The organism is Streptomyces sp. NPDC047108 (genome assembly GCF_040643575.1).
In the GTDB taxonomy this organism is placed as follows: domain Bacteria; phylum Actinomycetota; class Actinomycetes; order Streptomycetales; family Streptomycetaceae; genus Streptomyces.
Genome location: NZ_JBEYUP010000014.1, coordinates 1 through 56,813 on the forward strand (window position 1 = coordinate 1; position 56,813 = coordinate 56,813).

At 71.8% G+C, this 56,813-nt stretch carries 48 protein-coding genes (1 of these 48 running past the window's edge); 22 read left to right on the top strand and 26 right to left on the bottom strand.

Annotation, left to right across the window (positions count from 1 at the left end):
• Window positions 1–98 precede the first annotated feature (98 nt).
• Genes ABZ822_RS23760 through ABZ822_RS23770 form a run of 3 tightly spaced genes read right to left on the bottom strand, consistent with a single transcriptional unit; the run spans window position 99 to window position 3,494 of the window.
• Window positions 99–848: a succinate dehydrogenase/fumarate reductase iron-sulfur subunit gene (locus tag ABZ822_RS23760; protein ID WP_360857669.1), complete on the bottom strand. Its 750-nt coding sequence runs from the start codon at window positions 846–848 to the stop codon at window positions 99–101.
• Window positions 845–2,791 carry a fumarate reductase/succinate dehydrogenase flavoprotein subunit gene (locus ABZ822_RS23765; RefSeq protein WP_360857672.1) on the bottom strand — a complete coding sequence of 649 codons (1,947 nt, stop codon included), beginning with the start codon at window positions 2,789–2,791 and terminating at the stop codon, window positions 845–847. Before ABZ822_RS23765 ends, ABZ822_RS23760 begins: the two co-directional genes overlap by 4 nt.
• 1 nt (window position 2,792) lies before the next feature.
• Window positions 2,793–3,494 (bottom strand): succinate dehydrogenase cytochrome b subunit, encoded by a 702-nt coding sequence (locus ABZ822_RS23770; protein WP_360857675.1) that lies wholly within the window; start codon window positions 3,492–3,494, stop codon window positions 2,793–2,795.
• Between the two features lie 139 nt (window positions 3,495–3,633).
• Here ABZ822_RS23770 and ABZ822_RS23775 point away from each other — a divergent pair, with 139 nt between their 5' ends.
• The 5 genes from ABZ822_RS23775 to egtD all read left to right on the top strand — a co-directional run bounded on the left by ABZ822_RS23775 (window position 3,634) and on the right by egtD (window position 9,136).
• Complete coding sequence (locus tag ABZ822_RS23775; protein WP_360857678.1) at window positions 3,634–4,575, top strand: LysR family transcriptional regulator; 942 nt, start codon at window positions 3,634–3,636, stop codon at window positions 4,573–4,575.
• A 170-nt stretch (window positions 4,576–4,745) separates the two neighbouring features.
• Entirely contained in the window at window positions 4,746–6,020 is a 1,275-nt protein-coding gene (egtA, locus tag ABZ822_RS23780) for an ergothioneine biosynthesis glutamate--cysteine ligase EgtA (protein WP_360857681.1), read from the top strand.
• On the top strand, window positions 6,017–7,366 hold the full coding sequence (egtB, locus tag ABZ822_RS23785) for an ergothioneine biosynthesis protein EgtB (RefSeq protein WP_360857684.1): 1,350 nt from the start codon (window positions 6,017–6,019) through the stop codon (window positions 7,364–7,366). Before egtA ends, egtB begins: the two co-directional genes overlap by 4 nt.
• Before the next feature lie 43 nt (window positions 7,367–7,409).
• Complete coding sequence (gene egtC / locus ABZ822_RS23790; protein WP_360857687.1) at window positions 7,410–8,168, top strand: ergothioneine biosynthesis protein EgtC; 759 nt, start codon at window positions 7,410–7,412, stop codon at window positions 8,166–8,168.
• Window positions 8,165–9,136: an L-histidine N(alpha)-methyltransferase gene (egtD, locus tag ABZ822_RS23795; protein WP_360857690.1), complete on the top strand. Its 972-nt coding sequence runs from the start codon at window positions 8,165–8,167 to the stop codon at window positions 9,134–9,136. Before egtC ends, egtD begins: the two co-directional genes overlap by 4 nt.
• Window positions 9,137–9,168: 32 nt before the next feature.
• Here the strand turns inward: egtD and ABZ822_RS23800 are convergent, their stop codons facing one another.
• A complete protein-coding gene (locus ABZ822_RS23800; RefSeq protein ID WP_360857693.1) occupies window positions 9,169–10,551 on the bottom strand; it encodes an FAD-binding oxidoreductase in 1,383 nt (460 codons plus the stop codon).
• Window positions 10,552–10,687: 136 nt separating this feature from the next.
• Complete coding sequence (locus ABZ822_RS23805) at window positions 10,688–11,662, bottom strand: antibiotic biosynthesis monooxygenase (RefSeq protein ID WP_360857696.1); 975 nt, start codon at window positions 11,660–11,662, stop codon at window positions 10,688–10,690.
• A 92-nt stretch (window positions 11,663–11,754) separates the two neighbouring features.
• On the opposite strand from ABZ822_RS23805, the gene ABZ822_RS23810 reads away from it, so the two are divergent.
• The gene (locus ABZ822_RS23810; RefSeq protein WP_360857699.1) at window positions 11,755–12,321 is read left to right on the top strand and encodes a nucleoside deaminase; all 567 of its coding nucleotides are present in this window, start codon (window positions 11,755–11,757) and stop codon (window positions 12,319–12,321) included.
• Between the two features lie 54 nt (window positions 12,322–12,375).
• Here the strand turns inward: ABZ822_RS23810 and ABZ822_RS23815 are convergent, their stop codons facing one another.
• From ABZ822_RS23815 to ABZ822_RS23825, 3 genes are all read right to left on the bottom strand, one after another.
• Entirely contained in the window at window positions 12,376–12,744 is a 369-nt protein-coding gene (locus ABZ822_RS23815; protein ID WP_360857702.1) for a DUF427 domain-containing protein, read from the bottom strand.
• 122 nt (window positions 12,745–12,866) lie between these two features.
• Entirely contained in the window at window positions 12,867–13,889 is a 1,023-nt protein-coding gene (locus tag ABZ822_RS23820) for a lysophospholipid acyltransferase family protein (protein ID WP_360857705.1), read from the bottom strand.
• 41 nt (window positions 13,890–13,930) lie between these two features.
• Window positions 13,931–14,707, bottom strand: a complete 777-nt coding sequence (locus tag ABZ822_RS23825; protein WP_360857709.1) for a GNAT family N-acyltransferase — start codon at window positions 14,705–14,707, stop codon at window positions 13,931–13,933.
• A 138-nt stretch (window positions 14,708–14,845) separates the two neighbouring features.
• Here ABZ822_RS23825 and ABZ822_RS23830 point away from each other — a divergent pair, with 138 nt between their 5' ends.
• Together ABZ822_RS23830 and ABZ822_RS23835 are read left to right on the top strand one after the other, a co-directional pair.
• A complete protein-coding gene (locus ABZ822_RS23830; RefSeq protein WP_360857712.1) occupies window positions 14,846–15,058 on the top strand; it encodes a dodecin in 213 nt (70 codons plus the stop codon).
• Window positions 15,059–15,394: 336 nt separating this feature from the next.
• Entirely contained in the window at window positions 15,395–16,423 is a 1,029-nt protein-coding gene (locus tag ABZ822_RS23835) for a rod shape-determining protein (RefSeq protein WP_360857715.1), read from the top strand.
• Window positions 16,424–16,552: 129 nt separating this feature from the next.
• Here the strand turns inward: ABZ822_RS23835 and ABZ822_RS23840 are convergent, their stop codons facing one another.
• The 3 genes from ABZ822_RS23840 to ABZ822_RS23850 are packed head-to-tail and all read right to left on the bottom strand — an operon-like array spanning window position 16,553 to window position 20,033.
• Window positions 16,553–17,053 carry a hypothetical protein gene (locus ABZ822_RS23840; protein WP_360857718.1) on the bottom strand — a complete coding sequence of 167 codons (501 nt, stop codon included), beginning with the start codon at window positions 17,051–17,053 and terminating at the stop codon, window positions 16,553–16,555.
• Entirely contained in the window at window positions 17,050–19,224 is a 2,175-nt protein-coding gene (locus ABZ822_RS23845) for an EAL domain-containing protein (protein WP_360857721.1), read from the bottom strand. Before ABZ822_RS23845 ends, ABZ822_RS23840 begins: the two co-directional genes overlap by 4 nt.
• Window positions 19,221–20,033 (bottom strand): SAM-dependent methyltransferase, encoded by an 813-nt coding sequence (locus ABZ822_RS23850; protein WP_360857724.1) that lies wholly within the window; start codon window positions 20,031–20,033, stop codon window positions 19,221–19,223. Before ABZ822_RS23850 ends, ABZ822_RS23845 begins: the two co-directional genes overlap by 4 nt.
• A 1,112-nt stretch (window positions 20,034–21,145) precedes the next feature.
• On the opposite strand from ABZ822_RS23850, the gene ABZ822_RS23855 reads away from it, so the two are divergent.
• The 4 genes from ABZ822_RS23855 to ABZ822_RS23870 all read left to right on the top strand — a co-directional run bounded on the left by ABZ822_RS23855 (window position 21,146) and on the right by ABZ822_RS23870 (window position 24,916).
• Window positions 21,146–21,916, top strand: a complete 771-nt coding sequence (locus ABZ822_RS23855; RefSeq protein ID WP_360857727.1) for a hypothetical protein — start codon at window positions 21,146–21,148, stop codon at window positions 21,914–21,916.
• Between the two features lie 230 nt (window positions 21,917–22,146).
• Complete coding sequence (locus tag ABZ822_RS23860; RefSeq protein WP_360857730.1) at window positions 22,147–22,722, top strand: hypothetical protein; 576 nt, start codon at window positions 22,147–22,149, stop codon at window positions 22,720–22,722.
• A 53-nt stretch (window positions 22,723–22,775) separates the two neighbouring features.
• Window positions 22,776–23,516 carry a response regulator transcription factor gene (locus tag ABZ822_RS23865; protein ID WP_360857733.1) on the top strand — a complete coding sequence of 247 codons (741 nt, stop codon included), beginning with the start codon at window positions 22,776–22,778 and terminating at the stop codon, window positions 23,514–23,516.
• On the top strand, window positions 23,513–24,916 hold the full coding sequence (locus tag ABZ822_RS23870; protein ID WP_360857736.1) for a HAMP domain-containing sensor histidine kinase: 1,404 nt from the start codon (window positions 23,513–23,515) through the stop codon (window positions 24,914–24,916). The genes ABZ822_RS23865 and ABZ822_RS23870 overlap by 4 nt, the downstream gene beginning before the upstream one ends.
• 241 nt (window positions 24,917–25,157) lie before the next feature.
• Here the strand turns inward: ABZ822_RS23870 and ABZ822_RS23875 are convergent, their stop codons facing one another.
• Window positions 25,158–25,949, bottom strand: coding sequence for a CAP domain-containing protein (locus ABZ822_RS23875; protein WP_360857739.1), 792 nt, complete (start codon window positions 25,947–25,949; stop codon window positions 25,158–25,160).
• 259 nt (window positions 25,950–26,208) lie between these two features.
• Between ABZ822_RS23875 and ABZ822_RS23880 the strand changes: the two genes are divergently transcribed.
• A complete protein-coding gene (locus ABZ822_RS23880; protein WP_360857742.1) occupies window positions 26,209–27,711 on the top strand; it encodes an amino acid permease in 1,503 nt (500 codons plus the stop codon).
• Here the strand turns inward: ABZ822_RS23880 and ABZ822_RS23885 are convergent.
• Window positions 27,704–28,570 (bottom strand): DNA-formamidopyrimidine glycosylase family protein, encoded by an 867-nt coding sequence (locus ABZ822_RS23885; protein WP_360857745.1) that lies wholly within the window; start codon window positions 28,568–28,570, stop codon window positions 27,704–27,706. The two genes, ABZ822_RS23880 and ABZ822_RS23885, sit on opposite strands and share 8 nt — an antisense overlap.
• Before the next feature lie 157 nt (window positions 28,571–28,727).
• Entirely contained in the window at window positions 28,728–30,032 is a 1,305-nt protein-coding gene (locus tag ABZ822_RS23890) for an NAD(P)/FAD-dependent oxidoreductase (protein ID WP_360857748.1), read from the bottom strand.
• 471 nt (window positions 30,033–30,503) lie between these two features.
• Here ABZ822_RS23890 and ABZ822_RS23895 point away from each other — a divergent pair, with 471 nt between their 5' ends.
• Window positions 30,504–32,885 carry a GH92 family glycosyl hydrolase gene (locus ABZ822_RS23895; protein WP_360858037.1) on the top strand — a complete coding sequence of 794 codons (2,382 nt, stop codon included), beginning with the start codon at window positions 30,504–30,506 and terminating at the stop codon, window positions 32,883–32,885.
• A gap of 81 nt (window positions 32,886–32,966) precedes the next feature.
• Here ABZ822_RS23895 and ABZ822_RS23900 read toward each other — a convergent pair whose 3' ends face one another.
• Both ABZ822_RS23900 and ABZ822_RS23905 read right to left on the bottom strand, forming a co-directional pair.
• The gene (locus ABZ822_RS23900) at window positions 32,967–34,172 is read right to left on the bottom strand and encodes a CapA family protein (RefSeq protein ID WP_360857751.1); all 1,206 of its coding nucleotides are present in this window, start codon (window positions 34,170–34,172) and stop codon (window positions 32,967–32,969) included.
• A complete protein-coding gene (locus ABZ822_RS23905) occupies window positions 34,169–36,307 on the bottom strand; it encodes a hypothetical protein (protein WP_360857754.1) in 2,139 nt (712 codons plus the stop codon). Before ABZ822_RS23905 ends, ABZ822_RS23900 begins: the two co-directional genes overlap by 4 nt.
• A gap of 193 nt (window positions 36,308–36,500) precedes the next feature.
• On the opposite strand from ABZ822_RS23905, the gene ABZ822_RS23910 reads away from it, so the two are divergent.
• Window positions 36,501–36,923, top strand: a complete 423-nt coding sequence (locus ABZ822_RS23910) for a DUF6343 family protein (protein ID WP_360857757.1) — start codon at window positions 36,501–36,503, stop codon at window positions 36,921–36,923.
• A gap of 72 nt (window positions 36,924–36,995) precedes the next feature.
• Here the strand turns inward: ABZ822_RS23910 and ABZ822_RS23915 are convergent, their stop codons facing one another.
• On the bottom strand, window positions 36,996–37,472 hold the full coding sequence (locus ABZ822_RS23915; RefSeq protein ID WP_360858040.1) for a DUF2267 domain-containing protein: 477 nt from the start codon (window positions 37,470–37,472) through the stop codon (window positions 36,996–36,998).
• A gap of 181 nt (window positions 37,473–37,653) precedes the next feature.
• On the opposite strand from ABZ822_RS23915, the gene ABZ822_RS23920 reads away from it, so the two are divergent.
• On the top strand, window positions 37,654–37,881 hold the full coding sequence (locus ABZ822_RS23920; protein WP_360857760.1) for a DUF6480 family protein: 228 nt from the start codon (window positions 37,654–37,656) through the stop codon (window positions 37,879–37,881).
• Window positions 37,882–38,002: 121 nt separating this feature from the next.
• Here the strand turns inward: ABZ822_RS23920 and ABZ822_RS23925 are convergent, their stop codons facing one another.
• The 8 genes from ABZ822_RS23925 to ABZ822_RS23960 form a co-directional block, all read right to left on the bottom strand.
• Window positions 38,003–39,841 (bottom strand): transketolase, encoded by a 1,839-nt coding sequence (locus ABZ822_RS23925; protein WP_360857763.1) that lies wholly within the window; start codon window positions 39,839–39,841, stop codon window positions 38,003–38,005.
• A gap of 294 nt (window positions 39,842–40,135) precedes the next feature.
• Window positions 40,136–40,723 carry an ATP/GTP-binding protein gene (locus ABZ822_RS23930; protein WP_360858043.1) on the bottom strand — a complete coding sequence of 196 codons (588 nt, stop codon included), beginning with the start codon at window positions 40,721–40,723 and terminating at the stop codon, window positions 40,136–40,138.
• A 4-nt stretch (window positions 40,724–40,727) separates the two neighbouring features.
• Window positions 40,728–41,111, bottom strand: coding sequence for a DUF742 domain-containing protein (locus ABZ822_RS23935; protein WP_360858046.1), 384 nt, complete (start codon window positions 41,109–41,111; stop codon window positions 40,728–40,730).
• The gene (locus ABZ822_RS23940) at window positions 41,108–41,539 is read right to left on the bottom strand and encodes a roadblock/LC7 domain-containing protein (protein ID WP_360857766.1); all 432 of its coding nucleotides are present in this window, start codon (window positions 41,537–41,539) and stop codon (window positions 41,108–41,110) included. The genes ABZ822_RS23935 and ABZ822_RS23940 overlap by 4 nt, the downstream gene beginning before the upstream one ends.
• 13 nt (window positions 41,540–41,552) lie before the next feature.
• A complete protein-coding gene (locus ABZ822_RS23945; RefSeq protein ID WP_360857770.1) occupies window positions 41,553–44,165 on the bottom strand; it encodes a nitrate- and nitrite sensing domain-containing protein in 2,613 nt (870 codons plus the stop codon).
• Between the two features lie 347 nt (window positions 44,166–44,512).
• On the bottom strand, window positions 44,513–45,694 hold the full coding sequence (locus ABZ822_RS23950; protein WP_360857773.1) for an NAD(P)/FAD-dependent oxidoreductase: 1,182 nt from the start codon (window positions 45,692–45,694) through the stop codon (window positions 44,513–44,515).
• A 152-nt stretch (window positions 45,695–45,846) separates the two neighbouring features.
• Entirely contained in the window at window positions 45,847–47,406 is a 1,560-nt protein-coding gene (locus ABZ822_RS23955; protein ID WP_360857776.1) for an amino acid adenylation domain-containing protein, read from the bottom strand.
• Window positions 47,403–49,412, bottom strand: coding sequence for a beta-ketoacyl synthase N-terminal-like domain-containing protein (locus ABZ822_RS23960; protein WP_360857779.1), 2,010 nt, complete (start codon window positions 49,410–49,412; stop codon window positions 47,403–47,405). Before ABZ822_RS23960 ends, ABZ822_RS23955 begins: the two co-directional genes overlap by 4 nt.
• A 603-nt stretch (window positions 49,413–50,015) precedes the next feature.
• Here ABZ822_RS23960 and ABZ822_RS23965 point away from each other — a divergent pair.
• From ABZ822_RS23965 to ABZ822_RS23990, 6 genes are all read left to right on the top strand, one after another.
• Window positions 50,016–51,077: a GAF domain-containing protein gene (locus ABZ822_RS23965; RefSeq protein WP_360857781.1), complete on the top strand. Its 1,062-nt coding sequence runs from the start codon at window positions 50,016–50,018 to the stop codon at window positions 51,075–51,077.
• An 895-nt stretch (window positions 51,078–51,972) separates the two neighbouring features.
• Window positions 51,973–53,565: an ATP-binding protein gene (locus tag ABZ822_RS23970; protein ID WP_360857784.1), complete on the top strand. Its 1,593-nt coding sequence runs from the start codon at window positions 51,973–51,975 to the stop codon at window positions 53,563–53,565.
• Window positions 53,562–53,969 (top strand): roadblock/LC7 domain-containing protein, encoded by a 408-nt coding sequence (locus ABZ822_RS23975; RefSeq protein ID WP_360857787.1) that lies wholly within the window; start codon window positions 53,562–53,564, stop codon window positions 53,967–53,969. The genes ABZ822_RS23970 and ABZ822_RS23975 overlap by 4 nt, the downstream gene beginning before the upstream one ends.
• Window positions 53,966–54,334 (top strand): DUF742 domain-containing protein, encoded by a 369-nt coding sequence (locus tag ABZ822_RS23980; RefSeq protein WP_360857790.1) that lies wholly within the window; start codon window positions 53,966–53,968, stop codon window positions 54,332–54,334. Before ABZ822_RS23975 ends, ABZ822_RS23980 begins: the two co-directional genes overlap by 4 nt.
• On the top strand, window positions 54,315–54,935 hold the full coding sequence (locus tag ABZ822_RS23985; RefSeq protein WP_360857793.1) for an ATP/GTP-binding protein: 621 nt from the start codon (window positions 54,315–54,317) through the stop codon (window positions 54,933–54,935). The genes ABZ822_RS23980 and ABZ822_RS23985 overlap by 20 nt, the downstream gene beginning before the upstream one ends.
• On the top strand, window positions 54,932–56,215 hold the full coding sequence (locus ABZ822_RS23990; protein WP_360857796.1) for a cytochrome P450: 1,284 nt from the start codon (window positions 54,932–54,934) through the stop codon (window positions 56,213–56,215). The genes ABZ822_RS23985 and ABZ822_RS23990 overlap by 4 nt, the downstream gene beginning before the upstream one ends.
• Before the next feature lie 127 nt (window positions 56,216–56,342).
• On the opposite strand, the gene ABZ822_RS23995 is transcribed toward ABZ822_RS23990, so the two are convergent.
• A protein-coding gene (locus ABZ822_RS23995) for a hypothetical protein (RefSeq protein WP_360857799.1) crosses the window boundary here: on the bottom strand, window positions 56,343–56,813 show its final stretch. 951 nt of this gene lie beyond the right edge of the window; 471 of the gene's 1,422 nt are visible here — the last part of the coding sequence; its start codon lies beyond the right edge, outside the window; the stop codon is at window positions 56,343–56,345.

Below are 56,813 nucleotides of genomic sequence, written 5' to 3' on the forward strand. Positions count from 1 at the left end.
GGATCAACGTGCTGTTCGCAATGCTCCGCGACGGCACCTTCTACGAACCCAGAACCCCACGCCTCGCTTGACGAAAGACATAGAGGCACCCCCCCGGTTCAGCGGCGGGAGCCGGCCGCCGCGTGCAGCCATGCGCGGTTCATCGCCGCGATGCTCGGCAGCGGGATGCCCTTCGGGCAGGCCGTGGCGCACTCGCCCGTGTTGGTGCAGCCGCCGAAGCCCTCGGCGTCCATGGCCTCCACCATGTCCAGCACCCGGCTCTCCCGCTCGGGGGCACCCTGCGGCAGCGCGCCCAGGTGGACCACCTTCGCCGCCGTGAAGAGCATCGCGGAACCGTTGGGGCAGGCCGCCACGCACGCCCCGCAGCCGATGCACGCGGCGTTCTCGAAGGCGGTGTCGGCCGCCTCCTTCGGTACGGCCGTGGCGTGGGCATCGGGAGCGCTGCCCGTGGGCGCGGTGATCCAGCCGCCCGCGCCGATGACGCGGTCGAAGGCGGACCGGTCGACGACGAGGTCCTTGACGACCGGGAACGCGGCGGCCCGCCAGGGTTCGATGTCGATCGTGTCGCCGTCCTCGAAGTGCCTCATGTGCAACTGGCATGCGGTGGTGGCGCGTTGGGGACCGTGGGCCTGCCCGTTGATGACCATGCCGCAGGCGCCGCAGATGCCTTCACGGCAGTCGTGGTCGAAGGCGACGGGCTCCTCACCGCGTTCGGTCAGCTCCTCGTTCAGGGTGTCGAGCATCTCCAGGAAGGACATGTCCGGCGAGATGTCCCGGACCTCGTACGACGTCATGGCACCGGGCTCGGCCGGTCCCGGCTGGCGCCAGATGCGCAGGGTGAGCCTCATGCGTAGCTCCGCTGGGTGGGGTGGACGGTGTCGAAGACCAGGTCCTCACGGTGGAGGACGGGTGGGGCGCCGGTGCGGGTGAACTCCCAGGCGGCGACGTAGGAGAAGTGCGCGTCGTCGCGCACGGCCTCGCCGTCCTCGGTCCGGCTCTCCTCGCGGAAGTGGCCGCCGCAGGACTCGGTGCGGTGCAGCGCGTCGAGGCACATCAGCTCGGCCAGTTCGAGGTGGTCGGCGACCCGGTTGGCCTTCTCCAGCGACTGGTTGAGCCGGTCGCCGGTGCCCGGGATCCTGACGCGCCGCCAGAACTCCTCGCGCAGGGCGGGGATGCGGTCGAGCGCCTTGCGCAGCCCGCTGCCCGTACGGGACATGCCGCACTCGTCCCAGAGCAGTTCGCCGAGTTCGCGGTGGAACGACTCCGGCGTCCGGTCGCCGTCCACCGCGAGCAGCAGACGCAGCCGGTCCTCGGTGTCGGCGACCGCCTCCTCGACGGCCGGATGGCCGGGAGGCACCGGGGTGTGCGGATGGCGCGCGAGGAAGTCGCCCAGCATCGGCGGAAGGACGAAGTAGCCGTCGGCCAGGCCCTGCATGAGGGCGCTGGCGCCGAGGCGGTTCGCGCCGTGGTCGGAGAAGTTGGCCTCGCCGATGGCGAACAGCCCGGGGACGGTGGTCTGCAGGTCGTAGTCGACCCACAGTCCCCCCATCGTGTAGTGGACGGCCGGATAGATGCGCATCGGGGCCTCGTACGGGTTCTCGTCGGTGATGCGCTCGTACATCTCGAAGAGGTTCCCGTACCGCTCCTCGACCGCCTCGCGGCCCAGCCGGGCGAGGGCGTCCGCGAAGTCGAGATACACCCCCTGCCCGCCGGGGCCGACGCCGTGGCCCTCGTCGCAGACGTGCTTGGCCGCCCGGGATGCGATGTCACGCGGTACGAGATTGCCGAACGAGGGGTAGAGCCGTTCCAGGAAGTAGTCGCGGTCGTCCTCGGGGATGTCCGCCGGCGGGCGCCGGTCGCCGCGGCTCCTCGGGACCCAGATCCGCCCGTCGTTGCGCAGTGATTCGCTCATCAGGGTCAGCTTCGACTGGTGGTGGCCGGAGCGCGGGATGCACGTGGGGTGGATCTGGGTGAAGCAGGGGTTGGCGAACCAGGCTCCGCGCCGGTGCGCCCGCCAGATCGCGGTCGCGTTGGAGTTCTTGGCGTTGGTGGAGAGGTGGAAGACGTTGCCGTAGCCGCCGGTGGCGAGCACGACGGCGTCGGCGAGGTGCACGTCGATGCGGCCGGTGACCAGGTCGCGGGCGACGATGCCGCGGGCCCGCCCGTCGGCGACGATCAGGTCGAGCATCTCGGTGCGCGCGTGCATCTCGACGCGGCCGGCGGCGATCTGCCGCGACAGCGCCTGGTAGGCGCCCAGCAGGAGTTGCTGTCCGGTCTGGCCGCGGGCGTAGAAGGTGCGGGAGACCTGGACGCCGCCGAAGGAACGGGTGTCGAGCAGACCGCCGTACTCGCGGGCGAACGGCACGCCCTGCGCCACGCACTGGTCGATGATCTCCACCGAGACCTGGGCGAGGCGGTGGACGTTCGCCTCGCGGGCGCGGAAGTCGCCGCCCTTGACGGTGTCGTAGAACAGCCGCCGGACGGAGTCACCGTCGTTGCGGTAGTTCTTGGCGGCGTTGATGCCGCCCTGGGCGGCGATGGAGTGGGCGCGGCGGGGCGAGTCCTGGTAGCAGAACTGCACGACGCGGTAGCCCTGTTCGGCGAGGGTGGCGCCCGCGGCCCCGCCGGCCAGTCCCGTACCGACGACGATGACGGTGTGTCCGCGGCGGTTGGCCGGGTTGACCAGTGCGGCCTCGAACCGGCGCTGGTCCCAGAGGTGTTCGACGGCGGCGGACGGGGCCTTGGTGTCGGCGAGCGGCTCGCCGGTGGTGTACGAGGCGTAGGCGGTCATGTCAGCTCACCAACCCGGTCATGACGGCGACCGGAACGCTCAGGAAACCGGTGGTCAGGATCAGCGACAGCCCCGTGGCCGTGGCCTTCAGGGTGCGATGGCGGCGCGCGCTGTTCGCGCCGAGCGTCTGGGCGGCGCTCCAGAAGCCGTGGTGGATGTGCAGGCACAGCGCGAGCATCGCGACGACGTAGATGCCGCCGCCGTACCAGGTGGAGAAGGAGGCGACGACGTTCTCGTACGGATGGTGCTCCTGCGCCCTCGGGTTCACGGTCAGGGTCGTCAGGTCGAGGATGTGCCAGACGACGAAGAGCCCGAGGATGACGCCGCCCCAGCGCATGGTGCGGGTCGCGTAGCTCGCTCGCCGGCGGGGGTGGGCGTAGCCGCTGGGCCGTGCGGCGATGTCGCGCCGGCTGAGCTGGTAGGCGGCGACGACGTGGAGGACGACGGCGGTGCCGAGCGCGGCGCGGGCGATCCAGAGGAGCCAGCTCTCGTGCAGGACGGGGGATCCGGCCGTGCGCAGCCAGGCCGCATAGGCGTTGAACTCCCCGGCCCCGAAGAAGATCTTGAGATTGCCGAGCATGTGGACGACGAGGTAGAGCAGCATGACCAGGCCCGTGGTGGCCATGACCGCCTTCTTCCCGACGGTCGACCGCCAGATCAGGCGGAGGAGGGTGGGCCGGGACGCCCGGCTCGCGAGTGCCATGTCTCCAGACGCTAGGGATCCCATCTCGACAGGTCCAAGACATGGTCAGCCTGATTTCGATAGCTGCTACCTATCCATGCAGGGTGGAGAATATCTATGAGCCTGGCATTCTGCATAGAGATTCCCTATCGTTTCGAGGGTGCAGTTCCAGCAGCTTCTCTACTTCGTGACCGTGGCCGAGACCCGCCACTTCACCCGGGCCGCCGAACGCGTCCACGTGGCGCAGCCCTCGCTGTCGCAGCAGATCAGAGCACTGGAGCGGGAGTTGGGGGCCGAGCTGTTCAGCCGTGCCCGGGGCAACATCGCGCTCACCGACGCGGGTGAGGCACTGCTGCCACTCGCCCGGCGCATCCTGGCCGACACCGAGACGGCCCGCTACGAGGTGCAGGAACTCGTCCAGCTCCGCAGCGGCCGGGTACGCCTCGGCGCCACCCCGAGCCTGTGCACAGGCCTCCTCCCGGACGTGCTGCGCGCCTTCCACGACCTGCATCCGGCCATCCGGCTGGAGCTGGAGGAGAGCGGCTCGCACGACCTCGTACGCGACCTGGCCCGCGGCGCCCTGGACCTCGCGCTGGTGGTGCTGCCGCTGACCGGCCCCTCCCCCGCCCTGACCACCACGGAACTGCTCCGTGAGGACCTGGTGGTGGTCTCCCCGGCCACCACGCCCCCACCGGGCGGCGGGGGTCCGGTCCACCCCTCCGACCTGCGCGACCGGCCGATGGTGATGTTCCGGCACGGCTACGACCTGAGGGACCTGACAGTGACCGCCTGCCGGGCCGCCGGTTTCGAGCCCGTCTTCACGGTCGAGGGCGGCGAGATGGACGCCGTGCTGGGTTTCGTCCGGGCGGGCCTGGGCGTGGCCGTCCTGCCCAGCATGGTGGCCGAGCGGGCGGCCCCGGGACTGAGGACGACCCCGTTCGCCCCGCCCGGCCTGCAGCGCACCATCGCCCTGGCCCACCGTACGGACGTGGCCCCGCCCCGGGCCGCCCGCGAGCTGCGGCGGGTCCTCCTCGTCCATTTGCGGGAGGCCGCGGACCGGGGCAGGCTTCCAGGAGGAACGGAACTGATCGCTCCCGCGTGACGGGCACGGCCCGCCCGCGGTCCCGGCGATCCGTTTCCGACCCATGGCTCATGAGTTCCGACCGGGGGACGCGGCCCACTTGAGGGCGCGTCCCTCGATCGCTTAGGTGGTACGGAGCACCTTGCCGGCGGGCGGCGGGTGCACGAGGTCCTTCCACGGAGGTTCCGACCGTGCTTCACGAAGACCGGGCGAGCCGGGCCAGGGCGCTGACACAGGCCGAGGCCCAGGCGCACGTCCACGGCATCTGCTTCAAGACGGGGCCGCCCCGTCGCATCGGTGTCGAACTGGAGTTTTTCGTCCGGGATCTCAGCGATCCCTCCCTTCCCGTCGACCCCGACCGGCACGCCGCCGCCGTCACCGGCCTGCGCGCGCTGTCGCTCCGGTCCCCGCTCACCTTCGAACCCGGCGGCCAGCTCGAACTGAGCCCGCCACCGGCCGGTTCCCTCACCGCGTGCATCGAGGGGGCCGCGGCCGATCTCGCCCTCGTCCGCGCCGATCTGCGCACCCACGGCCTCGGGCTCGTGGGCCATGGAAGCGAACCGGTCATTCCGCCGCACCGCCTCCTCGACCAGCCGCGCTACGCCGCCATGGAGGCGTACTTCGACCGCCGCGGCCCTGCCGGCCGCGCCATGATGTGCTCCTCCGCCTCCGTGCAGGTCTGCCTGGACGCGGGCCACGAGGAGCCGGGCCCGCTGGGCTACGCGCGACGCTGGCGGCTCGCCCACCTCCTGGGCGCCGTCCTGGTCGCCGCCTTCGCCAACTCCCCGATCCGGGAGGGGGCACGCACCGGCTGGCGCTCCACCCGCCAGGCCGTCTGGTCCCAGATCGACCCGGGCCGTTCCCAGGCACCCGTCGACGGGTTCAGCCCGCGGGCGGACTGGGCGGCGTACGTGCTCGAGGCGCCCGTGATGTGCGTACGCCGCGAGGACGGCCCGTGGACCGTACCCCACGACCTCACGTTCCGTGAGTGGATCCGGGGCGGGCTTCCGCGGACGCCCACACTGGACGACCTCGACTACCACATCACCACCCTCTTCCCGCCGGTCCGGCCGCGCGGCCATCTGGAACTGCGCATGATCGACGCCCAGTCCGGCGAGGACGGGTGGCATGTCCCGCTGGCGGTCACGGCGGCCCTGTTCGACGACCCGGAGGCGTCCGAAGCCGTCTACCGGTCCGTCAAACCGCTGGCCGAGGTGGCGGGGTTCCGCCCCGCGCCCCGGAACCCGCTGTGGGAGACCGCGGCGCGGGACGCCCTCACCGATCCGGAACTGCACGCCGCAGCGGTGACCGCGTTCACCGTGGCGCAGGAGGCGCTGCCCCGGCTCGGTGCCTCCGCCTCGCTCCAGGAGGAGGTCGCCGCCTTCGCCGACCGCTACGTCCTGCGCGGACGATGTCCCGCCGACGACCTGCTCGACCCTTGTTCAGGGAAGGAAGACCCCTCATGACCGCCGCCACAGGGCCCGCTCCCCTCGGGGATGCGGAAACGCTTCGGCAGCGCGCAGCCGACGCCCTCGCCACCGCTCGCGAGCGCACCGCCACCCTCACCACCTGCGTCGACGAGCCCGAACTCAGCGCCCAGCACTCGCCCTTGATGTCGCCGCTGGTCTGGGACCTGGCGCACATCGGGAACCAGGAGGAGCTGTGGCTGCTGCGCGCCGTCGGCGGACGCGACGCGCTGCGCCCGGACATCGACAAGGTCTACGACGCCTTCGAGCACCCCCGCGCCGAGCGTCCCTCCCTCCCCCTGCTGCCGCCGGACGAAGCCCGCGCCTACGTCGCCGACGTCCGCAACCGCGTACTCGACGTGCTGCAGACCGCGCCGCTGGGCGGCGACCGCCTGGTCGACGCCGCGTTCGCCTTCGGGATGGTCGCGCAGCACGAGCAGCAGCACGACGAGACGATGCTCATCACGCACCAGCTCCGGCGCGGTCCCGCGGCGCTCAGCGCTCCCCCGCCGCCCCGCGCGCCCGCGGGCAGCACCGCCCTGCGGTCCGAAGTCCTCGTCGCCGGAGGCCCGTTCGCCATGGGCACCTCGACCGAGCCGTGGGCCCTGGACAACGAACGCCCGGCCCACCACCGGGACGTGCCCGCCTTCTTCATCGACACCGTTCCCGTCAGCAACGGCGCCTACGAGCGCTTCATCGACGACGGCGGCTACGACGACGCCCGCTGGTGGGCGCCGGAGGGCTGGGCGTACATCCGCGAACACGGCCTGGCCGCCCCGCTGTTCTGGCGCCGCGACGGCGGCGGGACCTGGCTGCGCCGCCGGTTCGGGGTGACCGAACCCGTCCCCGCCGACGAGCCGGTGCTGCACGTGAGCTGGTACGAGGCCGACGCGTACGCCCGCTGGGCCGGGCGCCGGCTGCCCACGGAGGAGGAGTGGGAGAAGGCGGCCCGGCACGACCCGGCCACCGGCCGCTCGCGGCGCTACCCGTGGGGCGACGCCGATCCCGCGCCCGAGCACGCCAACCTCGGCCAGCGTCATCTGCAGCCCGCCCCGGTCGGCAGCTATCCGGAGGGCGCGTCGCCGCTGGGCGTACGGCAGTTGATGGGCGACGTGTGGGAGTGGACGTCCAGCGACTTCCTGCCCTACCCGGGCTTCGCGGCCTTCCCGTACCGGGAGTACTCGGAGGTCTTCTTCGGCCCTGGTCACAAGGTGCTGCGGGGCGGGAGCTTCGCGGTGGACGCGGTGGCGTGCCGGGGCACGTTCCGCAACTGGGACCTGCCGGTGCGGCGGCAGATCTTCTCCGGTTTCCGTACGGCCCGCGACGCCGGTCCGGAGGCGGCGTGAGGACCCCGCCGGTCCCCGCCGAGGTCCGAGGGGGCCGGTTCTGATGTGCCGTCATCTCGCTTACGTGGGACCGGAGACGACGGTCGGCGCGGTCGTGTCCGCCCCGGAGCACAGCCTGTTCCGGCAGTCCTGGGCGCCGCGCCACCAGCGCTACGGGACCGTCAACGCCGACGGTTTCGGCGTGGGTTGGTACGCCGGGGACGACCCCGTGCCCGCCCGTTACCGCCGGGCCGTCCCCGTCTGGGCCGACGGTGCGTTCACCGACCTCGCCCGTGTCGTACGCACCACCGCGCTGCTCGCGGCCGTGCGCGACGCGACCCTGGCCGGCGCGGACGGGGAGGCCGCCGCCGCACCCTTCGCCTCCGGTCCCTGGCTGTTCAGCCACAACGGGGCGATACCCGGCTGGCCCGAGTCGATGGCCGGCCCCGCCGCCACGCTCCCAGCCGTCGACCTGCTGGGCATGGAGGCCCGTACGGACTCCGCGTTCGTCTGGGCGCTCGTCCTCCACCGGCTGCGGACCGGGGACGAGCCCGGGCAGGGCCTGGCTGACGCCGTCGCCGCGGTGGCGGAGGCCGCCCCGGAGGCGCGGCTGAACCTGCTGCTCACCGACGGGACGTCGATCGTCGCCACGGCGTGGGGCGACACCTTGTGGTATCTCACCGACAGCGAGCGTCGTGCCGTGACCGTGGCCTCCGAGCCGTACGACGACGACGCCCGCTGGAGCGCGGTCCCCGACCGCACCCTTCTCACCGCGACCCGCACCGACGTACTCCTGACACCTCTCAAGGAGCCGAGCACGTGAGCCCGTTCACCGTCACCCGCACCCTGCCCGCCGATGCCACCGCCGCCGCTCTGCGGTCCGACGTCCGGCACGGGCTCACCCGCGACCCCAAGCAGCTTCCGCCCAAGTGGTTCTACGACGCCCACGGCAGCGACCTGTTCGAGGACATCACCCGGCTGCCGGAGTACTACCCGACGCGTGCCGAGCGGGAGATCCTCACCCGTCGCGCCGGTGACATCGCCCAGGCCACCGCCGCGCGCACGCTCGTCGAACTGGGCTCGGGCTCCTCGGAGAAGACCCGCGTCCTCCTGGAGGCCCTCTCCGGCCTGGAGGCGTACGTCCCCGTGGACGTCAGCGAGTCGGCCCTGACGCAGGCCGGCGAGAGCCTGCTCACGGAGCACCCGGACCTGACGGTGCACGCCCTGGTGGCGGACTTCCAGAACGGTCTGACGCTGCCCGATACACCGGGTCCGCGGCTGATCGCGTTCCTCGGCGGCACCATCGGCAATCTGCTGCCCGACGAGCGCGCGGCGTTCCTCGGCATCGTCGGCTCGCTGATGACGCCGGGCGACTTCCTGCTGCTCGGCACCGACCTGGTGAAGGACGAAGGCACCCTGGTGGCCGCCTACGACGACTCCGCCGGGGTCACCGCGGCCTTCAACAAGAACGTGCTCACCGTGATGAACCGCGAACTGGGGGCCGACTTCGACCCGGACGCCTTCGACCACGTCGCCGTGTGGGACAGCGAGAACGAGTGGATCGAGATGCGGCTGCGCGCGCGGACGGCGCTCACCGCCAAGATCCGGTCCCTCGATCTGGCGGTGTCGTTCGCGGAGGGCGAGGAGATGCGGACGGAGGTGTCCGCCAAGTTCCGCGAGTACCGGGTGCGCTCCGAACTCGGTGCGGCGGGACTGGAGTTGCGGCGCTGGTGGACGGACGAGGAGGGCCGGTTCGCGCTCTCGCTGGCGTCCACCGCCGACGGTCGCTGACGGTGCCGTAGCCCGTTCACGCAGGTACGACCTCAGGGCGCCGGATACGTGTGGAAGACGCCCTGGGGGTCGTACGCGGCGCGGACCTTCTGCAGCCGGTCCCAGTCCTCCGGGGCGTACGACCGGCGGGCGCGCGAGGCGTCGGCCGTGAGGTCGGTCTCGGCGATGTAGTGGCCGGTGCCGAGCGGTTCGACGGAGCGCATGGTCTCGCGGAGCCAGCGGATGTTGGCCTCGTCCTCCGCCGGGTCGTCCCAGACCGCGAACGGGACGACGTAGCTCTCGCCGAGCGCGGAGAAGGCCATGTCCGCGGTGAGTTCCCGCTTTCGGCCCACGGGGGCGACGGGCGCGAGGACGAGGGCCTTGTCGGTCGGGGCCGCCTCGACGGCCGTGGCGAGCCGCGTCAGCAGGGTCTCGAAGGGGGCGTCGGACCAGAGGGTGTCGGCGGCGTAGCGGTGTTCCGCGGGCCATGCCTCGCTCGATGCCCCGTACAGGGTGTCGAGCGGGGTCGGCTCGGCGATCTGCCGGGAGAGGGCGCGGGAGGCGAACGGGCAGTCCCGGAGCGGTTCGAGGGCCGCTGCGGCCTCCCGGTCCGAGTCCGCGAACGCGGTCGCGCTGACGGTGACGGCCCTGGGCGGCGGCCCGTCCTTCGCCAGGGAGGGGTCGGCCGTGCCCAGGAAGAAGCTCAGTTCGACGTTGGGCGGCAGGCGGTGGGATGCCTCGACGGCCCAGCGGACGGCAGGGCCGGTCTCGGCCAGCGGAAGGACGTACAGGGTGGTCATCACGGAGGACGGGCGCGGGTACAGCCGCAGCCGGAAGGAGGTGACCACGCCGAAGAAGCCGGGCCCGGCACCCCGGGCCGCCCAGAACAGGTCCGGGTGCTCATCGGCGTTGCACCGGACCGTCTCTCCCTCCGCCGTCACCACCTCGACCTCCTCGACGCTCGCGCAGGCAGGGCCCCAGAGCCCGGAGTTCCAGCCGAGGCCGCCGCTGAGGAGATAGCCGCCGAGCGCGACGGAAGCGCAGTGGCCGGCGGGGAAGGCGAGTTCACGGTGCATCAGTTCCATCGCGAGTTCGCTGCCGATGACACCGGGCTGGACGGTGGCGGTGGCGGACGCGGTGTCGATGTCCCAGCGGCGGAGCCGCGAGAGGTCCAGCAGCATGCCGCCGTCGCGCAGGGGTGAGCCGCACCAGCTGTGCCCGCCGGCGCGCATCGCGATACGCAGGCCGCGGGAGCGGGCCAGGGCCACGGCAGCCGGCACGTCGCGCTCGGAGACGGCCCGGACGATGGCCTCCGGAAACCGCTGCGGCCTGAACCGGTTCCACAACACCCCGTCCCAGGCATGGTCGTAGCCCCGGTCGCCCCGCCACAGGATCTCGCCCTCGATTCCGGGGGCCGCCTGACTCCGTCCGCTCATCTCCGCCTCCTCGCCCCCGCTGCGTCGCTGCTTCTCCTGCCGCGCGTCAGAGTCTGCCGGAACGGAGTCTGCCGGAGAACGGGGTGCCGCGCGGTCGGGAGCGGGTGCGGCATCGGCGCGGGCGCCCGCCGATCGGTCAATCGGCCGTGGTCAGACCGAAGATGACGAGCAGCACCGCGTAGCACGCCACCACGACGAGAGCGCCCAGCACATGGACGCGGATGCCTGGCCGTCCGCGTGGCGCCAGCCATCGGTCGAACAACCTGGTCACCAGCGGCATCAGAACCCAGGTCAGAATGGCGACACTGCAGATGTTGCCGATGAAGAGCCCGAACCAGGCGGGGACGCCCAGGTCGTTGAGCTCGAATCCCACCGTCAGGTTCAAGACCATGACCGTCGGATACAGCGCCAGCACGACCGTCATGGCCTGCTTCCAGTTGGGCGGAATCCCCTTCTCCGCCCCTTCCTCGAAGCGGAACCACCCGCTGAAGGCGGAGCCGACCTTGCGCACGTCGTAGGACCTGAAGTAGTCGGCGCCCTCGTCCAGGAGCCGCTTGCGCGCACCGGAGTTCAGCCAGTCGTCGAGGTGCTCCCGGGTGTCGTACCGGAACGCGACGACCCAGTTCTCCTGGACCCCGGCGACCGGGCGGAACATCTCCGACCCCTTGAAGCCGGGGAAGGACTGCTGCGCCTTCAGGACCTTGTCCTGCCACCGCTCGAAGTCCTCTTCGTGCCGGGGCGGCACCTCGTGGGAGATCACCGCCGTGACACCGGTCTCCTCGGCCGGGGCACCGCCCGCGAGCACTTCCTGCCGGGGCTCCTCCTCCAGCAACGGCCGTTCCTCGTCGAGGAGTTCACGGCGCGTTCCCGAGTCGAGCCAGGCGGTGAGCTGGTCCAGACGGGAGAAGCGGAAAACGACGGTCCACTCGTTCTCGGCCCCGGCTCCCGGCGGATACAGCTCGGTGCCCTCGAAGCCCTCGAAACGCTGGACGACCCGGTTCGTCTTCTCCTGCCAGCTCTGGTAGTCGTCGTCGAAGCCCGGGCGAACCTTCTGCGAGGTCACCACCGTTGCGCCGTCCTCGCGTGCTGTGCGGCTCGCGCTTCGATTCACCCCACCAGCGTAGCGCCGTGGGCATTTATGCGGCAAATTGGTGCAAGCAGGGTCATATTCCCAGCGCATCACGCAGAACGGGAGGCACGGAGATGGGACACAAGGAGTTCCTGGCCGAGGCGGCGCGACTCGCCACCGAATCCGTGGAGAAGGGCTGGGGCGGGCCATTCGGCTCCGTGATCACCCAGGACGACGAGATCATCGCCCGCGGCCAGAACCGCGTCCTGCTGACCGCCGACCCCACCGCGCACGGCGAGGTCGAGGCCATCCGCAAGGCCGTGTCGCTCCTCAACCCCGAGGCCCCCACGGTCTCGGAGGAGCATCAGAACGAATTCACACTGGAGTTGATACCGCGCCCCGAGGGCTCCCCCGACGTCGTCCCCGAGCGCGCGCGGATGCTGCAGGGCTGCACGATCTACACCAGCGGCGCACCGTGCCCCATGTGCATGAGCGCGATCTACTGGTCGCGGATCGGCGCGGTCTACTACAGCTGCGACTGGGAGGCCACCGAGGAGATCGGGTTCAGCGACGCCTTCCAGTACGAGGACTTCCAGCGGCCCACCAGCGAACGCAGCATCAAGGTCGAGCAGCTCTTCCCCGAGGTGGGGGCCCGGGCCTACGACGCCTGGGAGCACAAGAAGGACAAGCACCCGTACTGAGACCCGTCCTGACAGCCCGTCAGCCGCGGGCTCCCTTGCCGCCCCCGCCCGGCGTCACCCCTTGCCGGCGGGGGCGTCGACGGCGATCTCGGCCTCGGAGTCGTAGAAGCACAGGTGGTCCTTGATCAGCGCGACGGCGGGCAGCGGGTCCGGGTAGGCCCACACGACATCAGCCCTGACCCGGCCGTCGCCGTCGCGGTACGACCAGTACGAGGCGTCGCCCTTGAACGGACAGTGGGTGCTGGTGGCGGTGGGCTCGAAGAGCTCCAGGGCCACGTCCTGCGGCGGCAGGTAGTAGCGGACCGGCATCCCGGTCTCGTGCACCAGCACGGGGCGGTCCGATGCCGCGACGACCCGGTCGCCGATCCGGACCGTGATCCGCTGCGTGCCGGAAACCGCTTCGACGGTGTGTCCGCCTGCCATCCGTCTGCTCCTTCGCTCGTCGGGCTCCCGAAGCCGGGGCGGCTCCGGGCCGTATCTTCCCCAACGCTCCGGCCGGGACCCTGATTCCGCGGACCCGTGCGCGGAAGGACCGCGGCGCCCGGTCAGGGGCGGGGGACGGCGGCGGCCCGGTCCGCTCCGGCCCGTGCGGACGGTACGGCGGTGGGGGCCCGTGTCGCGGGCGGCGCTGCGGTGGCGGCCCGGGTTGCGGCGGCTGGCGAGATGTGCGGGGGCGCATGGACCCCGTACGGACCGGGCCCGGCCGCCATCGGTCCTGCTGCCTCTGGTGCTTCCGCCGCCTCGTCCGTCCGCGCCCCGCCCGCCACCGCGGCGTGTGCGGCCCGGGCCAGCGTCCTCCGGTCCTGGCGGGCTGCCGGCGGAAGGGGCGGCAGCAGCGTCACCTCGGCCACCAGACCCCGGGCCGCGACGACCCGGCGCAGCGAGGCCAGGAGGGTGTCCTCGCCGACGAACGCGGCCGCCGGAGCCGTACGGGTTCCGGCCGGACCTCGCAGGCGGTAGCGGATCCGTACGGGCCGGACGGGCGCACCGGCGTCGAGGGCGGCCTGGAAGACGGCATGCCGGAAGCGTCCGTACGCACGGCCGCACCAGGTGCTGCCCTCGGGGAAGGCCACGACCGTCGAGCCCGCGCGCAGGGCCCCGGCCATCTCGGCGACGGTCCCCGGCAGCGCCCGCAGCCGCTCCCGTTCGAGGAGGATCGTCGCTCCCCGGGCGGCGAGGGGCCCGAGGAGCGGGTAGGCGGCGACCTCGCTCTTGGCGAGGTTCCGGCCGGGCCGCACCGAGGCGAGCAGCGGTACGTCCAGCCACGAGATGTGATTGGCCACGACAAGGGTGCCGCCGGGTATGCGGACCGGCCCGGCGCCCTCCCCGCCCCTGATCTCGGTCCGTACACCGAAGGCCGCCACCACGGCGCGGCACCAGCGGGCGGTGAGCCGGTCACGCCGGGCCGGGGAGCACCGCCGGGCCAGAGGCGAGAGCCCGATCCCCACGAGCAGCACGGCCGCGACCGCGAGCCACCTCAGGGCCCGCCGCGGGCCGGCGACCACCGGAGCGGGGTCCGCCAGGCAGTCCACGGGCGTGCAGGGCGCGGTCGGGAGCCAGGGGCTCACGCCGGGCCCGCGTCCCGGCCCGGCGGTCGCGCTCGCGCCGCTCACGGCGCCGGGGCCAGGGAGAGGAAGTGGCGCAGATAGCGCGGGTCCGTACGGCGCAGGGAGAGCAGCACGAACAGATCCGCGACCCCGAAGTCCGGGTCGTGCGCGGGCTCGCCGCACACCCAGGCCCCGAGCCGCAGATAGCCGCGGAGGAGCGGCGGCAGCGGGGGGCGGGCGGAGGCGGTCGCCGCGCCGGGGTGCCAGGGCAGGTGCGGGGTGACGCGGTACTCGGCGGGCGAGAGGTACCGGGCCGAGACGGTGTCCCGGACGCCCGCGGCAAGGGCGCCGCCGTCGGTGAGCGGGATCGAGCAGCAGCCGGCGAGCCAGTTGTGCCCGGCCTCGGTGAGGTAGCGGGCGATCCCGGCCCACATGAGGGAGATGACGGCGCCGTCACGGTGGCCGGGATGCACGCACGAGCGCCCGACCTCGACGAGGTCGCCGCGGATCCCGGCCAGCGCGGAGAGGTCGAACTCCGACTCGGAGTAGAGGCGCCCGGCGACGGCGGCCCGTCCGGGCGGCAGCAGCCGGTAGGTGCCGACGACGGCGCCGGTGCTGTCCTCCCGTACGAGGAGGTGGTCGCAGTACGCGTCGAAGGCGTCGACGTCGAGTCCGGGCTCCGACGAGGACAGCAGCGCCCCCATCTCTCCGGCGAAGACGTCGTGGCGCAGGCGCTGGGCGGCCCGTACGTCGTGCTCGTCGCGGGCGAGGGAGACGGAGTAGCGGGGGCGCGTGGCGGTGGCGCGTGGCGCGCGGGCCAGGGGCGGTGAGGTCGTCATAGGTCCTTGATGGCCGCGCCGGCTGGCCCCCACGTGACCGTTTCGGGTTCGGCGGATGTGCGGTGGCTGAATGGCTGGGGCACGGTGGACGGAGCAGGGGAAAACGGCCCCGCCGGGGCCCGTCACCAGGGAGAGGCCATGACCGATCACACCTACCGGGTCACCGAGATCGTCGGGTCCTCGCCCGAGGGCGTCGACGCGGCCATCCGCAACGGGATCAAGCGCGCGTCGCAGACCCTGCGCCAACTCGACTGGTTCGAGGTGACGCAGGTCCGCGGGCACATCGTGGACGGCGAGATCGAGCACTTCCAGGTGGGGCTGAAGGTCGGCTTCCGGCTCGAGGAGGGCTGAGCGCGGGGGCTCCTGCGAGCAGGCTCCTGATCCACGCGAACGCGGCACCGGCACACCCGCGAAACGCGGCACCGGTACACCCCGCGAACGCGTTCCGCTCCGGCCCGGTACGCGGCACCGAAGCGGCTTCGTACCGACCGCGAGGCGGCCCCCTACGCGACCCTCGGCGCCGGCTCGGCACGCGCCCGGGGGTCCGGCTCGGCGGGCTCCTCCGTTCGGGGTGTTCATCGCCCGGGCGGCCCAGGAGATCGGGCATATAAAGAGGAAAGCGGGCAAGCTGGAAAAAGGGCGGCATCCACCGCGCTTTCCGCTACGTTCTCGCTGGGGAGGACCCACGTGCCCGGAAGCCTTGAGCAGTTGCGCCGTTGCTCGGTCGCCGTCGACCTCGGTGCCTGCAGGACCAGGGTGTACCTGAAGGGCACCGGCCTGGTCGTCGACGAGCCCAGCGTGGCCGCCGTGAACACCCGCACCGGCGCGCTGCTCGCCGTCGGCGAACTGGCCGAGAAGATGACCGGCCGCACCCCGGAGCACATCCGGGTCGTCCGCCCCGTCTCCGGCGGCACCGTCGTCGACATCGACATGGCGCAGCGGATGCTCCGTCAGCTCATCGGCAACAAGCTCCGCAAGGCGTGGCGGCGCAAGCCGACCCTGCGGATCGCGGCCTGCACTCCGCACGACAGCGAGCCCTTGACCCAGCGCGCCGCGGTGGAGACGCTCACCGCGCTCGGCGCGCGCCGTGTGGAGCTGGCCGACACCCTGATCTGCGCGGCCGTAGGATGCGGACTGCCCGTCGAACAGCCGGAAGCCACGATGATCGTGGTCTGCGGGGCGGCGACCAGCCAGGTGGCCGTGCTCTCCCTGGGATCGATCGTCGCCGCCGAGACCATTCCGGTGGGCGGCAACTCCATCGACCACGCGGTGGTGGAACACCTGCGCAGCGAGCACGAGTTGATGCTCCCCAACCTGGCGGTGCGCCCGCTGCACCTGGTCCTGCACGCGACGGACGAGTCCCCGGACCGGGCCGAGGTGCACGGCAGGGACGTGGCCACCGGCCTCGCCCGATCCGTCGTCGTGGACACCGCGGGCGTACGGCGGGCCATCGGCACCCCGCTCACCGGAGTGCTCGACGGCATCCGCTCGGTGCTCCGCCGCTGCCCCCCGGACCTGGTCGCCGACCTCTCCGACCGCGGCATCATGCTCGCCGGCGGCAGCGCGCTGCTGCCCGGACTGGACACCATGCTGAGCCGCGCGACCGGCATGCCCGCGCACACCGCCGAGCGCCCCGACACCTGCGCCGTACGCGGACTGGGGGCGATGCTGGAGGGCAAGGTCCGGCCGCTGCACCTGGATCCGCTCGCGAGCTGACGGCGGACACGGCCGTCCGGGCGCCCGCGCCGGTGCCGTAACGGCCCCCGAAACGCAACCGGTCCCGGTTCCCTCGCGCGGGAACCGGGATCGGTGCGCGTTCTCCGGTGGGTGCTCACGGGTGTGCGGTCAGGTGCGGCCCTGGCGCTCCTGGGCGTCCCGCAGCGCGGCCGACGCCTCGGCCCAGCGGGCCCGTACGACAGGGAAGCCGGCGCGCTCGACGGCGTCGCAGACCAGCTCGTCGTCGTCCACGAAGCGGCGGATCTCCCGGCCGCGGGTGAGCGCGCGCAGGATCTCGGGTTTGACCGCACGGGCGGGCCTGCGGTCGCTCTCGCGCCGCATGAACAACCGGCCCCGCGGCAGGCCCTGCTGCTCCAGCCACGCCAGGGTGTCGCGGCGGCACCGCTCGGGCCGTCCCGTCACGTACACGACCTCGCACTCCTCGGCACTGCTCAGGGCCAGCGCGACGCCTTCGGCGAGCGGCGGGTCCTGAGCCGCCGCGGCGAAGAAGGCGTTCCAGTCGCGCGGGCGCCGCTCGAGGAACTGCTGCCGGTGTGCGGTGTCGGAGAGGGTCCCGTCCAGGTCGAAGACGGCGATCGGCCTGACACCCGCCCTTCCCTGCGCTGTCATGAGGCGTCCACCAGGGACAGGGCGTGCAGGCGCTCGGGCGGGCCGGGGCGGGCGTAGTACCAGCCCTGGGCGGTGTCGCAGCCGAGGACCTTCAAGTGCTCGGCCTGCGCGCCCGTTTCGACCCCCTCCACCGTGACCGCGAGATCGAGGGTGTGGGCCAGCGACACCACGCCCTCCACGATCTTGACGTCGATCGGGTCCGCCGGGTCGTGCTGCATGCCCCGGGTGAACGATCGGTCGAGTTTGAGCGTACTCAGGGGCATGCGGCGCAAGTTGGACAGGTTGGAGTAGCCGGTGCCGAAATCGTCGAGAGCGATGTCGACGCCGAGGTCGGCGAGCTGCCGCAGCGGTCGCAGTAAGGTCTCGTCGGCTCCGATCAGCGCGCTCTCGGTGACTTCGAGGCACAGCGCGGTCGGTTCGACCCCGGCCTCCTTCAGCACCTCCACCGTGTCGCGGACGAGACCGGGGTGGCGGAGCTGGAACGGCGAGAGGTTCACATTGACCCGCAGCGGGCCCTCGCACCCCTCGAACTGCCAGTCCCTGGCCTGCCGTACGGCCTCGGACAGCACCCAGCGGCCGAGCGGCACGATGAGCCCGGTGTTCTCGGCCAGCGGTATGAACTGGTCGGGGCCGAGCACGCCGCGCAGCGGATGGCACCAGCGCACCAGGGCCTCGGCGCCGTGAACCGTCCCGTCGCAGAGGCGTACGAGCGGCTGGTACTCGATGAAGAACTCGCCGCGCTCCAGAGCCATCGGCAGGCTGTTGACGAGGCCGTACTTGGTGATGGCCAGCACGTCGGCCTCGGGGTCGGCGTGCTCGTAGCGGTTGCCGCCCGCGGCCTTCGCCCGGTACATCGTGATGTCCGCGCTGCGCAGCACCTCCTCCGGGCCGAGTTCCCCCGCCGGCCCGTCGACGATGCCGATGCTGCCGCGGACCAGCAGGTCCCGGCCTTCGAGCCGTACGGGCTCGGAGAGCGCGTCGAGGATCCGGTGTGCGAGAGCCGTGACGTCGTCCTGGCTGTCCGGGTCCACGATCAGGGCGACGAACTCGTCGCCGCCGATCCGCGCGATCAACTGGTCGGGCGAGGTCAGGCAGGTCTGCAGCCGGTCAGCGACGGCCACCAGCATCTGGTCGCCGACCGCGTGGCCGAGGCTGTCGTTGACCGCCTTGAACCCGTCCAGGTCGAGGTAGCACAGACCGAACCGGGCCACTCCGTCCCGCTCGGCCAGGGCCGCCTCCAGACGCTCGAAGAAGAGCGTGCGGTTGGGCAGCCCGGTGAGCGCGTCGTGCGTCGCCTCGTACCGCAACTGCTCGTGCAGCAGCCGCCGTTCGGTGATGTCCTCCATCAGCGCCAGCATGTACTGCGGCCGGTCCGCGTTGTCCCGCAGCAGCGACACCGTGAGGTTGGTCCACAACACGGTGCCGTCGGAGCGGTAGTACGGCTTCTCGGCGCGGTAGTGGTCGCGCTCGCCGCGCGCCACCTCCCGCTGCAGGTTCCACACGCCCGGCTCGTCCTCGGGGTGCGCCCAGTCGGTGACCTTCCTGCTGCGGACGTGCTCCTCGGGGCCGCCGAACATCTGCGTCAGCGCCTGGTTGACGTCGATGATGTCGCCGTTCATGTCGGCGATCCCGATGCCGATCGCCGCACCCTCGAAGACCGCGCGGAAGAGCGCCTCACTGGCGTGCAGCGCCTTCTCGGCGTCGGCCTGCGCGGTCAACGCGGCACGGGAGACCGCCTCCTGCTCGATCAGGGTCCGTTCGCGCAGGGCCTGGGCGAAGCCCGCGGCGATGGCGTGCTGCAGCCGCGCGCAGCGGGCGCGGCTCTCCTCGGCGGGGAAGTGGTCTCCCGGCGAGCAGTAGAGGACCAGATAGGAGTCGACGACGCCGAGCGAGCGCGGCAGGGCTCCCGGGTCGGTGCAGTGGGCCGCGACGAGCGCGGTACCGATGTCCAGCGCGGGAGTCGGGTCGAAGGGCCGTGCCGTGAGGGCCTCGCGCAGGGTCCGGGCGAGCGGGATCAGGTAGTCCTCGAACTCGGCCCGGGTCATGGACGTGGCCGTGGCCGGGTAGATCGCCCGGCTCCAGATTCTCGCGAAACGGCGCAGCCGGTCCTCGGGCCCGTCCCGTGGACCGTCTCTGTCCGGCTGCCCGGATTCGGAGGGCCGTCTTGTCACGCCTTGCGCCCCACTCCTGCGAAACCGGTGAAGGCCATCGGGTCCTCGTGCTCGGGCGGGGTGTCGGGCCGCCAGTGCGGCATCGAGACGAGTCCGGGCTCCACGTACTCGAATCCGTCGAAGAACCGGTCGACCTGCGCGCGGGTGCGCATGACGAGCGGTGAACTCGCCTTCTTGTACACGCCCTGCACCTGGTCGCCCTGCTCCTCGGAGATGGGGCCGCCCTCCGTCGAGGCGTGGGTCAGCACCAGGAGGCTGCCCGGGGCGAGGGCGTCGCGCAGTTCGGCGACCGCGGCCCGCGGGTCCTCCTCCTCGGGCAGGAAGTGCAGGACGGCGACGAGAAGCAGCGCCACGGGCTTGCCGAGGTCGAGGAGCCGGGACACCTCGGGGCTGTCGAGGATCTCCCGCGGCTTGCGCAGATCGGCCGCGACGATCCCGGCGTCGGGGTTGCCGCCGAGGACGGCGCCGCTGTGCGCCACCGCCACGGGGTCGTTGTCCACGTACACGACGCGGGCGCCGAGACTCAGGGTCTGGGCGACCTCATGGACGTTGCCGAACGTGGGTATCCCCGAGCCTATGTCGAGGAATTGGGTGATGCCGTGGTCCACGGCGTAGCCCACGGCGCGTCGCATGAATGCGCGATTCGCTTGCATGATCTTGGGCAGGCCCGGCATGATCTCGATCGCCTTGCGCGCGGCTTCCCGGTCGACCTCGAAGTTGTGCGAGCCGCCCAGGTAGTAGTCGTAGATGCGGGACACGCTCGGCACAGAAAGGTCGATTCCCTGGGGGGCCCAGGATGGACGATCCATCAATGTTCTCCAGCTCGTCTGCCATGGTTGGTCCGGCCATGTGCATGCCGGTGTCTGAGCTGAGGCTACTGATCGCCCGTGAACAGGGGAACACCAAACGGAAATCTACGGTCCGTTCCCGTCAATAACCATGGGCATGTGCGCCCGCGCGCACACCGGGGCGGGCGCGAATCCGTTCCCGCCCCCTTCGCACACGACGGTTCCCGCTGGACGTGACGGCGCGACGCGAGTGCATCCGCAAAGCCTCCACCCTCCCACGTACCCCGTAAGTGTGCTCAGAGTCATATGGACGAAGTGCTCCCCGCTGTCCAGGAGTTGGGTTCCGCCCGCCCCGGAGGCGGCAGCCGCTCGGCGCTCCGAAGAGAGCGGGATCCGGCCACCGGGGAGACGGGAAAGCACCTGCACATCCGTTCGGTACGGGCCGGGCTCCCCTATCGGTTCCCAAACCCGGCACGCCGAAGATCCATCCCACAGGGGGAATTGCGCCGGGTTCCCGGGTGAACAGCACCGCAGCTGTACAGATTTCCCGCGTGAGCACATGGCACCGGGTGGGGGTTGTCGCCGCGAGCGCAGGACTCGGGGTGGCCGCAGCAGCGTTGACCGTGGGGATGGTGGAACAATCCGCCGCCGCTTGGGACGGTCCTGAAGTACGGGCGACGGCCTCCGCGGGAGGCGCTGTCGCCGAATTCGAATTCTGCGAGGGGTCCGTACCAGAGATGGTGGCGTCCGCCGGCCCCGGTGGCGCGGTGTCGGGCATCAAGTGCCGCAAGGCCGCGCCTCCTCCCCCGCCGCCTCCGCCGGCCGCGCCGCGGCCGCCCGCCCCGCCGCGGCCCGCGCCGCCGCGCGTCACGACGGCCCCTCGGCCCCCGGCCCCGCCGCCGAAGCCGGCCCGTCCGACTCCAAAACCCCCCGCCGACAAGCCCGTTGCCACCCCGACACCGACACCGGCACTGCCGCGGGCGCACCCCGTCATGGCCCGCGAGGAACCTCAGAGCTCCTCAGTGGTGACCAACACGCTGCTCATCACCGCGCCCGCCGTGCTCGCCGCGGCCGCGCTGCGCCCCCGCTCACGCCGCTGACCAGGCCGACCGCCCGACCCCGGAGGAACCCGTATGTCCGCTTGGCTGGTGCTGACCGTCGCGATGGCCGCCGTATGCGTCGTCGTCCTCGTGATCGTGATGCTCAACCAGCGCCGCATCGGCGAGAACGACGACCCCTCCGAAACCCCGGACGTCCTCGAGTACATGACGATGATGATCGGCGTGGTCTACGCGATCGTGCTCGGCCTGGCCATCGCGGGCGTCTGGGAGGCGCGCGGCGCGGCCGAGGACGCCGTACGCACCGAGGCCCAGGCGCTGCACGAGGTCAGCTCGCGGACCGCGGTCTACCCGGAGAAGGCGCGGGAGCGGATCCGCGACGACGTCGACGCGTACGTGGCGCATGTGGTGGGCCGGGAATGGCCGTACATGGCCCGGCACGACGAACTCACCGACCGCGGCGCGGTTCTGCTCGGCCGGGTACGTCACGACGTCACCACGCACGTGCCGCGCACGGAGCTGGAGAGCCAGGCGTACCAGCCCGTCGTCGACCAGGTCGCCGCGGCCGACAGCGCGCGCACCGCGCGGGCGGAGAGTGCGGGGAAGACGATGCCGGGGGTGGTGTGGTTCGGCCTGATCGCCGGCGCGGTGGCCACGATCGGGATGATCTTCATGCTCCAGATCCGGCGCTCGGGGCGCGAGTTGCTGATGGCGGGCCTCTTCAGTGCGCTCATCGCGTTCCTGCTGTTCCTGATCTGGAACTTCGACGCGCCGCTGGGGCGGGACGGAAACGACTCGGCCGCGCCCTTCCTCGCGCTCTTCCCGGGTGCGGGCGAGGGCGGTTGAGGCGCGGGGGCGGGCGAGAGCGGTTGACGCGCGGGGGCGGACGAGAGCGGTTGAGGCGCTTGGGCACCGACCGCTCTCGGCCGGGCCGCCCCCGTCCCCCACCGACCGCCTCCGTGGCCAGCAGGAGCCCCGTCGCCCACCAGGACGGCCCGTTGTCCACGAGGACGCGCCGTTGTCCACCAGGACACCGTTGTCCACGAGGACGCGCCGTTGTCCACCAGGACACCCCGTTGTCCACGAGGACGCGCCGTCTCGTCTACCAGGACGTCTCCGTGACCTCCGCGCGGTCGTACGGCTCGGTCGTCGCCATGATCTCCGACTGCTGGCGGTCGCCCGAGAAGATCACGCGGAGCGTCGTCGGCTCGGTCTGCGACGTCCGGACGGTGAAGCCCTGCGTGGGGATCGCCGAGACGAAGCAGACGCCGTTGTCGCCGAAACGGACCGAGGCCTGTCCTCCGGCCGACTGGATCGTCTGCACACCCGAACCGCCCTCGCTGCAGTTCGCGGGCGACTGCGTCGCCGTCGGCTGCTCGGAAGGCGACGCCTTGGTCGGGGACGGCGCGTGCGACGTCCGGGAGGGCGTCGGCTTGGGGGACGGCTTGCGCGTCGGGGCGCGACTGGTCGCCGAAGGGCTGGGCTTCGCCGGTCTGCTGGACTTGCGGGCCTGCTCGGACGGCGAGGAGAACACGGTCGGCGCGGAGCGCGCCACGGGCGGGGTCGGCTTGGTCGATCCGACCACGAAATGCACCGTGAGTATCACCGCCGTCACGCTGACGGCAGTGCACGAGATCCATATCAGCAGGTAGCGCAGAGAGCGAGGCACGACACCATAGTGTCGGACCAGCTACCGTGCTGCGCCATGGCATCCGTGCTTCTCGTCGAAGACGACCCCGTGATCCGGAGCGCACTGATCGAAGTGCTCTCGGCGCACGGGCATGTGGTGCACAGTGCCTCCCACGGTTTCGAGGCCTTGCGCGAGGTCACCCAGCGCCCTCCGGACGTGGTGGTGCTCGACCTCGGCCTCCCGGACCTGGACGGGACGGACGTGCTCCGCATGCTGCGAGGTATTTCACAGGTGCCCGTGGTGGTCGCCACCGCGCGGGACGACGACGCCCAAGTGATCAAGCTGCTGAACGCGGGCGCGGACGACTACGTGGTGAAGCCGTTCTCCGGCGGGCAGCTCGCCGCCCGCCTCGGTGCCGTGCTGCGGCGTACGTCGGCACGCTCGGCCGCGGCGTTCCCGCAGGGCGCGGAGGGGGCGAACGCGCCCCGGAACGGCGCGATACCCGCGACGCCCCGCGTCATCCAGGTCGGGGACCTGCAGGTGGATCCCGCGGCCAGGACGGCGCATCTGGCCGGACATGAGCTGCGGCTGACCCGGCGCGAGTTCGACCTGCTGGCCTATCTGGCCGCCCACGCGGACCAGGTGGTCTCCCGGCGGCGGATCCTGGCGGACGTCTGGCGGCAGCCGTACGTGGAGGACCAGACCATCGACGTCCATCTCTCGGCACTTCGCCGCAAACTGGGTGAAAGAGCGTCACAACCGCGCTACTTGCACACCGTGCGAGGCATCGGCATCAAGCTGGTGGCGCCGCGATGAGACGGGCACTCGCGGGGGTCGCGCTCGCGGTCACCTCCATGGTGGCGCTGTCCTTTCTGATACCTCTTGCCCTTCTTGTCCAATCCGAGGCGCGGAGCCGCGCGACGACCGAGGCCGAGCAGCGGGCCGCCGCACTCGCGCCCGTACTCGCCCTGACCACCCGCCCCTCGGACGTCCAGCAGGCCGTGTCCGGCCTGGACGCCGGGGACCGGCTGGGCGTGCACCTGCCCGACGGGGACGTCATCGGCGCGGAGCACGCGACGCCGCAGGGCCTCCACCGGGCGGAGCGCGAGCGCGAGACGCTCGCCCTGACCACATCGGCGGGTCGGGTCTACCTCCAGCCGGTGATCCTCGCCGAGAACCGGGTGGCCGTCGTGGAGTCCTTCGTGCCGCAGGAGGACCTCGACCGGGGCGTGACCCTGTCCTGGGTCGTCATGTCCGTCCTGGCGGTGGGGCTGGTGGCCGGTTCCGTCCTGGTGGCCGACCGGCTCGGCGCACGCGTCGTGCGCTCCTCCCAGGGCCTCTCCCGGGCGTCCAACGCACTGGGCTCGGGCGACCTCGGCGTACGGGTCCACCCGGCCGGGCCGCCCGAGCTGGCGGAGGCGGGCCGCGCGTTCAACTCGATGGCCGACCGCGTCGTCCAGCTCCTGGCGATGGAGCGCGAGCTGGTGGCCGACCTCTCGCACCGGCTCCGCACCCCGCTGACGGCGCTCCACCTGGAGGCGGAGCGCATGGGGTCGGCGCCCGGCGCGGAGCGCCTCAACGCGGCGATCACCAATCTCGAGTCCGAGCTCGACTCGATCATCTCGGCGGCCCGTACGCCGCTGGCCGTCGGACCGCTGGGCGGCGTCACCGAGGCGCTCAAGGAGCCGGGGCGCCCCGCCGACATCGCGGGCCTGCCGGCCGAGCAGCGGTGCGAGGTCTCGGAGGTGGTCCGGGGACGGGTGGAGTTCTGGTCGGTGCTCGCCGCGCAGCAGGAGCGGGACTGCCGGCTGATCGCCACGTCGGAGCCGACCTCCGTCCGGCTGCCGCACGACGATCTCGCGGCCGTGGTCGACGCCCTGATCGGCAACGTCTTCCAGCACACACCCCAGGGAACGGCGTTCACCGTCCGCGTGGAACGGACCGCCCAGGCCGTGGTCCTCTCGGTGGACGACGCGGGACCCGGCATCGCCGACCCCGACCTGGCGCTCGCCCGGGGCGTCAGCGTGGGCGGTTCGACGGGCCTCGGGCTGGACATCGCGCACCGCGCGGCGCGCGCCACGCGCGGGGAGGTCGTCATCGCCCGCGGCCCGATGGGGGGCGCGCAGGTACGGGTGACGCTGGGGCTGGACGCGGAGCGGAAGCGCGGCCCGGTGCGCGCCGCCCGGCGGGCCCGCAGGTCGGCCCAGCGGTCGTAGGCCGGGCACGGGCCGACCGGCGACGGAGGCGCGGGGCGCCGGCGACGGAGGCACCGGCGAGGAGGCGCCGGGTTCCCCTGCGCCGTACGGAGTCCGGGCCGCCGTACCTGTTCGGTCAGGGGGCCCGGACGCTCATGGGGGCCGACGCGTTCGCGATCAACGGGAGACCATTCCGGTTTGCCCGGATTCATCCCGTGATGGCCGAGGGAAACGATTCACCCCGGTCGCGTCGGGTCGTTCGTCAGCGCTGGGTGCCGAAGTCCTGGGTCCACCACGGGCCGTTGTCGCCCTCGTGGATGCCGATGCCTATCTCGCGGAACGAGCAGTTGAGGATGTTCTCGCGGTGGCCCTGGCTGTTCATCCAGGAATTCATGACCTCTTCGGGGCTGCTCTGCCCCTGGGCTATGTTCTCGCCGACCGCGGACCACGCGTAGCCCTCGCGCTCCACACGGTCCTGCACCTGCGAGCCGTCGGGGCCGGTGTGCGAGAGGGTCCCCGCGCGCGCCATGGCGTCGGTGAACTTCTGCGCGGCCGCGGTCAGCTTGGCGTTGGTCTTCAGCGGGCTGCAGCCCGCCTGGGACCGCTCCTGGTTGACCAGCTCGACGATGCGTGCGGCGTCACCGGTCGCGGCGGAGGTGGGCTGACGCGTCGGAGCGCTGCGCGTGGTCTCCTGCGTGTCTCGGTCGGACGCCGTCTTCGTCGCCTGCTTCGACTTCTCGGCCGTACGCTTCGGGCTCGGCTTCGTGGAAGCCTTCTTGCGCTTGGGTGTTGAGCTCTTCGATTCCGACGGTGAGCCGGACGAGGTGCGAGGCACCGCTTCCTCGGCCATGGGGGACGCCGAGGAAGCGGCGCGATCCGCGGTGGACTGATCGGCCACCGGGTCGCCGCCCGACTGCACGACCACCGCTCCGGCGCCGACGCCCGCGACAACCGTGAGGAGCCCGGCTGTCAGAGCGATGCGACGGACCGGCCGTCCTTCGCGCGGGCGACGGTGAGACGCGGTGCGCCGTCCATTGCCTGAGCGAGGGCTCATGGTGGTCGTCCTCCGTTGGGCTGGGGGGTGCAGCGGGTTCCGGTTCTCGTCCGGCCGCCGTGAGTGACGATATGCGGCCCGATCCGCTCCGATCATCATTCGAACGAGATCTTCAAGAACCCATAAGACTCAGCTCAGACACCACTTCGGATCGCGGGAAACTCTTTCCGAAAAACGGCCTGCGGACGGCATCTTCCGTCCCAGGGCCCCCTCCGCCATCATGAGCCGCCGTCAGCTGTCCACGGAGAGAGGACACCTCATGGCCGGGCTCGGGAGTCACCCCGGACGCAAGCCGGGGGCCGGACAGGGCGTACTGCGCCGCAAACCCATCGAGTACATCGACGAGGCCGAAGGCACCGCGGGCGAGCGGCTGACCCGGACCCTGGGCCTCTGGCAGCTCACCGCCATCGGCGTGGGCGGCATCATCGGCGCCGGGATCTTCGCGCTCGCGGGCACGGTCGCCAACGGCACGGCGGGGCCCGCCGTCCTGGTCTCCTTCCTGATCGCGGGCGTCGCCTCGGCCGCCGCCGCCTTCTCGTACGCCGAGTTCGCGGGCCTCATACCGAAGGCGGGCTCGGCCTACACCTACGGCTATGCGGTCCTGGGCGAGCTGGCGGGCTGGTTCATCGGCTGGGACCTGCTGCTGGAGTACACGGCGATCGTCGCGGTCGTGGCGATCGGCATCTCCGGATACTTCAACTTCCTGCTCGGCGAGGTGGGTGTCGACCTGCCGGCCTGGATGCTCGGGGCCCCGGGAACGGGCGAGGGCCACAAGGTGGACCTCTTTGCCGTCGTTCTGTGCCTGTTCGTGGCCTATCTGCTGAATCTCGGCATCAAGAACGCCGCGCGCTTCGAGACCGTCGTCGTGGGCCTCAAGGTCCTGGTGGTCCTGCTCGTCATCGGCGTCGGCTTCTTCCACATCACCTCGGACAACTACAGCCCCTTCTTCCCGTACGGCGTCAGCGGGGCGTTCACGGGCGCCGCGACGGTCTTCTTCGCCGTCTTCGGATTCGATGCGATGAGCACCGCGGCCGAGGAGTCCAAGGACGCCCGCAAGCACATGCCTAAGGCGATCCTCTACTCGCTCGCCATTTCGATGGTGCTCTATGTCCTGGCCTGCCTGGTTCTCGTGGGTATGCAGCACTACACGAAGGTCGACCCGGAGAGCGGCTTCTCCACCGCCTTCAAGTCCGTGGGCCTGAGCGGCATCGCGGACGTGATCGCGGTCGGAGCGATCATCGGCATCCTCACCGTGATGTTCACCTTCATGCTCGGCGTGACCCGCGTGTGGTTCTCCATGAGCCGGGACGGTCTGCTGCCGCGCTGGTTCGCCAAGACGCACCCCACACGCCATGTGCCGACCCGCGTGACATGGATCGTGGGTGTGGCCTCCGCCGGGATCGCCGGCTTCGTGAAGATCGGTGAGGCGGCGGAGCTGACGAACATCGGCATCCTGCTCGCCTTCGCCGTCGTCTGCACCGCCGTGATCGTGCTCCGCTACCGCAGGCCCGACCTGCCCCGTGAGTTCCGGTGCCCGGGCATGCCGGTCGTGCCCGCGATCGGGGTGGCCGCCTCGATCTGGCTGATCACCTACCTCCAGTGGCAGACCTGGGTGCGCTTCGCCGTCTGGTTCGCGATCGGGCTCGTCATCTACTTCGCCTACTCGTACCGGAATTCGGAGCTCGCCAAGGCCGGCGGGGCCGGGGGCAGGACCGACGACCCGGACGAGGACGACGCACCGGAGAAGAGCGGGGCTATTTGAGCAGCCGGGACAGCCGCCGGTCCGCCAGCGGCTTCCCGCCCGTCTGGCACGTCGGGCAGTACTGCAGCGCCGAGTCGCTGAAGGACACCTCACGAATGGTGTCCCCGCAGACGGGGCACGGCTCGCCCTTGCGGCCGTGCACCCGCAGGCCGCTCTTCTTCTCCGCCTTGAGCTTTCCGGCGGCGAGTCCGCGCGACCGCTCGACGGCCTCGTGCAGCGTGGTGCCCATGGCCTCGAACAGCTGAGCCGTCTCCTCCTCGGTGAGACTCGACGCCAGCTTGAACGGGGACATCCTGGCGGCGTGCAGGATCTCGTCCGAGTACGCGTTGCCGATCCCGGCGATGACGCTCTGGTCGCGGAGCACACCCTTGATCTGCCGGCGCTCGCCCTCGAGCAGGCCGGTGAAGGCCTCCAAGGTGAGGCCGTCGGAGATCGGGTCGGGTCCCAGCCGGGCGATTCCCGGTACGTCTGCAGGTTCACGTACCAGATACACCGCGAGACGCTTCTGGGTTCCCGCCTCGGTCAGATCGAATCCGGTGCCCTCGGGCTCGGCCAGCCGCAGCCGCAGCGCCAGCGGTCCCTTGCCGGGGCGGGGAGGTACGGCGGGAAGGTTCTCCTTCCACTGCAGCCAGCCCGCGCGCGCAAGGTGGACGACCAGATGCAGATCGCCCGCCGCCAGATCGAGGAACTTGCCGTGGCGGCCCACGCCGGTGAACTCCCGCCCTTCGAGCGCGCCGAACGGCGGGTCGTACGTCTTGAGCACGCTCACGGCCACCGGGAACACCTTGGCGACCGTCCTGCCCACCACGTGCTCGGACAGGAACCCGCTGAGTGCTTCGACCTCCGGCAGTTCCGGCATGCCCCCAGTCTGCCAGCCGGGGGCCGGACACGGCCCGGGAGCGACCGCGGGACCCGTCCCGTCCGATGGCGCCCATCCCCCTCCCGCGCCGGCCCCCCGGGTCCCGAACCCCCGGACCGCCGCCCCAGGCCCCACAGCCCCGGGGCGGCAGGCCCTCTCAGCGCAGTACCGGCGTCTCCGGCGCCGCGTTCTCCAGCGGCACCGCGTCGGAGCGGACCAGCCCGAGCTGTACGGCCTGGCGCGGAAGGACCGCGTCCAGGAGCCAGTCGGCCCCCACTCGCACCCGGTTCCCCGGCATGGCCAGCAGGTGGTAGCCCCGCGTCACCGCCTTGGCCACCGGTCCGGACAGTGGCGCTCCCAGCGGGTCCGCCGCCGCCTGCAGGCCACCGAGGTCGACGACGAAGCCCAGGTCGTGGTGGACGTACGGGCGGCGCTCGCCCCGCCCGAAGGAGGCGGCGACGTTGCGGGCCGCGGTCCGCCCCTGGCGGCTCGCGTGCTGCGCCGTCATGGGGGTGATCTCCCCCGGCCGCGTCAGATCGGGCACGGCTGCCGCGTCACCGCAGGCCAGCACCTCGGGGTGACCGGGAACGGCGAGGTACTCGTCGACGACCAGCCGGCCCTTCTCCGTGCGCAGGCCGAGATCGCCGACCAGGGGGTCAGGGCGGACCCCGACGCACCAGATCAGCGAATGCGTGGGCACGAAGCGCCCGTCGGTCAGACGCACCCCGTCCTCGGTCGCCTCGTCCACCGACGTGCCCGTGGCGACCTCCACCCCGCGCCCCGTGAGGACGCGGTCCGCCGTCCTGGACATGTGCTCCGCCAGCTCCGGCAGGACGCGCGGTGCCACATCGAGCAGCAGCCACCGCGGGCGCGGAGCGTGGCGCAGCGCCGCGTTCTGCGCGGCCAGCTTGTCCGTGAACAGCTTTCCGTGCGCGGCCACTTCGGTGCCCGTGTATCCGGCGCCGACCACGACGAAGGTGCAGCGCGCCTCCCGTTCCCCGGGGTCGTCGCTCGCGCCCGCGAGTTCGATCTGCCGGGTGATGTGGTCGCGGAGGTAGAGGGCTTCCGGCATGCCGCGGAATCCGTGGGCGTGCCGGGTGACGCCCGGCACGGGAAGCAGCTTGTTGACGCTTCCCACGGCGAGGATCAGCCGGTCGTAGGCGACCTCGCGCGTGCGGCCCTCAGGGTCGGTCACCTCGACACGGCGGCCGTCGAGGTCGACGTGGTCGGCCGTGCCGAGGACGAGGCGGACGTGCGGCAGGGTGCCGGTGAGCGACACGGACACCCGGCGGGGCTCGAGGATGCCGGTCGCGACCTCGGGCAGCAGCGGCACGTAGAGGAAGTAGTCGTTCGGGCTGATCAGGACGATGTCCGCGGTGTCACGGACGGTACGGGACAGCGAACGGGCGGCCTCGTATCCGGCGAAGCCCGCTCCGACGATCACGATGCGCGGTCGGCTCATGGTCCTTCCCTGGACGGGTGGTGGCGGCGGCCGGTGCGCGCCCCGCCCGGTGCCTTCGCCCGGGTGTCACGGGCCCCGGCCCCTCAAGCTCGGCGCTCCTGCCCGGGGCTCTCCGCTCTGGGCCTTGGGCCCGGGCGTTGTGGCGCTCCGACGCTCGCCTTCGAACACTCCGCCGCTCCGGGTTCCCCGTACGGCTCAGCCGAATCCGGCTCGAACTCCCGTACCCCGGAAGATCCTTGACTTGCCTCCCCGGCGCAGCGAGCCTGACACGGTCTCCTGACAACGTTGTCCCCCGCTGTCCGACTCTCCCCGTCCGACTCCCGTTGTCCGACCCCCTTGCAGCCCCCCGCCTTGCAGACCCCCCGCTCGTCCTCCCTGCCCCGACCCCCTGCCCGTGGAGGCCGTCTCATGTCATGGATCCCATCCCGTCGTGGCGGCCTCCGCGGCCGCGCGCGCCAGGCCACCGGCCGCATGCGCCTGGCCACCGGGGCCGCCGTCGTGGCGGCCCTTCTCGGTGCCGCGCTCGGCGGACCCGCTCCCACCGCCGCGGACGCCGCCGATACCGGCGAGCGCCTCACCGACCTCGTCAATCCGTTCATCGGCACCCGCGACGAGGGCAACACCTTCCCCGGCGCCGCCGTCCCGTTCGGGATGGTCCAGCTCTCCCCCGACACCGGTCACAACACCGGCTACGACTGGAACGACTCACGGATCCGCGGCTTCTCCGCCGTCCACCTGTCCGGGGTCGGCTGCGCCATCGGCGGCGACCTGCCCGTCATGCCGACCACCGGTGACATCACCAGCACCGACAACGCCGTCTACGCCTCCGGCTTCAGCCACGACCAGGAGAGCGCCTCGCCCGGCCGTTACAAGGTCCGTCTGGCCGACCACGGCGGCATCACCGCCGAGCTGAGCGCCACCGCGCACACCGGCCACCAGCGCTACACGTTCCCGGCCACGGACAAGGCCAACGTCCTGCTCAACTCGGGCCAGGCGCTGCACAAGGTGACGGGCAGCCAGGTCACCGTCCTCGACGACCGCACCGTGGCGGCCACGATCACCGGCAACGGCTTCTGCCGCAAGGGCGGCGAGCCGTACACGGTGCACACCGTCACGCGGTTCGACCGGCCCTTCACCACGTACGGCACGTGGGACGGCGCCCGGGTGACCGAGGGCTCCACCGCCTCCGAGGGCACGGGGCGCCGCGGCGCGTACGTACGGTTCGACACCACAGGACGCGACCGCGACGTGGAGGCCGTCACCGCCATCTCCTACGTCGACCAGGAGGGCGCGGCCCGGAACCTGGAGGCCGAGGGGCGGGCGTCCTTCGACGCGACCGCCGCGGCGGCCACCCGAGCCTGGGAGCAGCGGCTCGGCCAGGTCCGCGTACGCGGCGGGGGGCTGGAGCAGCGGCGCGCGTTCTACTCCGCGCTCTACCGCTCGCTGCTGCACCCCAACATCGGCCAGGACGTCGACGGCCGCTACACCGGCTGGGACCGGCAGGTGCACCAGGCCGAGGGCTTCACGTATTACCAGAACTGGTCCCTGTGGGACACCTACCGCACCCAGGCGCAGCTGCTCGCCCTCCTCGCCCCGCGCGAGTCGCGCGACATGGCGCTGTCGCTGCTCCGGGTGGACGAGCAGGGCGGCTGGCTGCCCAAGTGGGGCTACGGCACGGCCGAGACGAACATCATGACCGGCGACCCGGTGACCCCGTTCCTCACGAACGCCTACCAGCAGGGGCTGCTGAAGGGACATGAGGACGAGGTCTACCGCGTCCTGCAGAAGAACGCGGACGGCGTCCCGCCGAAGGGCAGCCCCTATGTGGGGCGCGAGGGCAACACCCACTACCAGCGCGAGGGTTACGTCCCCCACGACGCCGACCGCGCGAAGGACAAGATCGGGGACTCCGACTTCCACCACGGCGGCTCGGCCACCCTCGAGTACGCGCTGGCGGACGCGGCGCTCGCCGAGATGGCCCGGGACCTCGGGCACAGGGAGGACGCCGAGCGGTACGCCGCGCGCGGCCAGAGCTACCGCAACCTGTTCGACGGTTCGACCGGCTTCTTCCGCCCGCGCGACGCCGACGGGGTCTTCATCGGCGCCGAGGACCCCGCGAAGAGCGAGGGCTTCCACGAGGGCACGGCGTGGCAGTACCTGTGGATGGTGCCGCAGGACCTGCCGGGCCTGGTCTCCCTCCTGGGCGGCAAGGAGGCCACCGAGCGGCGGCTGGACAGCTTCTTCGCCTACGACCAGCTGCGCAAGGACCCCGCCGGGACGGCGCGCGAGGTCTGGGTGGGCGGCCCGTACGACTACTACAACCAGGACAAGTACAACCCGCAGAACGAGCCGGACCTCATCGCGCCGTACACCTACCTCGCCACGGGCAGCCCGGGGAAGACGAACGACGTGGTGCGCGCGGCGCTGTCGCTGTTCACGGACGCGCCGGACGGCATCACCGGCAACGACGACCTGGGCACCATGTCGTCGTGGATGGTGCTGTCGTCGATGGGCGTCTTCCCGGTGTTCCCCGGCACGGACGTCTGGGGCCTGTCGACGCCCGCGTTCGAACAGGTCGACCTGGCGCTGGACCGGAACTGGTACCCGAGCGGCCGGATGCGGATCACGGCGCCCGGGACGAGCGACGCGGCGCGGTACGTGCAGTCCGTGCGGCTCGGCGGCAAGGACCTGACGAAGACCTGGATCACGACGGACGACATCAGGGCGGGACGGGAGCTGGAGTTCCGGCCCGGCACGCAGCCCTCGGCGTGGGGCACCCGGGCGGGCGACGCCCCGCCGGCCATGGCTGACGCCGTGTCACCGGCGCGCAAGGAACGGGGACCCGGCGCCTAGCTGTATTGATCACCCGCGTCAACAACGCTCGTGATCGATACACCTAGCACGCACCGAGCGGAACGCACCTCCGCGGGGCGGTCAGCGATCGGCCATCACCAGGCCGTCGTCGGCCGCCCCGCGGCTCATGACCGCCTCCCGGATGGAGTCCCGCACCTTCCGGTAGTCCTCCCGGCCGGGGTCGCCGCGCAACGCCTCTCCCAGGTTGACGACCCGCCACGGCGGGCCGCGGTCAGTCATCTGCGGGATGAACTCGGCCTTGGTCACGGCCCAGCGCTCACCGTCCCGCCGCGGCGGCTCGAAGCGGAAGCGGGCGATGGAGCCGTGGTTGCCGCGCGGGTCCTGCATGACGCCGGCGACCTGGTCGCCGAGGCCATGGACGACCCAGGTGCCGTTGACCTTCTCGTAGGCCTGCGGCACGTGGTTGTGCGTGCCGATGACGAGGTCGATGTCGGGGCGGCCCGCCGAGCGTGAGCGCGTGAGCCGGGCGGCGAGTTCGCGCTGCATCGCGTCGGGCTCCTCCTGCCACTCGGTGCCCCAGTGCAGGCTCAGCACGACGACATCGGCCCCGGCCCTGCGGGCGGCCCGCGCGTCGGCGACGATCCGGTCCGGGTCGATGGTGTTGACGATCCAGGGCTTGTCCTCGGGGAGCGGGATGCCGTTCGTGCCGTAGGTGTACGAGAGCTGGGCGACGGTGGCGGTCCCCGCGCGCAGCAGGACGGGCTTTCCGCCCTCGGCGGCCGAGCGGGCGGAACCGACGTGCCCCAGCCCGGCCTTGTCCAGGGCGTCGAGCTGGCGGCGCACGCCGTCGGCCCCGGCGTCCAGGGTGTGGTTGGAGGCGGTCGAGCAGGAGTCGTAGCCGGTCTCCCTGAGGGCGGCGGCCACTTGAGGGGGCGAGACGAACGTCGGGTAGCCGGTGAAGGGCCCGCCCGCTTCGCCGTACGGGGTCTCCATGTGGCATATCGCCACGTCCGCGGCCGAGACGACGGGCCGGACCCCCGCGAACAGCTTCCGGAAGTCGTGACCGCTGCCCCCGGCGTCCTGCTGGGCCTGGTTCATGATCGTCGGGTACGGGATGACGTCGCCGCTGGCCACCAGCGTGAAGCCCCGCTGCGGCCCGGCCTTGCGCGGCGGCGCCGTCCGGTCGACGCCGGTGAGCGACGACGTGGCGGTTCCGCCGGTGCAGGCCGCGGCGGCGCAGAGCAGCGCGCATCCGACGGCCAGTCCCGCTCTCCTCGTACGTCTGCGTCGGTGCGGGGTTCCGCGGTGCCGGGGTCCGGTGGTCATGGTCCGCCCTCCTCGTGTCCGTTCCTCTCCCGGGACGAGCGGGCGGCGTTGAGGGCGTCCACGGCTCCCTTGGCGTCGCCGATCGTCGTGTGGCCGACGGCGACGAAGGTGACCGGGCGTCCGCGTTCGCGCTCGCAGGCCAGGGCGCGTTCCAGGACCCGTTCGCGGCTGGTGATCCGCCCGGCGCCCGGGCGGCCGCCGCTGTCGCGGGTGACGACGTGGTGCATCAGGAAGAGCCGTTTGCCGTCGCCGCCCCGGTGGGGTGCGCAGTTCATCTCCTGCGGGCTGCGGACGGCGGACGGCGTCTCCATCGCGTACCGGTAGAAGGGGCGGTACCAGGAGGCGGGGCCATCGGCCTTCTCGGCGAAGACGACCAGTCGCCGGCCGCCGCGCACCATCTCGCCCAGCGTCGGCCAGGGCCGGTCGGCGTCACGGTCGGGCACGTACAGCAGGTCCTCAAGACCCGCCTCACGGAAGGCCCGTACGGTCTCCTCGCCATTGACGGCGTCCTGCACGATCAGGGTGACGACCTCGGTGGGGTGGGCCCGCGTCCAGGCCCCGACCTTGCGGAGGGTGGGGACGAGCGCGACCGCCGCGTCCCCGCACTCCGAGTGACACGGCATCAGGCCCTCACGCCGCGAACCGGCGCGGTGGAGGAACCGGGTCCGGTCGGCGTCCGACGCGGGGGCGCGGTCGCGGAAGGCGGAGGCGTCGACGCGCCAGGTCAGGCCCTGGGGAGTCTCCGGGGTACGGGTGTCGACGAGCAGGGCCCGTACGCCCGCGTCGAGCTGCGCGGTGACGCCGAGGTCCTGGAGCGGGCCGACGAACCGGTCCTCGGTGGTGGACACGGCGTTGTGCGTGGCCAGTTGGGCCACCTCGTCGTAGCGCAGCGCGCAGAGGGCGGCCGAACCCTGGCAGCGCCGAGGGGTGCCGCCCATCGTGGTGGGGGCGAGGGCGGCGCCCGCGGTGGCGATGACGGCGACCCCGGCCGTCACGGTCCAGGCGCGGGCCGGGCGTGAGACGGGTGTCCCGGCGGCGCGGCGCCTCCCCGTCCTACGCCACAGCAGACCGGCGCCCGCGGCGAGCAGGCCGGCGGTCACGGGCACCAGCGCCGCCAGCAGGCCTGCCTGGAGCAGTCGGTCGGCGGCCGTGGTCTGCACGTCCTCCACGAGCCGCGCCAGCGAGGGCGGCCAGGACGCCGAGGGTGCGGGCATGGCGCGGGCCGCGGCGATCCGGGCTCCGCCGGCGGCCGCCGCGGCCAGGACCCCGCCGGTGGCGGTCGCGGCGCCGACGGCGGTCAGCCGCCGGGCGTACGTACCGGGCACGGCCGCCCAGAGCGCGACCAGCCCGCCGACGCCCAGGATCACGGCCCCCGTCTGTACGGGGCCCAGGCTCAGCCGGGCGATGGAACGCGCCTTGCGGACCAGGGCGACGCCGTCCCGGTCCTGGTGTCCGAGACCGGCGACGGGCTGCGGGCGGGTGCCCTCCAGGACGTCGCTGCCGGCCGGCCCGCGCCCGTCCGGCAGCGGCGCCGCGAGCGTACCGGTGGGCGGGCTGCCGCCGAGGCCCGCGGTCGGGCGGGGACGCAGCGGATCCCGGGCAGTTGCCGCGGTCCACGGTCCGGCGTCGTCGCCGTCGTCCGCGGGCCACTCCTCCACCGCGGCGACCAGGTCGCCGAAGTAGACCCGGGTCAGGTCCTCGAAATTGGCCAGGACCGGCCGGAGGTCGGCGGTCAGCCGCAGCGCCGGCCGGTCCCCGCGCAGGTAGCCGACCGCGTTGCCGATCTGCTGCTCGGCGAGGGCGCGTACGGCCTCGGGCGGCAGGACGTTCCTGATGTCGGAGGTGACGATGCCGCGCGGCACCGGGAGGCGGGCCAGGATCTCGCCGGTGACCTCGGAGGACTCCGGATCGGCGAGCACCTCGTCGTAGAGCCGGTCGTAGGCCCGCTCCTCGTCCAGCACGCCCTCGTAGTAGGCGGAACTGAGCGCGGTGCTGCGGGCGGTGGCGGCGGCGACGAGCGCGACGGTCGAGACCACGACGGAGAGGAACGCCAGCCAGCAGACCGCTCTGCGCCGCCACTGCCGGCGGGAGAGCGCCGTACTGCCGGCCGGAGCCGGTATCCGCGTGCGGCTCATGGTCCTCTCTTCGCTCGCTTCCCCCGTTCCGACCTTGGGAGGTGGCCCGGTGCGCGGCCAGCCGCGGGGCACCATGCGGGTGAGGAGCGGGGACGCGGGTGAGGGCGAGCGGCGGCGGCTCGCGTTCGGCCGTCGACGCGGCGGCGGCCTACCCTGGAAGCAGCAGGTGCGCGCCCCATGAGGGGAGGACGCCATGCGGGACGACGGACATGCATCCGGTCCTGCGGCCCCGGAGAATCCGCACGAGGGCCCCGGTCTCCCGGCCGTTCCCGGTGACCCGGACGCTCCGGCCTTCCCCGAGGACCCGGGCGCTCCTGCGCGCATGCCGCCCTCGGGACGCAACGGCCGCAGGCGACCGCGCACCGGTACGGAACCGGTGACGGCGCGCAGCGCGCTGAGGCTGCGGAAGCTGCTGGCCGTGATCTACACGCCCGTCTTCCTGGCCGGTGCCGTCCTCTTCGCGATCTGGGCGTCCCGGTCCGACGCGGGCTCCACGCCCAGCTCGGGGGCGCTCGGGGCGATCGCGATCGTCTGCGCGGTGCTCTCGCTGCTGGCGCTGACCGACCTGATGGTCGTGGAGCACCGGATCAGGCGCGAACGCGACGGGCGGGGATGACCGTACGCCGCCGCGGGCGCGCCCTGGAGATGTCAGGGCCGCGGCGACGGGGGAGGCGCCACCTCGCGGGGGTCAGGGCCGCATGCCTTCCGGCCCCTCGCCGCCCTCCAGGCCCTCGCCCCGCGCCGCCCGCTCCTCCGGCAGCAGGGCGCGGATGTCCGCGGGCAGCGCCTCGTAGACCTTCCCCATCAGCTCGGGGCTCACGGCCGAGTCCAGGACCTCGAAGAGTGCGGTCGACTCCCGGATCGCCTCGTCCTCGTCGGTTCCGGCGCGCCAGGCGATCCGTCCGAGGAACCCGGTCAGATCGAAGCGCTCACCGTGGACCCGCCGGTGGGCCCGCTCCTCCGGCGACCCGTCGTGGGCGGCCCCGGCACGGCGCACGGCCTCCGCCGCCTCCCCGGGCAGCTGCGCCGCCAGATGGTCGGCCAGGCCGCCCGGTACGCGCTCCGCGAGCGTCTCCAGCGTGGCGCGTACCGCGCGCTCGGCGGACGGCCGGTCCGGCAGCTGCGCCCGGGCCTGGACCTGCCCCGTCATCCGGTCGTAGCGCATGATCGGCACCGCCTCTGCCTCGGACGCGTCGTGGCGTCCTGCCGTCTCCCTGGTGCTCCTCGTCCCGAGTGACCCGTACGGGCGGGGCGACACCGGCCGCCCGAACCCGTACGGACACGGTGCCGGAGGATTCCGCCTGCCCCGCAGGTGTGAAACGGCACCGGCTGCCCACTCGTGGACCATGACCGAGAAACGTGCGGAGACGGAGGAGCGGACCGTACCCGGTGTGCCCGAGCCGGGGGGCGTGCCCCCGCAGGAGACGCCTCCGGCCGAGGGCGGCCTTTCGGGCGCCGGGCCGCGGGAGACCTACAACCCGCCCAAGGGGTGGGGTGCGGTGCCGCTGATCCTGCTGATGATCGTGGTCGTGCTGTTCGCGGTGTTCTACGTCGTCGGCTGGGTCACGCGCTGACGTCCACGGGCGCGGCACACGCCGACGTCCGCCGGACCCGCGCCCGCGCCGACGTCCGCCAGACCCGCGTCCGCACCAGCCCGCCGTGACCGTCCGCACCAGCCCGCCGTCTCCGCCTGCGTCAGCCCGCTGCCATGTCCACGAGCCGCCGGGCCGTCGCCACGATCGCGTCCGCGTCGATCCCGGCCGCCCGGAGCTGCTCCTCGGGCGTGGCGGACGCGGGCTGGGACCGTACGGCCAGCCGGGCCAGCCGCGGTACGCCCCTGCCGTCCGCGAACGCCTCGGCCACCGCGTCGCCCAGGCCGCCCTCGGGGCGGTGGTCCTCGACGGTGATCAGGCAGCCTGTCGCGTCGGCGGCGGCGCGCAGGGCCGCGGTGTCGACCGGCTTGAGCGAGTAGAGATCGATCACCCGGGCGTGGATGCCCTCCTCGGCGAGCCGCCCCGCGGCCGTCAGCGCCTCGTGGACCGTCACGCCCGCGCCGATCAGGGTCACCCTGTCCTCCTCCGACGAGCGCAGCAGCGAGCTGCCGCCGATGGGGAACTTCTCGTCGTGCTCGTAGATGACGGGGGTGTTGCCGCGGGTGGTGCGCAGATAGCTGATGCCGGGGCGGTCGGCGAGCGCGGCGACGAGCCGGGCTGTCTGGTTCGCGTCGCACGGGTAGAGCACGGTGCTGTCCTGGAGGGAACGGAACATCGCCAGGTCCTCCAGCCCCATCTGGGACGGACCGTCCTCACCGATCGCGACCCCGGCGTGCGAACCGGCGACGGCCATCCGGGCCCGGCTCACGGCGGCCATCCGCAGGAAGTCGTGAGCGCGGGTGAGGAAGGCGGCGAAGGTGGCGAGGTAGGGCACCCAGCCGCGGGCCTGCATACCGACGGCGGCGGCGACCATCTGCTGCTCGGCGATCCAGCACTCGAAGTACCGGTCGGGGTTGTCCTTGGCGAAGTACTCCGTGCGCGTCGAGTCCCCGACCTCGGCGTCCAGCGCCACGACGTCGGACCGCGCGATGCCGAGCGCCGCGAGCGCCTGCCCGTAGGCCGTCCGCGTGGCGGCGGACTCGCCGATGTCCCATCGCGGCAGTTGCAGGGGGGCCGTGGGGTGCTGCGGGTCCTGCACGTCCGGCGGGGCCTGGACGTCCACGTGCACGTCGCGGATGCCGCCCAGCTCGGCGATGGCCGCCGCCGCGTCCGGCAGCGGCTTGCCGTGGAACCCCTCCCGGTCCTCGACGGCGGCGACGCCCCGCCCCTTGAGGGTGCGGGCGATGATGGCGGTCGGCCGCAGCGCCGTGACCCGGGCCTCGGCGTACGCCTGGTCGATGGCGGCGATGTCGTGCCCGTCGATCTCGATGGTGTGCCAGCCGAACGCCTGGATACGCCGGGCGTACGCGTCGAGATCCCACTCGTGGCGCGTGGGCCCGCGCTGCCCGAGCCGGTTGACGTCGATGACGGCGGTCAGCTGGTCGAGGCGTTCGTGGCCGGCGTGCTCGAACGCCTCCCACATCGAGCCCTCGGCCAGTTCACTGTCCCCGCACAGCACCCAGACGCGGTACGGCAGCCGGTCGAGCCGCTTGCCCGTCAGGGCCATCCCGACCCCGACCGGCAGGCCCTGCCCGAGCGAACCGGTCGCGACCTCGACCCAGGGGAGCTGCGGCGTCGGGTGTCCCTCCAGGCGGCTGCCGAGCGTGCGGAAGCCCAGCAGTTCGTCGTCGGGCACCGCGCCCGCCGCCTTGAACACGGCATAGAGCAGCGGGGAGGCATGGCCCTTGGAGAAGACCAGGTGGTCGTTGCCGGGGTGTTCCGGCCGGTCGAAGGTGTACTGGAGGTGGTTCGCCAGGAGCACGGCCATGAGGTCCGCGGCCGACATCGAGGACGTCGGGTGGCCGGAGCCCGCGGCGTCGGCGGCGCGGACCGCGTCCACGCGGAGCTGCTGCGCGAGCTCGTGCAGGTCGTCGTGGTTCATCTCGGCCCTCCCGTGCCCTCCCGCTGCGCGACTGCTGGCGAGTACCCGGCATCGCGGGCACCACACAGGGCATTCCGTGCGGCGGAGGCTGCCTCGGCTGCGCGAGCGGGGTACGGCCGGAGACAGGCATCCGGACGGTACGGGGCACCCGCCGGCCGCAGGGCGTCAGGGAGGAGCGGCCGCCCCGTCATGCGAACGAACCTTTCTGCGGAGCATGACCCCTGCACGGTCAGTACGCGGTCCGTGCCCGGCCGGCGGGCGAGGATACGGGAAGGTGCCCGGGCCCCGTCGGGATCAGTGCCCCGGTACGGGCGACATCCGGGCCGCCGCCTCCGCCCTCGCCGACTCCAGCGCGGCCAGCAGAAGGGTCTTGCTGGAGTTGCGGCGCCGTACGTCGCACATGACCACCGGTGCGGGCGACTTGAGGTTCAGGGCGGCGTGAACCTCCTCGGCCGTGAAGTCGCAGTGGCCGTAGAAGCAGTTGACGCCGACGGCGAAGGGAATGCCGCGCTGCTCGAAGAAGTCGAGGGAGGCGAAGCTGTCGGCCATGCGGCGCGGGTCGGCGAGGACGATCGCGCCGAGCGAGCCGAGCGCGAGGTCGTCCCACATGAACCAGAAGCGCTCCTGCCCGGGCGTGCCGAACAGGTAGAGCACATGGTCCGGATCGAGGGTGATCCGGCCGAAGTCCATGGCGACCGTGGTCGTTTCCTTGTCCGGGGTGCCCGCCAGATCGTCGACGCCCAGGCTCGCCTGGGTCATGTACTCCTCGGTCTCCAGCGGGGGGACCTCGCTCACCGAGCCGATCATCGTGGTCTTGCCGACACCGAAGCCCCCCGCTATGAGGATCTTCAGCGCGGTGGGCATGGCGTCGGGACCCATCATCGGCTCAGAGCTGGCGAATTCCACGGATCACTCTCTCCAGTAGTGCCACGCTCGGGGCCTCCGTCTCCGCACCCGGCGCCTTGATTGAGATCATTGATTTGTCGAGCAGGTCCCCGCAGAGCACCTTCACGACACTCGGAGGCAGGTCGAGCAAGGCGGCGATCTCGGCGACCGCCAGGGGACGCTGCGTACAGATGTCGAGAATGGCTTCCGACTCCGGCTGCTCCACGTGCCCCGGGGGCAGAGCGCCAGACCGTGTAGTCGCCACGAGGGTGATCAGAGCGAAGTCGGACCGGCTGTGCCGGGTGCGTCCTCCGGTGATGGCGTAGGGCCGGACGAGGTATCCGGCGCCCTCGTCGAACCACGGTCTGTTCTTCGAGATGGTCAGAGATCCTTACTGTGACGGCCGGTTGGGACCTCCGCGCGCGGCGCCGCGCTGAGGTACGCGCCGACCTTCTGGACGATCATGGCCATTTCGTACGCCGCGATGCCGGCGTCGACCTGGTCGGTGGCGAGGACCGCGAGCCTCGCCCCCGCACCGGCGTTGCTCACGAAGAGGAAGGCGTGATCCATCTCGATGACGGTCTGCCGTACCTGACCGCCCGCGAAGTGGCGTGCCGCACCGTGGGAGAGGCTCTGCAACCCGGAGGCCACGGCAGACAGATGCTCGGCGTCCTCCCGCCTGAGGTCCTTCGACCAGGCGAGAGCCAGACCGTCCTGAGCAAGCACCAGCGCGTGACGGACCTCCGGGACGTCGGCTACCAGGTTGTTCAGGAGCCAATTCAGCTCGCTCGTGGTGTTGGTCTGGTGAATCATCGCTGATCCTTCCTCAGAGATCCTCGGGGCCGGTGCCGTGCCCGGGCGTTCCCGCCTGGGAATCGTGGCCACCAGGCGGGTCTGCAGGCCTCGAGGTCCGGGCTCGCCGGTTGGCCGACTGGATGGCGGCCATCGTGGCCCCGGCCCGGTCCGGGGAGGGACCGCTGCTCGAGCCCGTGTCGTCCTGCTCGGGGGTGCCGTGAGCCGTCTTGCGCAGTGGCTCCGCGAGGCTCTCGCCGCGCACTCGCGTCGGAAGCCTGCCGGCGGCCGACGCCCGGGGTGGGGGCGGGACGGGCCGGTCGGGCTCGGCGGGAGCGCTCGGCGAAGCCCCGTGCGCGATGGGCGTGGTGTGTCCGGCGGTGTGGTCCGCACCCTCGTGAGGGTGGGGCCGTGCGGCCGGAGCACCGGCCTCGTCCGTCGGGTCCCCCGGTGTGATCGGCAACAGGCCCGCGCCTCCATACGTCGGATAGCCGCTGTGGTCGTCCAGCGCCGCGGCCATGCTCATACCCGTGCCGATGCTCGGCGTCTGAAGGTCCTCGCCGGGACCCACCAGTCCGGCTCCGGCTCCGGCGAGCGGTCCGTCCAGCCCCGAGCGGGGCCCGGGGACGGCCGGGGCCTCGGTCCCGCGCCGGCCCTCCTGCTGCCGGAGTTCCTGCTGGACCTCCTGCTGCGTCTCCTGCAGATGCTCGGAGATCAGGCCCGACAGCAGGGACTTGGTCTCCTCCAGCAGGGCACTGGGCAGCAGCACGATCGCGAGCGTGCCGCCGTACGGCGACTTGCGCAGGGAGATCTCGAGGTTGTGCCGCTTGGCCAGCCGGGCGACCACGAAGATTCCGAGGCGCGGGGTCTCGCCGAGCGTCATCATGTCGAGCTCGGGCGGTTCGGCGAGCAGGGTGTTGATGTGCTCGTAGTTCTCCTCGGTCATCCCGAGGCCGCGGTCCTCGACCTGCAGGGCCAGTCCCTTGGCGACCTGCATGGCGCTGACGGTGACCTTGGTCTCGGGCGGGGAGAACGCCGTGCCGTTCTCGATGAGTTCGGCGAGCAGGTGGACGACGTCGGCGACGGCCCGTCCGACCAGGGACACCTGCGGAGCGGGCAGGGCGTCCACCCTGCTGTAGTGCTCGGTCTCCGAGATGGCGCTGCGCAGCACCTCGTAGATCGGGACGGCCTTGCTCCAGCGGCGGACCGGCGGGGAACCTCCGAGGATGACGAGGTTCTCCGTGTGCCGTCGGACGCGGGTGGCCAGGTGGTCCACCGCGAAGATGTCCTTCAGCAGGTCGGAGTCCTGGTGCTTGCGCTCCAGTTCGTCGAGCTTGGGGATCATGCGGTTGATCAGGACCTGCGTACGGCGGGCGAGGCCGAGGAACGCCTGCTCCGTCCCGTCCCTCTTGCGCGCCTGCTGGACGAACTGCCGGGCCTGCTGCACGAACATGGTCTCGACGATGTGGGCCAGATACTGCGTCGCAGCGGCGAGCCGGCCCACTTCGTCGTTCCCGTGCGTCCCTTCGGGGTCGCGCCCGACCGGTTCGGCCTGTTCGCCCCGGCCGAGCTGCTCGACCAGGTGCGGGAGCCGGGTGTCGGCCAACTCCAGGGTGGAGTCGTGGATCCGGGACAGGCGGTCGGCGAGGGAGCGCGAGAACCGGGGCACCAGGGCGCCCGCGGCGCCCAGCACCGCCAGGGCCACCAGGGATCCGGCGACGACCCGGATGATGAGGTCGTCCCCGCGGGACGTGGCCTCGGCGGTGACACCGGCCAGGGCGTCCGTGGACAGCTCGCGCAGGTCCTGGCCGACGACGTCCGCGGACTCCCTCCATTCACCTGCCTGTTTCGGCAGACCGGAGCGACCCGAGACCACGTCGTCCTCCAGCGACACCACCGTCGCCCACTGCGGGCTGCCGGTGATGCGGCGGAACGCCTTGGCGTCACCGCTGGACAGGTCGGAGGTGTCGAGTGAGGTGGCCGCCTGCTGCTGGACCGCGACGTAACCGCCGAACTCCGTACGCATGCCGGCCGTCAGGCGCTTGGTGCCCTGCGCGGTGGTGAACAGGGCGTCCTCGCGGGAGAGCATCTCCGAGAACCGCACCAGGTCGTTGACAGCGGCGCTGCCGTACGCGAGCCGGCCGTCGCCGATGCGCGTCACCGCACCGAGCAGGGCGGTGCCTTCCTCAAGGGTGTCCGTGTAGTAGCGGAACGCCTCGGGGCCGTCGGCCGCGCGCTGGTCGATCGCGTCGCGTTGCTGCGACAGCTCCTCCAGCGCCTTGTTCAGGCCGTCGGCGCCGCGCTTGACCGCCCCGCCCGTGGACTCCGAGGCGGAGCGCCACGCATGGAACTTCTCGACCGCGGTGTCGGTGCTGCTGCGAGCGTCGGCCACCTCGGTACGGGGAGTGTCACGCGAGGACGCCTGCCAGGCGGCCGTCAGACGGCGCTCCTCCTGCAGACGCACCACGAGGGTGTGGGCAGGCTCGCCCGCCGACGCGGCCAACTCGGCGTCGTCGCGCAGCGCGAGACCTTCTCCGGTCCAGACGCTCGCCGCGTATCCCCACAGTGCCGTGAGGGCCAGTAAAGGAGCGAGGATCAGCAGGGTGAGCGTAAATCGAATCGATTTGCGATGAGCGGCACTGGTCACTGTGTGCCGGTGTCGTAACCCTGGCATCTGATTCCTCGTGCGGCAGCGGAACGAAACGTGGAGGGAAGGCGTACCGGTTCACCCGGGCATCCGGGCACGTGCGTGGAACGTGGAACGGCGCATTGACTCTGAGTCATCGGCGACCGACCGGATGCACCGTACCAGGGTCGCGCGGCACCTTCGACTGGAAGCTGAGCACCTCAGTAGTCAGCACTCAACGGCCTATAAAATGGCGCGCTCTTCCGGGTCTTTTGCGCGGTTGAGGCCGTACGCAGGGTCGTGACACCCGTGGCCCGAATCGTCCGCGGCCAACGCGCCCCGGAATCAGGCCGGTTCGGGGGCTTTCGTCACAACAGGGCCAGGAGTTTCGGGGTGTAGAGGGCGCTGGTGGACTCGGCCCCGGCGACCATGTCGAAGTAGATCGCGGTGAGATCCGGATCCGACTGGACCGCGCGGAGCAGCGAGAGGCGCTGCTCGTGCGTCTCGAGCTGGGCGACGGCCAGCGTCGCGTCGTAGCCCTCGCGCAGGGTCTCGTTCCGCTCCCGCGCCCAGGCGCGCAGCGCCTCGTCGAGCCGCTCGGGAAAGCCGATCCGGTCCCCGACGTGCCGTACGAGCGACTCGGCCTGGAAGAAGGCGTCGCTGATCCCGCGGGCGGTGATGGAGTCCTTGTGGTGTCCGGCGTCGCCGACCAGGGCCCAGCCGGGGCCCGTCGCCTCCCGGAAGTAGTTCTGCTGGTCCCCCGTGCCGCGCATGCGCTCCGCGGGGTGCTTGCCCTCCAGCCGTTCGAAGAGGGAGGGGGCGGTGGTGCGGACCTGTTCCCGGTACGCGCCCTCGACGTCCTTGCGCACCTCGTCGAAGCGTGCCTGCGGGAAGTAGGTGAGGACCAGGGTCGCCTCGTCGTTGGTCGGCACGGCGGCCACCCAGCTCCCCGGTCTCTCGTACAGTTCGAACTGCGCCGGTACGCCCTTCCAGTACGTGTAGTAGGCACAGGTCAACCGCGGGTCCTGGGCGGTGAATTCGGCTCCGCAGAGCGTGGCGACGGTGGAGCGCATGCCGTCCGCCCCGATCACGAGCCGTGCCTGCTCGGTGAACGGTTCGCTCCCCCGCCTCCCCTCCACTCCGACCACGCGCCCGGCCCCGTCCCGGAGCAGGCCGCGCACCCGGCAGCCGCTGCGGAACTCCACTCCGGCCTCGACGGCGCCTTCCACGAGGATCGCGTCGAGGACGTGGCGGCGCGGCGCGTATCCGGCGGTCTGTCCTTCCACGCCCCGGCCGCAGCCCTCGAGGCGGATGTCCTCGACCTCGTAGACGGCACGGCGCAGCGGAGGGCAGCCGGAGGCGCGGACGCGGTCGAGCAGGCCCCAGCGGGCGAGGGCGGCGACGCCGGGCTGGTGGACGAGGTGGGTGGACAGGGTGTCGGAGGGGAACTCCTGCCGATCGAGCATGAGCACCCGGTACCCCGCACGGGCGAGCAGCATGGCGGTGGGGGAGCCGGCGCATCGCGCCCCCACCACGATGACATCGAACATTGTGTGAGCCTCACAGACCGTCAGCGAGAGGAGTTGCGCAGGGACACCGCGCGCGGTCGTGACAGCCCCGGCGGCGGCCCCGGTGGTGCGCGCGGGGGCCGGACGCTCGGACGTGCCGCCAGACGGTGCGCGGGTCTTCTGGCTTGGGTCAGTCAGTGGGGGGTGTCACCGAGTGCAGCGAGCAGTGCGCGCCGATCGATCTTGCCATTGGAGTTGCGCGGGAGTTCTTCGAGGGCGGTTATCCGGCGAGGCATCATGTAGGGAGGCAAGCGGGCGCGCAGGGCAGAATACAACTCCTCGGCGTCGCAGCCGCTTCCGCTGACGGCCGCCGTCAAGTCCTTCTCGCCGTCCGGGCCTTCGACGGCGAGCACGATCGCGTCCCGCACTCCGGCCTGCTCCCGCAACGGCGCCTCGATGTCCCCGAGTTCGATGCGGTGGCCGCGGATCTTGACCTGGTGGTCCGTACGCCCCAGGTAGACCAGCACGCCGTCCTCGCCCACCGTGACGCGGTCACCGGTGCGGTACCAGTGGCGGCCGGTGAGTGGGGAGGCACCCGCGTAATGCTCCACGGTGCCGTCCTCCTCGCGGACGAGGAAGCGGCCGGCGTTGTCGGCCGGGTCCAGATAGCCGGGGATGCGCTGCGGTCCGCGGACGCACAGCTCTCCGGTGCCGGTCTCCTCGCCCTTCTCGTCCAGGACGAGGAACTCCAGGGTGGAGTAGCAGGAGCCCATCGGGACGGTGCCGTTGGAGGTGCGGGGCCAGTCCTCCACGGCTCGCGGGAGGCGGTACTCGGTGCAGGAGATGGTGAGTTCGGTCGGCCCGTACAGATTCTCCAGCGTGCCGGCCGGTGCGGCGGACTGCCAGGCCCGCGCCTGCGCGAGCGTCAGCGCCTCGCCCCCGAACACGCTCCGCCGCAGCGTGGGCATGCTCCCCGGGGTGAGCGTGCCGAGGCGGGAGGCGAAGGACGCCAGGGAGGGCACCGAGAACCAGTGCGTGAGCCGTGCGGAGTTGATGAACTTCACCGGCGACATGAGCTGCCCGCGCCGCGGGACGACCAGGGTGCCCCCGCCGCCCCAGGCGACGAACAGGTCGTGCACCGAGCCGTCGAAGGTCAGCTCGAAGGTCTGGGAGAGCCGGCTGCCGGGACCGGCGTCGTAGCGGGGCACGACGTGCGCCAGATAGGCGTCGATGTTGCGGTGCAGCACCGGTACGCCCTTCGGGGTGCCTGTCGAGCCCGAGGTGAAGATGATGTACGCGATGTCGTCGGGCGTGGCCGGGCAGGGCCCGAGCGCGGGAGGCTTCTCGGCGCGCAGGGCGGCCAGTTCGCCGGTCCCCGCCACGAGGAGGGGGACCCCGAGATCGCCGCCGGCCCCCACCGACTCCGCGATCACGGTCTCCAGCTCGGCCGCCCTGGCTATCGCGGCGTTGCGCGAGGCCGGGTAGTCCGGGTTGAGCGGCACGACGGCCGCTCCGGCCCGCAGAATGGCGAGGTAGCCGGCGTACGAGGTCACCGACCGGCTCGCCAGGAGCCCTACGCGCCGCGGGGTCCGTCCCCCGCCTGCCGCGACCAGCCGTGCGGCCAGCCGTTCCACCAGGTCCCGCAGTTCACCGTAGGTGAGCGTCTCGCCGCCCACCTCCAGCGCGGTGCAGTCGCCGAAACGGTCGGCGGAGCCGGCAAACCATGCGTACAGGGTCTGCGATCCGGCGCTCATACGGGGTTCGCCTCCAGCCGGCCGACCCACTGCCGGAACGCGGCCACCGTGCGCAGATCGGCGAGGTCCTCGACCTCGAACTCGTAGCCGTGGTCGTTGGCCAGCTTCAGGACGATCTGCAGCCGGGCGAGCGAGTCGATGCCGATCTCGGACAGCAGCGAGGTGTCCGCGTACGAGGTGCGCGCATGCTCACTCAGGACGCGGCTCGCCAGGTCGCCCGTCCCGTCCTCCTCCGCCTGCTCCCCCAGCCAGTAGCGCTTGGTCCGCCACGGGTGGCCCGGCAGCGGGACGTAGCGGCAGCGCTGCCCGAACACCTCGTCCCAGTCCACGTTCCCGCCGTCGCGGTACCGCTCCGCGACAGCGCTCAGAGGCGCGGGCGCCTTCCCCCGTCCGGCCTTCTCCCCCACCGCCGCCAGCTCCTTCACCATCTCCTCGTGGGAGGTGGCGACCACGGCGAGCCGGTGGGCGTGGTGCTGGCGGCGCGTCGCCGCGCTGTAGCAGATGTCGCGCAGGGCGTACGCCGCTCCCTGTCCGTCCGACGCCAGGTACGCGGCGTAGGAACGGACCAGCGTCTCCAGCGCCTCCGGGCTGCGCGCGGACAGCGGCAGTACGCACGCCTTGCCGCCGCGGCGCCGCCATACGGCGAGGTCCCCGCTGCGCCGGCGCCACCGCGCCGGGTCCTGACCCGCGGCGCGGGTCTCCCCCTGACGTACCACCAGATGCGCGTTGAGGCAGGAGACGCCCTGGCCGCTGACGCCGGCGACGGCCGGGCGGCCGTGGTCGGGCAGGTCCTGCAGTGTGACCGGGACGGCCAGCGGCAGTTCGTCCCAGGCGACGAGAGGGTTGGGGATCTCGAAGTTGAGGCTGGGCGGGATCTGACCGTGCTCCAGGCAGAGGACGGCCTTGATCAGCCCGGCCACCCCGCCGGCGGCCTCCGCGTGGCCGATGTTGGTCTTCACCGAGCCGACGTACGCGGGACGGTGGGAGGGCCTGCCCTCGCCGAGGACCTCGCCGAGCGCGTTGAACTCCAGGGGATCCAGGGTCGGCGAGCCCGTTCCGTGGGCCTCGACGAAGTCGACGTCGGCCGGGGAGATCCCGGCGTCCTCGTAGGCCCATCTCAGGACCTGGGTCTGGCCCTCCAGCGAGGGGGCCAGCAGGGAGCCGCTGGAGCGGCCGTCGTTGCTGATCGCGCTGCCGAGGATGACCGCCCTGATCCGGTCCCCGTCGGCGACGGCCTGGGTCAGCGGCTTGAGGACGACGACCCCCACGCCGTCGCTCGGGCCGTATCCGTCGGCGCTCGCGTCCCCGAACTTGCTGCGCCCGTCCGGCGCGAGCGTCCCGGCCTGCGTCATCAGGACCTCTTCGTCCGGACGGAGTTTGAGGTTGACCCCGGCCGCGACCGCCAGCGAACTCTCCCCGGCGCGCAGGCTCTGCACGGCCATGTGGACGGAGACGACCGAGGACGAGCAGGCGGTGTCCACCAGCATGCTGGGCCCGCGGAAGTCGAAGACGTAGGAGAGGCGTCCGGGCAGCAGCGAGCGCTGGTTGTTGAACAGGGACGGCGTGACGGTGTCGAGTCCCTGCCGGTACTGCAGATCCAGGTAGTCGCCGCGCGCGGCGCCGACGAAGACCCCGGTGCGGCTGCCCGCGAGGCGGTCGGGGCGCTGCCCCGCGTCCTCCAGCGCCTCCCAGGTCGTCATCATCAACAGCCGCTGCTGCGGGTCGAGTTCCGCCGCCTCGGTCGAGGACATCTCGAAGAACTCGGCGTCGAAGTCCGCGACTCCGTCGATGTAGCCCGCCCGGCGGCTGGTGATCCTCCCTGGCCCTGGACTAGGGGAATACAGGGTGTCCACGTCGTATCGTTCCGGTGGCGTATCGCTCGTCACGTCCGAACCGTCACGGATCAACTCCCAGAGCCGGTCGGCTCCTGACGCGCCGGGGAACCGGCAGGCCAGGCCGATCACGGCGATGGATCGTGCCTCGATGTCCGCTGTCGACCTCTTCATCAGACCACTCCTTCGATGCGTCCCCGACGTCCGAGCGCTGGTGCTGTTCGCCTCTCCGCTGTGCTGCCGCGGAGCCGGCGGCCGCGGCGCGCCCTGGGCTGCATACCCGCGCCGCCATACCGAGAAAGCCACCCCCCGGAACGGGCGGGTGGGAGCTCGCCTGCTGGATGAATGAGTCCTCAACTCCGTGCTGGCCGGTCACATCCCTGGAGACGCCCGGCCGGACCATGTGCCCGCGGGGCACGCACCGGTGTCGTCGGCGGAGGGCACGGGACACGCCCCGGTCGCGAAGGAACTTCGCGCGACCGGCCGGTACCCGGCACTCGGCTGCAACGCTCACGCCTCTCGCCGACGACAACCCAACACGTGATTGTCGTATGCAAAACCGTTTCCCCCTGTTACCGATCGCAAGATTGGCGGGAAGTGATCCACAGGAGATTGAAGCGCGAGGAATGTGGACAGCATGCAGAGTTGAGCAGCCTTCCGTCCCGGCACCGTGCTCCGCGGCCGGGTAGCACCGTAGCGGTGCCAGTACGATGAGAGCCATCCGAAGTTCCGCTTGTGGCAGTACGTACGGGCGAGGATCTGGTTTCATTTCCAGTCATGGATCCCCAGACGCCCGATCAAGCCCGGCAGAGCGGTGAGCGACGTACCAGGCGGCTGCAGAAGCTCCGCCTCAACGGACCTGACCCCGAGCCGGAGTTCGACCGCATCGCGGGCATCGCGGCCAGCCTGACCCAGGCGCCGCTCGCCATGGTCAACTTCATCAACGCCGACCAGCAGATGTTCCGCGGTATGTACGTCCCACCGTCGGACCCCGACGGTGACGGCGACGGCGACGGAAGAGCCATCGCGTTCGACCTGAGCGACCTACCGGCCGAGATCCCGCGCGAGGCGCCGATCAACTACGGGTTCTGCCCGCACGTGGTGGCCCAGGGATCCCAACTGGCCCTGGACGACGTCTTCGCGTACCCGCGCTTCAAGGGAAACCCGCTGGTCAACGAGATGGGTGTGCGCGCCTACCTCGGCACCCCGCTCCGGGACCACACCGGCATGATCCTCGGCACCCTGTGCGTGGCCGACATGAAGCCCCGTCAGTGGGGGACGGCGCGCAAGGAGAGCATGCAGCAGCTCGCGGAGACGCTGCTCTCCGAGTTCCGCCTGCGGGACAGCCTGCTGGCGCAGCAGCAGGAGATGTTCGCCATCTTCGACCGCGCTCCCTTCCCCATCATGCTCACCGAGGGGCCGGAGCACCTGCTGCGCTACGCCAACGCCCGGCAGGGCACGGCGTTCGGGCGGGTACGGCAGCTCAGCCCGGGGCGCCAGGTCCTCTCCGCGCTGGACGCGGTCGGTGTCTTCAACGCGATGGACCACGCCTTCCGCACGGGCCAGACCATGACCCTGCCCGAGGCGCAGATCACCTCGTTCGACTCGCTGACGCCGCAGATCTTCACCTTCACCTGCACGCCCGTACGGCTCTCGCCCTCGGCACCCATCAGCGGGGTCCTGACGGTCGCGATGAACATCACGGACCAGCCGTCGGCGGATGCCGAACCCCGGCAGTTCGCCCAGGACTTCAAGAACCAGCTCGAGAACCTCAGCCCGGGCAACACGGGTTGGCCCCAGCCCGGCCAGGGTGACGAGAGCAGTCTCTTCCTCCGGTGAACACCTGCGGCAGGCCCTGACGTCCATCAGGAGAAGGGGGTCCGTCATCCCGCCGCCGCGGGCGGCGTACAGGGCGGCCTGACACAGGAACAGATGCTGCTGCCGCCGGCATGCCCGGCGGCAGCTCCCGTGTGTCGCCGTACGCCCCCTCGATGCGGCGGCGCATCACCCCTGGGTGCCTGCGCGTCAGCCGCTCACCGGTACGGGCGAGCGGGGTGGCACGGCCGCCCCACGCCCGCGGCCCGGATTCCGCTTCCCGTCCCGCATCCGCGCGCACCTCTGGCGCGCCGGCACATCCGCCCGCGCCGCGTCGTGCCCTCGGCGTGCGCGTGTACGGTGTCGCCCCGAAGACGTCGAATTGCCCACGCATTTCTTTTTGGGGCCTTTTCGCGCGCCTTGAGTGACCCCCATGTTTCCTCCACATCCCTTTCACGGAAAACCACGGGGCGGCTCCGGAAAGGCCTTTTCCGCGAATACCCGGGATCGCGCCCCGTACGCGAACGGGCTTCCGAATCGGTATCCGGACAACTTTCTTCGCCGCCCTGCCCGGATTCCGCCTCTCCCCAGAGCCGGACGGACCGGCCGACGGGCCGCACGAGCCCTGGAAGCCGCACTGAGGCGCCGCGTTCAACCACATCCGAACTACCAGTGTCAAGCTGTCGGGAAATCTGCTTCGTGTGTGCCAACGGCATAGTTACGGGCCGCTAAGCTCCTTTGTGGCTGGGCGAGTTGACGCGACTACACACCGTCGCTTCCCGCCCTCCCACGTCATGCCTGTCTCGAGGGAGATCCGTTCAGTGATCCGAGGTGTGCCGCTACGTCCGGGCACGGCCCACACGACGTCAGGCTACTTATCCCCCCGTTCATCCCCCCATTCGATGGTGTTGTCTTGAGGATGTCGATGGAACGTGCCACGCCCCCTCCCGCAGCCCGACCACCCGCACTGCGGTACACCTCATGGCTGGTGCCCCCCGCTCTGTGCGCCGGGACCCTCGTCACCGCGGCCACCGGCCCGGTCGAAGCCCATACGTCCGTACTCGTCGGCGGCATAGCCGCGACCACGGTCGCCTGCGCCGGGCTCCTGATCCGCCTTCAGCGGCGGCTGCACAGGGCCGAGGACGGGCAGCGGGCCGCGGTCTCGCAAGCGGACGAGCACCAGCGGCGGCAGTCGGAGGCCGAGCAGGCACGGATCGAGTCCGTGCGCTCCACGCTCTCCGCTCAGATGCAGGAACAGCTCCACCAGGCCCGGCTCCAGGTCGACCGGGAGCGGGCGCTCGTGGCCCGGCTCGCCGAGGAATGGCTGCCCGAGGCGCTGCGGCAGGTACGGGACGAGGGGGCGGCGATCGACGACGTGCTCTCCTCCGTCCTCGCGTCCCCCGATCTCCCTGCCGAGTTCGGGGCGGAGCACCGGGCGCTGCTCAGGGAGATGCTGCTCCGCTTCGAGGACGAGTACAACCGCTCCACCACGGCCGAGCAGGCCGTCGTCAGCATCGGCAGCCGGATGCAGGTCCACACCAGCAAGATCCGCGGTCTGCTGCACCGGATGCAGCAGGAGCACGGCGGACAACCTGCCGTCGCCCGGGGCCTGATGGCGCTGGACAAGGAGGTCGGCCCCGCCGACTGCCTGGCCGCGAGCATCGTGGTCCTCGGCGGAGCGGACCGGCCCTCGCGCCAGTTCCAGGAGCCCCGGCGCCTGCTCAGCGTGGTGCGCGGTGGCCAGGGCCGTATCAAGGACTTCGAGCGTGTCGAGGTGGCCCAGCTTCCCGACCTCGGCGTCGACGGCGCGCTGGTCGATCATCTCACCCTGATCCTGGCCCAGTTGCTGGACAACGCCACCCGCTACTCGCCGCCGTCCGAGCCGGTCATCGTCTCCGGCAAGGAGGTGCCCAACGGTGTCGGCATCAAGATCCAGGACGCCGGCAAGGGACTGAACGAGGAGAAGAAGCGCGAGGCCCAGCAGGCCCTGGACGGCGTCGCCGCGGGCCCCGCCATCGGCGGTCTGGCGGAGGAGGCCCAGCTCGGTCTGCGCGTGGTGGGCACGCTGGCCCGCAAGTACGACATCAGGGTGACGTTCGACGACTCGCCGTGGCTCGGTACGTCGGTGGTCGTCGTCGTACCGCTCAAGTACTTCAGCCCCCTGGCCTCGTCCACCGTCCCCGAGGCCCCGACGATCCCGGCCGTCCCGCCGCAGCGGAGCGAACCGCCCGCCATGGGCGTCGCGGAACGCGCGGTCACGGAGCCTGTGACGGACCGCGCGACCACGGCCGGCGGACTGCCGAAGCGCAGCAGGCGGCCCCGGTCCGAGTCCCCCGCGGACGACGGCGCCACCGCGGCACCCGCCGCCGGAGCGGTGTCGCCGGACGACGCGTTCGCCGTGCCATCGGAGCAGTCGTTCTCCGGGATGGCCGCCTTCGCCTCGGGCAGCCGGCCCGCCCCCGGCAGCGACACCGACGACCTCGTAGACGAGCCGGAGAGTGACACGCCATGACGCAGCACGTGACCGACATGAGCTGGGCTCTGCGTGACCTGACGGAGAGCATCCAGGAGATCCGCTTCGCCCTCGTGGCCTCCAGCGACGGAACCGCCATCACGTCCCACGGGACCGACCGCGACACGGCCGACCGGTTCTCCGCCGTCGTGGCGGGACTGCAGTCCCTCGCACAGCCCGTCGCGCAGCAGTTCCCCAAGGAACGCGGCCAGTTGAGGCTGGCGATGATCGAGGTCGACGGCGGGCACCTCTTCGTGGTGCGTGCCGGTACGGAGACCTATCTCGGCGTCATGGCCGAGGAGGGGCTCGACCAGGGCCTGCTGGGGCACAAGATGAGGACCACGGCCCGGCAGATGGGCGACCACCTCGGCACCACGCCCCGTCAGGACGAGCGCTCTGGATGAGTGAGCCCTCCCGGACCACGGATCCGTTCGGCCTCGAACGCTTCTACGTCCTCACCGGCGGTCGCAGCAGCCCGGAGGGCATCGCGACCACACTCGACGTGGCGACGCTGGTCGTCGCCAACTCGGTGCCGGAACCGGGGATGCAGCACGAACTCGACGCGATCCTTCGGCTGTGCCGCAATCCGCTCTCGGTCGCCGAACTCGGCGCCCGCCTACGACTGCCTTTCAACATTCTCGCCGTGCTGGTGGCCGACCTGCTGAAGGCCGGCCGTGTGGAAGCCCGTGACCCCATTCCGGCCACGGTCGGCCAAGGGGCGTACCAAGCACTGCTGGAGGAGGTTCTCCGTGGACTTCAACGGATCTGATCAACCCGAACCACCGCACCCCGCGGCCGAACTCCCCGCCGGCAGCCGCTCGGTGAAGGTGATGATCGCCGGCGGCTTCGGCACCGGCAAGACCACCATGGTCGCCAACGTCAGCGACATCGAGCCGCTGACGACGGAGGAGACGCTGACCGAGGCGAGCGCCGGGATCGACGACCTCATCGGCGTGGCGGACAAGAAGACCACCACGGTGAGCCTCGACTTCGGGCGGATCGGCCTCAACGACCAACTGATCCTTTACCTGTTCGGGACGCCCGGCCAGGAGCGCTTCTGGTTCCTGTGGAACGGCCTGTTCAAGGGCGCCCTGGGGGCTGTCGTCCTGGTGGACACGCGCCGGCTGGCGACGAGCTTCCGCGCCATCGAGGAGATGGAGCGGCTGAACGTCCCCTTCGTCGTGGCCCTCAACGTCTTCCCCGACTCAGGCGACCACCCCGAGGAGGAAATACGGGAAGCCCTGGACGTGGCTGCCGACACCCCCGTCGTCACGTTCGACGCCCGCGATCGAGGATCGAGCCGGGACGTGCTCATCGCGCTCATCAAGCACCTCCAGGAACGGTCCACCGCCGCATTGGAGTCCCGATGAACGCATCGCCCGCCCACGGCCCGCGTCCCGACGCACCGGCGGATCCGGCAGCCGGATGCCCGGTCCGCCACACGGGCACCGGGGGTCTGACGCGGCTCTACGGACCCACCGCCGCGTCCGATCCTCAAGGGATCTACTCCCGTCTGCGCAAGCAGTTCGGCCCGGTGGCCCCCGTTCTCCTCGAGGGCGACGTGCACGCCTGGCTGGTCCTCGGCTACCGCGAGAACAGACGCGTACTGGACAACCCGACCCAGTTCAGCCGGGACGCAAGGAACTGGCGGGACTGGAAGGAGGGGCGCATCGAGGAGACGTCGCCGCTCGTGCCGATGCTGGCGTGGCGGCCCGACTGCGTGTCCCAGGACGGCGAACCGCACCGCCGGCTGCGGGGCGCGGTCACCGACAACCTCCAGAAGGTGGCCGGCCGCGGGATCCGCCGCCATGTGACGCACTTCGCCAACAAGCAGATCGACGCGTTCGCCGCCGACGGCCGGGCCGACCTGGTGCCGCAGTTCGCCGAGTACCTTCCGATGCTGGTGCTCACCCGCCTCTTCGGGCTTCCGGAGGGCGAGGGGCTGCGGCTGGCGACCAGTTGCGCCAAGCTCATCAAGGGCGAGGACGCGGTCGCGCACGACGGGCGCATCATGCAGGTGCTCGGTGAACTCGCCGAGCGCAGGCGGAAGGAGCCCGGCTCCGACTTCGCGACGGGCCTTCTGGACCACCGGGCCGGCCTCGACGAGGGCGAGATCAACAGTCACCTGCGGCTCGTCCTCATCGCGGCGCACACCACGACCAGCAACCTGCTGGCGCGGGTGCTGGAACGGATCCTGGTCGCCCCGTCCCATCTGACCGACCTGGTCAGCGGGCAGCTCAGTTTCTCCGCGGTGGTCGAGGAAGTGCTGTGGAACACCCCGCCGCTGGCCGTCAATCCGGGGCGGTTCGCCACCACCGACACGGAGCTGGGCGGCCAGCACATCAAGGCCGGTGACCTGCTCGTCCTCGGACTGGCCGCCGGGAACACGGATCCGGAGATCCGGCCGCACTCCGCGGTGTCCGTCCGCGGCAACCAGGCACATCTCGCGTTCGGCAGCGGTCCGCACGAGTGTCCGGCCCAGGGGATGGGACAGGCGATCGTCGAGGCGGCTGTGGACGTGCTGCTCCACCGGCTTCCGGGGCTGCGCCTGGACACCCCGGCGGACGGGCTGACGTCCACCGCGTCCACCTGGGAGGCCCGGCTCGACAGCCTCCCGGTCGCGTTCACACCGCAGCCCGCCGCGGGCTGAACCGGGGCCTGTCGCGGGCTGACCGGGGGCCGGCCGACTCCTCACCGGGGGCGGCCGGCCCCCGTCGTTCCTTCAGTCCGCCCAGCGAACGGAAGGCGTCCGGGTTTCCGAAAGCAGGATCAAGGCGTCAGCCGTCGAGCCAGTCGCCTGCGAGGCCCGTGGCACCGGGACGGTATCCCGTGGCGTTCCAGAGGAAGTGCGGGTGAGCGCAGCCGAACATGTAGGAGAGCAGGGTGGTGTCCTCCCTCCCGGTTCGAGGATCGTGCAGGGTGTGGAACTGCTCGGATCCGACTGCGCCGGCGTCTTGTTGGACATGAAGAGCACGGTCCCGGGACGGTGCGGCGCTCGAAGCCTCCACGGCGGCGATGTAGGTACGGCGCAGGATCTCCCAGGTGCTGTCGGTGTTGCCGTACCAGGGACCGTGCAGTGCCTCGAAGGCATGAAGCTCGGCGTCGAAGAGGGGCCAGGTCCGCGGGTATTGGGCCCGGCAGCGTGCGGACAGCTCGGCGGTCCGGGCGCTCAGTGCCGGCACGGTGGGCCGCGGTGCCATGGTGAGGGTGGTGCCGTGGGTGAGGATGCCGGTGCATGCGTTGGGCTG

Excerpts from the sequence above, each read along its gene's own strand:
- ABZ822_RS23880 (WP_360857742.1), top strand. The coding sequence starts at position 26,209 with ATGGCCGGGCTCGGGAGTCACCCCGGACGCAAGCCGGGGGCCGGACAG.
- ABZ822_RS23770 (WP_360857675.1), bottom strand. The coding sequence starts at position 3,494 with ATGGCACTCGCGAGCCGGGCGTCCCGGCCCACCCTCCTCCGCCTGATC.
- ABZ822_RS23965 (WP_360857781.1), top strand. The coding sequence starts at position 50,016 with ATGGATCCCCAGACGCCCGATCAAGCCCGGCAGAGCGGTGAGCGACGT.
- ABZ822_RS23950 (WP_360857773.1), bottom strand. The coding sequence starts at position 45,694 with ATGTTCGATGTCATCGTGGTGGGGGCGCGATGCGCCGGCTCCCCCACC.
- ABZ822_RS23830 (WP_360857712.1), top strand. The coding sequence starts at position 14,846 with ATGACCGATCACACCTACCGGGTCACCGAGATCGTCGGGTCCTCGCCC.
- ABZ822_RS23955 (WP_360857776.1), bottom strand. The coding sequence starts at position 47,406 with ATGAGCGCCGGATCGCAGACCCTGTACGCATGGTTTGCCGGCTCCGCC.
- ABZ822_RS23980 (WP_360857790.1), top strand. The coding sequence starts at position 53,966 with ATGAGTGAGCCCTCCCGGACCACGGATCCGTTCGGCCTCGAACGCTTC.
- ABZ822_RS23850 (WP_360857724.1), bottom strand. The coding sequence starts at position 20,033 with ATGGATCGTCCATCCTGGGCCCCCCAGGGAATCGACCTTTCTGTGCCG.
- ABZ822_RS23990 (WP_360857796.1), top strand. The coding sequence starts at position 54,932 with ATGAACGCATCGCCCGCCCACGGCCCGCGTCCCGACGCACCGGCGGAT.
- ABZ822_RS23920 (WP_360857760.1), top strand. The coding sequence starts at position 37,654 with ATGACCGAGAAACGTGCGGAGACGGAGGAGCGGACCGTACCCGGTGTG.
- egtB (WP_360857684.1), top strand. The coding sequence starts at position 6,017 with ATGACCGCCGCCACAGGGCCCGCTCCCCTCGGGGATGCGGAAACGCTT.
- egtC (WP_360857687.1), top strand. The coding sequence starts at position 7,410 with ATGTGCCGTCATCTCGCTTACGTGGGACCGGAGACGACGGTCGGCGCG.
- ABZ822_RS23895 (WP_360858037.1), top strand. The coding sequence starts at position 30,504 with ATGCGCCTGGCCACCGGGGCCGCCGTCGTGGCGGCCCTTCTCGGTGCC.
- ABZ822_RS23940 (WP_360857766.1), bottom strand. The coding sequence starts at position 41,539 with ATGATTCACCAGACCAACACCACGAGCGAGCTGAATTGGCTCCTGAAC.
- ABZ822_RS23840 (WP_360857718.1), bottom strand. The coding sequence starts at position 17,053 with ATGACAGCGCAGGGAAGGGCGGGTGTCAGGCCGATCGCCGTCTTCGAC.
- ABZ822_RS23800 (WP_360857693.1), bottom strand. The coding sequence starts at position 10,551 with ATGAGCGGACGGAGTCAGGCGGCCCCCGGAATCGAGGGCGAGATCCTG.
- ABZ822_RS23885 (WP_360857745.1), bottom strand. The coding sequence starts at position 28,570 with ATGCCGGAACTGCCGGAGGTCGAAGCACTCAGCGGGTTCCTGTCCGAG.
- ABZ822_RS23930 (WP_360858043.1), bottom strand. The coding sequence starts at position 40,723 with ATGATGGGTCCCGACGCCATGCCCACCGCGCTGAAGATCCTCATAGCG.
- ABZ822_RS23900 (WP_360857751.1), bottom strand. The coding sequence starts at position 34,172 with ATGACCACCGGACCCCGGCACCGCGGAACCCCGCACCGACGCAGACGT.
- ABZ822_RS23905 (WP_360857754.1), bottom strand. The coding sequence starts at position 36,307 with ATGAGCCGCACGCGGATACCGGCTCCGGCCGGCAGTACGGCGCTCTCC.
- ABZ822_RS23765 (WP_360857672.1), bottom strand. The coding sequence starts at position 2,791 with ATGACCGCCTACGCCTCGTACACCACCGGCGAGCCGCTCGCCGACACC.
- ABZ822_RS23875 (WP_360857739.1), bottom strand. The coding sequence starts at position 25,949 with ATGAGCCCTCGCTCAGGCAATGGACGGCGCACCGCGTCTCACCGTCGC.
- ABZ822_RS23810 (WP_360857699.1), top strand. The coding sequence starts at position 11,755 with ATGGGACACAAGGAGTTCCTGGCCGAGGCGGCGCGACTCGCCACCGAA.
- ABZ822_RS23970 (WP_360857784.1), top strand. The coding sequence starts at position 51,973 with ATGTCGATGGAACGTGCCACGCCCCCTCCCGCAGCCCGACCACCCGCA.
- ABZ822_RS23975 (WP_360857787.1), top strand. The coding sequence starts at position 53,562 with ATGACGCAGCACGTGACCGACATGAGCTGGGCTCTGCGTGACCTGACG.
- ABZ822_RS23960 (WP_360857779.1), bottom strand. The coding sequence starts at position 49,412 with ATGAAGAGGTCGACAGCGGACATCGAGGCACGATCCATCGCCGTGATC.
- ABZ822_RS23890 (WP_360857748.1), bottom strand. The coding sequence starts at position 30,032 with ATGAGCCGACCGCGCATCGTGATCGTCGGAGCGGGCTTCGCCGGATAC.
- ABZ822_RS23910 (WP_360857757.1), top strand. The coding sequence starts at position 36,501 with ATGCGGGACGACGGACATGCATCCGGTCCTGCGGCCCCGGAGAATCCG.
- ABZ822_RS23825 (WP_360857709.1), bottom strand. The coding sequence starts at position 14,707 with ATGACGACCTCACCGCCCCTGGCCCGCGCGCCACGCGCCACCGCCACG.
- ABZ822_RS23870 (WP_360857736.1), top strand. The coding sequence starts at position 23,513 with ATGAGACGGGCACTCGCGGGGGTCGCGCTCGCGGTCACCTCCATGGTG.
- ABZ822_RS23815 (WP_360857702.1), bottom strand. The coding sequence starts at position 12,744 with ATGGCAGGCGGACACACCGTCGAAGCGGTTTCCGGCACGCAGCGGATC.
- ABZ822_RS23915 (WP_360858040.1), bottom strand. The coding sequence starts at position 37,472 with ATGCGCTACGACCGGATGACGGGGCAGGTCCAGGCCCGGGCGCAGCTG.
- ABZ822_RS23925 (WP_360857763.1), bottom strand. The coding sequence starts at position 39,841 with ATGAACCACGACGACCTGCACGAGCTCGCGCAGCAGCTCCGCGTGGAC.
- ABZ822_RS23855 (WP_360857727.1), top strand. The coding sequence starts at position 21,146 with ATGTCCGCTTGGCTGGTGCTGACCGTCGCGATGGCCGCCGTATGCGTC.
- ABZ822_RS23865 (WP_360857733.1), top strand. The coding sequence starts at position 22,776 with ATGGCATCCGTGCTTCTCGTCGAAGACGACCCCGTGATCCGGAGCGCA.
- ABZ822_RS23760 (WP_360857669.1), bottom strand. The coding sequence starts at position 848 with ATGAGGCTCACCCTGCGCATCTGGCGCCAGCCGGGACCGGCCGAGCCC.